The 56,642-nt window shown below is 63.2% G+C and carries 55 protein-coding genes (1 of these 55 running past the window's edge); 27 read left to right on the forward strand and 28 right to left on the reverse strand.

From position 1 onward, the window contains the following. The 13 genes from ybgF to BLT26_RS03425 form a co-directional block, all read right to left on the reverse strand. Window positions 1-198, reverse strand: partial view of a tol-pal system protein YbgF gene (gene ybgF, locus BLT26_RS03365; protein WP_091508234.1) — the 5' portion only. It extends 582 nt beyond the left edge of the window; the window shows 198 of its 780 coding nt (coding positions 1-198); its start codon is at window positions 196-198; its stop codon lies off the left edge, out of view. Window positions 199-276: 78 nt separating this feature from the next. Beyond that, window positions 277-756 (reverse strand): OmpA family protein, encoded by a 480-nt coding sequence (locus tag BLT26_RS03370; RefSeq protein ID WP_091508237.1) that lies wholly within the window; start codon window positions 754-756, stop codon window positions 277-279. A 123-nt stretch (window positions 757-879) separates the two neighbouring features. Next, window positions 880-2,175, reverse strand: coding sequence for a Tol-Pal system beta propeller repeat protein TolB (gene tolB / locus BLT26_RS03375; protein WP_091508242.1), 1,296 nt, complete (start codon window positions 2,173-2,175; stop codon window positions 880-882). Then, a complete protein-coding gene (gene tolA, locus BLT26_RS03380; RefSeq protein ID WP_091508245.1) occupies window positions 2,172-2,954 on the reverse strand; it encodes a cell envelope integrity protein TolA in 783 nt (260 codons plus the stop codon). Before tolA ends, tolB begins: the two co-directional genes overlap by 4 nt. 20 nt (window positions 2,955-2,974) lie before the next feature. After that, a complete protein-coding gene (tolR, locus tag BLT26_RS03385) occupies window positions 2,975-3,406 on the reverse strand; it encodes a protein TolR (RefSeq protein ID WP_091508248.1) in 432 nt (143 codons plus the stop codon). Between the two features lie 18 nt (window positions 3,407-3,424). Next, on the reverse strand, window positions 3,425-4,114 hold the full coding sequence (gene tolQ / locus BLT26_RS03390) for a protein TolQ (protein ID WP_091508251.1): 690 nt from the start codon (window positions 4,112-4,114) through the stop codon (window positions 3,425-3,427). Window positions 4,115-4,117: 3 nt separating this feature from the next. Continuing rightward, window positions 4,118-4,522, reverse strand: a complete 405-nt coding sequence (gene ybgC / locus BLT26_RS03395; protein ID WP_091508256.1) for a tol-pal system-associated acyl-CoA thioesterase — start codon at window positions 4,520-4,522, stop codon at window positions 4,118-4,120. Between the two features lie 58 nt (window positions 4,523-4,580). Further along, window positions 4,581-5,603: a Holliday junction branch migration DNA helicase RuvB gene (gene ruvB / locus BLT26_RS03400; protein WP_091508260.1), complete on the reverse strand. Its 1,023-nt coding sequence runs from the start codon at window positions 5,601-5,603 to the stop codon at window positions 4,581-4,583. A gap of 60 nt (window positions 5,604-5,663) precedes the next feature. Further along, window positions 5,664-6,275, reverse strand: a complete 612-nt coding sequence (gene ruvA, locus BLT26_RS03405; RefSeq protein WP_091508263.1) for a Holliday junction branch migration protein RuvA — start codon at window positions 6,273-6,275, stop codon at window positions 5,664-5,666. A 60-nt stretch (window positions 6,276-6,335) separates the two neighbouring features. Then, window positions 6,336-6,866 (reverse strand): crossover junction endodeoxyribonuclease RuvC, encoded by a 531-nt coding sequence (gene ruvC / locus BLT26_RS03410; protein WP_091508267.1) that lies wholly within the window; start codon window positions 6,864-6,866, stop codon window positions 6,336-6,338. Between the two features lie 199 nt (window positions 6,867-7,065). Continuing rightward, window positions 7,066-7,809 (reverse strand): YebC/PmpR family DNA-binding transcriptional regulator, encoded by a 744-nt coding sequence (locus BLT26_RS03415; protein WP_091508270.1) that lies wholly within the window; start codon window positions 7,807-7,809, stop codon window positions 7,066-7,068. 101 nt (window positions 7,810-7,910) lie between these two features. Then, window positions 7,911-9,689 (reverse strand): aspartate--tRNA ligase, encoded by a 1,779-nt coding sequence (aspS, locus tag BLT26_RS03420; protein WP_091508274.1) that lies wholly within the window; start codon window positions 9,687-9,689, stop codon window positions 7,911-7,913. Window positions 9,690-9,765: 76 nt separating this feature from the next. Further along, complete coding sequence (locus BLT26_RS03425; RefSeq protein ID WP_091508277.1) at window positions 9,766-10,026, reverse strand: FmdB family zinc ribbon protein; 261 nt, start codon at window positions 10,024-10,026, stop codon at window positions 9,766-9,768. Between the two features lie 258 nt (window positions 10,027-10,284). Here BLT26_RS03425 and BLT26_RS03430 point away from each other — a divergent pair, with 258 nt between their 5' ends. The 5 genes from BLT26_RS03430 to BLT26_RS03450 all read left to right on the forward strand — a co-directional run bounded on the left by BLT26_RS03430 (window position 10,285) and on the right by BLT26_RS03450 (window position 15,340). Further along, window positions 10,285-10,719, forward strand: coding sequence for an HU family DNA-binding protein (locus tag BLT26_RS03430; RefSeq protein ID WP_091508281.1), 435 nt, complete (start codon window positions 10,285-10,287; stop codon window positions 10,717-10,719). A gap of 174 nt (window positions 10,720-10,893) precedes the next feature. Next, window positions 10,894-12,621 carry a proline--tRNA ligase gene (locus BLT26_RS03435; protein ID WP_091508284.1) on the forward strand — a complete coding sequence of 576 codons (1,728 nt, stop codon included), beginning with the start codon at window positions 10,894-10,896 and terminating at the stop codon, window positions 12,619-12,621. Window positions 12,622-12,732: 111 nt separating this feature from the next. Then, a complete protein-coding gene (locus BLT26_RS03440; RefSeq protein WP_091508287.1) occupies window positions 12,733-13,299 on the forward strand; it encodes a lytic transglycosylase domain-containing protein in 567 nt (188 codons plus the stop codon). A gap of 18 nt (window positions 13,300-13,317) precedes the next feature. After that, window positions 13,318-14,385 carry a helix-turn-helix transcriptional regulator gene (locus tag BLT26_RS03445; RefSeq protein ID WP_091508291.1) on the forward strand — a complete coding sequence of 356 codons (1,068 nt, stop codon included), beginning with the start codon at window positions 13,318-13,320 and terminating at the stop codon, window positions 14,383-14,385. A 145-nt stretch (window positions 14,386-14,530) separates the two neighbouring features. After that, complete coding sequence (locus tag BLT26_RS03450; protein WP_091508294.1) at window positions 14,531-15,340, forward strand: sterol desaturase family protein; 810 nt, start codon at window positions 14,531-14,533, stop codon at window positions 15,338-15,340. 109 nt (window positions 15,341-15,449) lie between these two features. Here the strand turns inward: BLT26_RS03450 and BLT26_RS03455 are convergent, their stop codons facing one another. Beyond that, window positions 15,450-15,881: a DUF4267 domain-containing protein gene (locus BLT26_RS03455; protein WP_091508297.1), complete on the reverse strand. Its 432-nt coding sequence runs from the start codon at window positions 15,879-15,881 to the stop codon at window positions 15,450-15,452. Window positions 15,882-16,056: 175 nt separating this feature from the next. On the opposite strand from BLT26_RS03455, the gene BLT26_RS03460 reads away from it, so the two are divergent. Together BLT26_RS03460 and BLT26_RS03465 are read left to right on the forward strand one after the other, a co-directional pair. Continuing rightward, the gene (locus tag BLT26_RS03460; RefSeq protein ID WP_175453002.1) at window positions 16,057-16,899 is read left to right on the forward strand and encodes a peptidyl-prolyl cis-trans isomerase; all 843 of its coding nucleotides are present in this window, start codon (window positions 16,057-16,059) and stop codon (window positions 16,897-16,899) included. Then, window positions 16,896-17,921 carry a HupE/UreJ family protein gene (locus BLT26_RS03465; protein ID WP_091508304.1) on the forward strand — a complete coding sequence of 342 codons (1,026 nt, stop codon included), beginning with the start codon at window positions 16,896-16,898 and terminating at the stop codon, window positions 17,919-17,921. Before BLT26_RS03460 ends, BLT26_RS03465 begins: the two co-directional genes overlap by 4 nt. Window positions 17,922-17,933: 12 nt before the next feature. On the opposite strand, the gene BLT26_RS03470 is transcribed toward BLT26_RS03465, so the two are convergent. From BLT26_RS03470 to BLT26_RS03495, 6 genes are all read right to left on the reverse strand, one after another. After that, window positions 17,934-18,410: an Lrp/AsnC family transcriptional regulator gene (locus tag BLT26_RS03470; RefSeq protein WP_091508308.1), complete on the reverse strand. Its 477-nt coding sequence runs from the start codon at window positions 18,408-18,410 to the stop codon at window positions 17,934-17,936. Between the two features lie 123 nt (window positions 18,411-18,533). Next, on the reverse strand, window positions 18,534-19,727 hold the full coding sequence (locus BLT26_RS03475; RefSeq protein WP_091508311.1) for a pyridoxal phosphate-dependent aminotransferase: 1,194 nt from the start codon (window positions 19,725-19,727) through the stop codon (window positions 18,534-18,536). Between the two features lie 175 nt (window positions 19,728-19,902). Further along, window positions 19,903-22,083: an autotransporter outer membrane beta-barrel domain-containing protein gene (locus tag BLT26_RS03480; protein ID WP_175453003.1), complete on the reverse strand. Its 2,181-nt coding sequence runs from the start codon at window positions 22,081-22,083 to the stop codon at window positions 19,903-19,905. 123 nt (window positions 22,084-22,206) lie between these two features. Continuing rightward, on the reverse strand, window positions 22,207-23,673 hold the full coding sequence (locus tag BLT26_RS03485; protein ID WP_091508317.1) for a cryptochrome/photolyase family protein: 1,467 nt from the start codon (window positions 23,671-23,673) through the stop codon (window positions 22,207-22,209). Continuing rightward, window positions 23,670-24,629, reverse strand: coding sequence for a MerR family transcriptional regulator (locus BLT26_RS16665; RefSeq protein ID WP_091508320.1), 960 nt, complete (start codon window positions 24,627-24,629; stop codon window positions 23,670-23,672). Before BLT26_RS16665 ends, BLT26_RS03485 begins: the two co-directional genes overlap by 4 nt. A 54-nt stretch (window positions 24,630-24,683) precedes the next feature. After that, complete coding sequence (locus BLT26_RS03495) at window positions 24,684-25,661, reverse strand: YbgA family protein (RefSeq protein WP_091508323.1); 978 nt, start codon at window positions 25,659-25,661, stop codon at window positions 24,684-24,686. Window positions 25,662-25,817: 156 nt separating this feature from the next. Between BLT26_RS03495 and ydiJ the strand changes: the two genes are divergently transcribed. The 3 genes from ydiJ to BLT26_RS03510 all read left to right on the forward strand — a co-directional run bounded on the left by ydiJ (window position 25,818) and on the right by BLT26_RS03510 (window position 30,519). Then, a complete protein-coding gene (gene ydiJ, locus BLT26_RS03500; protein WP_091508326.1) occupies window positions 25,818-28,877 on the forward strand; it encodes a D-2-hydroxyglutarate dehydrogenase YdiJ in 3,060 nt (1,019 codons plus the stop codon). 66 nt (window positions 28,878-28,943) lie between these two features. Continuing rightward, window positions 28,944-29,624, forward strand: coding sequence for a tetratricopeptide repeat protein (locus BLT26_RS03505; protein WP_091508330.1), 681 nt, complete (start codon window positions 28,944-28,946; stop codon window positions 29,622-29,624). A 484-nt stretch (window positions 29,625-30,108) separates the two neighbouring features. Then, window positions 30,109-30,519 carry a 3D domain-containing protein gene (locus BLT26_RS03510; RefSeq protein ID WP_245720563.1) on the forward strand — a complete coding sequence of 137 codons (411 nt, stop codon included), beginning with the start codon at window positions 30,109-30,111 and terminating at the stop codon, window positions 30,517-30,519. Between the two features lie 138 nt (window positions 30,520-30,657). Here the strand turns inward: BLT26_RS03510 and BLT26_RS03515 are convergent, their stop codons facing one another. Next, window positions 30,658-31,203, reverse strand: a complete 546-nt coding sequence (locus tag BLT26_RS03515) for a hypothetical protein (protein WP_139169379.1) — start codon at window positions 31,201-31,203, stop codon at window positions 30,658-30,660. Between the two features lie 440 nt (window positions 31,204-31,643). After that, a complete protein-coding gene (locus BLT26_RS03520) occupies window positions 31,644-31,898 on the reverse strand; it encodes a baseplate wedge protein 53 (RefSeq protein ID WP_091508337.1) in 255 nt (84 codons plus the stop codon). 231 nt (window positions 31,899-32,129) lie between these two features. Between BLT26_RS03520 and trhO the strand changes: the two genes are divergently transcribed. Together trhO and BLT26_RS03530 are read left to right on the forward strand one after the other, a co-directional pair. Continuing rightward, the gene (trhO, locus tag BLT26_RS03525) at window positions 32,130-33,131 is read left to right on the forward strand and encodes an oxygen-dependent tRNA uridine(34) hydroxylase TrhO (RefSeq protein ID WP_091508340.1); all 1,002 of its coding nucleotides are present in this window, start codon (window positions 32,130-32,132) and stop codon (window positions 33,129-33,131) included. Between the two features lie 389 nt (window positions 33,132-33,520). Then, entirely contained in the window at window positions 33,521-34,426 is a 906-nt protein-coding gene (locus BLT26_RS03530; protein WP_091508403.1) for a hypothetical protein, read from the forward strand. 37 nt (window positions 34,427-34,463) lie between these two features. On the opposite strand, the gene apbC is transcribed toward BLT26_RS03530, so the two are convergent. Beyond that, complete coding sequence (apbC, locus tag BLT26_RS03535) at window positions 34,464-35,642, reverse strand: iron-sulfur cluster carrier protein ApbC (protein ID WP_091508408.1); 1,179 nt, start codon at window positions 35,640-35,642, stop codon at window positions 34,464-34,466. 200 nt (window positions 35,643-35,842) lie between these two features. On the opposite strand from apbC, the gene metG reads away from it, so the two are divergent. The 5 genes from metG to BLT26_RS03560 all read left to right on the forward strand — a co-directional run bounded on the left by metG (window position 35,843) and on the right by BLT26_RS03560 (window position 40,070). Further along, window positions 35,843-37,870, forward strand: coding sequence for a methionine--tRNA ligase (gene metG, locus BLT26_RS03540; protein WP_091508818.1), 2,028 nt, complete (start codon window positions 35,843-35,845; stop codon window positions 37,868-37,870). Window positions 37,871-37,988: 118 nt separating this feature from the next. Next, window positions 37,989-38,921 carry a D-2-hydroxyacid dehydrogenase gene (locus tag BLT26_RS03545; RefSeq protein WP_091508412.1) on the forward strand — a complete coding sequence of 311 codons (933 nt, stop codon included), beginning with the start codon at window positions 37,989-37,991 and terminating at the stop codon, window positions 38,919-38,921. A 124-nt stretch (window positions 38,922-39,045) separates the two neighbouring features. Next, on the forward strand, window positions 39,046-39,294 hold the full coding sequence (locus BLT26_RS03550) for an ElaB/YgaM/YqjD family protein (RefSeq protein WP_091508414.1): 249 nt from the start codon (window positions 39,046-39,048) through the stop codon (window positions 39,292-39,294). A gap of 40 nt (window positions 39,295-39,334) precedes the next feature. Next, a complete protein-coding gene (locus tag BLT26_RS03555; RefSeq protein ID WP_091508418.1) occupies window positions 39,335-39,850 on the forward strand; it encodes a hypothetical protein in 516 nt (171 codons plus the stop codon). A 25-nt stretch (window positions 39,851-39,875) separates the two neighbouring features. Further along, the gene (locus BLT26_RS03560; RefSeq protein ID WP_091508422.1) at window positions 39,876-40,070 is read left to right on the forward strand and encodes a hypothetical protein; all 195 of its coding nucleotides are present in this window, start codon (window positions 39,876-39,878) and stop codon (window positions 40,068-40,070) included. Between the two features lie 131 nt (window positions 40,071-40,201). On the opposite strand, the gene BLT26_RS03565 is transcribed toward BLT26_RS03560, so the two are convergent. Then, window positions 40,202-41,308: a hypothetical protein gene (locus tag BLT26_RS03565; RefSeq protein ID WP_091508425.1), complete on the reverse strand. Its 1,107-nt coding sequence runs from the start codon at window positions 41,306-41,308 to the stop codon at window positions 40,202-40,204. 309 nt (window positions 41,309-41,617) lie between these two features. On the opposite strand from BLT26_RS03565, the gene BLT26_RS03570 reads away from it, so the two are divergent. Next, window positions 41,618-42,502, forward strand: coding sequence for an NAD-dependent protein deacetylase (locus BLT26_RS03570; protein WP_091508428.1), 885 nt, complete (start codon window positions 41,618-41,620; stop codon window positions 42,500-42,502). Between the two features lie 47 nt (window positions 42,503-42,549). Here the strand turns inward: BLT26_RS03570 and yghU are convergent, their stop codons facing one another. Beyond that, entirely contained in the window at window positions 42,550-43,437 is an 888-nt protein-coding gene (yghU, locus tag BLT26_RS03575; RefSeq protein WP_091508432.1) for a glutathione-dependent disulfide-bond oxidoreductase, read from the reverse strand. Between the two features lie 253 nt (window positions 43,438-43,690). Further along, window positions 43,691-44,545, reverse strand: coding sequence for a GNAT family N-acetyltransferase (locus BLT26_RS03580; protein WP_217631363.1), 855 nt, complete (start codon window positions 44,543-44,545; stop codon window positions 43,691-43,693). 278 nt (window positions 44,546-44,823) lie between these two features. Here BLT26_RS03580 and rsxA point away from each other — a divergent pair, with 278 nt between their 5' ends. From rsxA to BLT26_RS03620, 8 genes are all read left to right on the forward strand, one after another. Further along, complete coding sequence (gene rsxA, locus BLT26_RS03585; protein ID WP_091508435.1) at window positions 44,824-45,399, forward strand: electron transport complex subunit RsxA; 576 nt, start codon at window positions 44,824-44,826, stop codon at window positions 45,397-45,399. 12 nt (window positions 45,400-45,411) lie between these two features. Beyond that, entirely contained in the window at window positions 45,412-46,002 is a 591-nt protein-coding gene (rsxB, locus tag BLT26_RS03590) for an electron transport complex subunit RsxB (RefSeq protein ID WP_091508439.1), read from the forward strand. A 65-nt stretch (window positions 46,003-46,067) separates the two neighbouring features. After that, window positions 46,068-48,158 (forward strand): electron transport complex subunit RsxC, encoded by a 2,091-nt coding sequence (gene rsxC, locus BLT26_RS03595; RefSeq protein WP_091508829.1) that lies wholly within the window; start codon window positions 46,068-46,070, stop codon window positions 48,156-48,158. Next, window positions 48,158-49,210 carry an electron transport complex subunit RsxD gene (gene rsxD / locus BLT26_RS03600; RefSeq protein ID WP_091508443.1) on the forward strand — a complete coding sequence of 351 codons (1,053 nt, stop codon included), beginning with the start codon at window positions 48,158-48,160 and terminating at the stop codon, window positions 49,208-49,210. Before rsxC ends, rsxD begins: the two co-directional genes overlap by 1 nt. Beyond that, the gene (gene rsxG, locus BLT26_RS03605) at window positions 49,210-49,893 is read left to right on the forward strand and encodes an electron transport complex subunit RsxG (protein WP_091508447.1); all 684 of its coding nucleotides are present in this window, start codon (window positions 49,210-49,212) and stop codon (window positions 49,891-49,893) included. Before rsxD ends, rsxG begins: the two co-directional genes overlap by 1 nt. Beyond that, the gene (locus BLT26_RS03610) at window positions 49,893-50,606 is read left to right on the forward strand and encodes an electron transport complex subunit E (protein ID WP_091508452.1); all 714 of its coding nucleotides are present in this window, start codon (window positions 49,893-49,895) and stop codon (window positions 50,604-50,606) included. Before rsxG ends, BLT26_RS03610 begins: the two co-directional genes overlap by 1 nt. Before the next feature lie 173 nt (window positions 50,607-50,779). Then, window positions 50,780-51,487, forward strand: coding sequence for a TetR/AcrR family transcriptional regulator (locus tag BLT26_RS03615; protein WP_091508454.1), 708 nt, complete (start codon window positions 50,780-50,782; stop codon window positions 51,485-51,487). Between the two features lie 100 nt (window positions 51,488-51,587). Further along, the gene (locus BLT26_RS03620) at window positions 51,588-53,288 is read left to right on the forward strand and encodes a transporter substrate-binding domain-containing protein (protein WP_091508457.1); all 1,701 of its coding nucleotides are present in this window, start codon (window positions 51,588-51,590) and stop codon (window positions 53,286-53,288) included. Window positions 53,289-53,475: 187 nt separating this feature from the next. On the opposite strand, the gene BLT26_RS03625 is transcribed toward BLT26_RS03620, so the two are convergent. Together BLT26_RS03625 and BLT26_RS03630 are read right to left on the reverse strand one after the other, a co-directional pair. Next, window positions 53,476-54,639: an SO2930 family diheme c-type cytochrome gene (locus tag BLT26_RS03625; protein ID WP_091508459.1), complete on the reverse strand. Its 1,164-nt coding sequence runs from the start codon at window positions 54,637-54,639 to the stop codon at window positions 53,476-53,478. Continuing rightward, on the reverse strand, window positions 54,632-55,939 hold the full coding sequence (locus BLT26_RS03630; protein ID WP_091508462.1) for a parallel beta-helix domain-containing protein: 1,308 nt from the start codon (window positions 55,937-55,939) through the stop codon (window positions 54,632-54,634). The genes BLT26_RS03625 and BLT26_RS03630 overlap by 8 nt, the downstream gene beginning before the upstream one ends. Before the next feature lie 201 nt (window positions 55,940-56,140). On the opposite strand from BLT26_RS03630, the gene BLT26_RS03635 reads away from it, so the two are divergent. Beyond that, window positions 56,141-56,635 carry a hypothetical protein gene (locus tag BLT26_RS03635; protein ID WP_139169383.1) on the forward strand — a complete coding sequence of 165 codons (495 nt, stop codon included), beginning with the start codon at window positions 56,141-56,143 and terminating at the stop codon, window positions 56,633-56,635. Window positions 56,636-56,642: the final 7 nt, after the last annotated feature.

Here is a 56,642-nt window from a genome sequence, read left to right on the forward strand (position 1 = left end):
CTGCTGCAACACCTGCATCTGGTAGTAAGCCTCGGCCTGGGGATTGCCCTGGGCACGGGGGCGAGCGGATACCGGCGCGCGCGCGGTTCGCGCGTCTGCGTAGGTGGTATCCTGCTCGTAATCAGGCGCCGCGTTGCCGTTGTTGTTACCCAACTCGACAATCGGCGCCTGCGCTAAAACGGGCGAAGCCGCAGCCATAACGGCTGCGGCTAGCGCGACTCTCCCAAGCACAGGCTTGAGAGAAAATCGAATCGATAAGTTCATCGCTACAGGCAATTACTTAACGATTACTACGCGACGGTTCATGGCGCGGGCGCTCTCGCTGGAGCCAGCCTGGGCCGGACGCTCTTCACCGTAGCTGATCACTTCCAGGCTGGCAGCGTCTACGCCCTGCAGCACCAGGAAGTCACGAACGGCGTTGGCACGACGCTCACCCAGGGCCAGGTTGTACTCGCGGGTACCCAGCTCGTCAGCGTGGCCTTCCAGGCGTACAGCCTGGGCGCTGCCACGCAGGCGGTCAGCGTGCTGGATCAGCAGCTCACGGGTTTCCGGCTTCAGCAGGGACTGGTCGAAGTCGAAGTAAACAACGTTGTCCAGCGGCACGGCAGTTTCGGGCTCCGGCGCGGTTTCAACTACCGGCTCCGGCTGCTGGGCCATTTCCTGCTGGGCAGTATCGTCGGTATCGGTGCTGGAACAACCAGCCATTACAGCCAGTACACACGCCAGGCCAAGACCAGTTTTTACTGATTTAAACATAAGCAACTCCGCTTTTAAGTGTTATCGAGAAATCCAACAAGGTTCAGATTTTGTCTATTTTTTACAACTGCGACCGATACACCAGTCACAAATAGTGCGTCTAGTGCGTCGGGCAGCCCCCAATTAGTCGAAATAGGGCGACCAGGCCGGTTCGCGTACATCGCCCTGCCTTGAGGGCAGCCTGTACTTCACCCCGGCATCCAGCGACACCGCTGCCAGAATACCTTTATCCCCACGCTTGGTGGCGTACATCAGCATGGCGCCATTGGGCGCAATGCTGGGGGACTCGTCCAGACGCGTTTCCGTGAGGACCCGCATCCTGCCGGAGACGATATCCATCGTGGCAATAGTAAACACCCCCCTGCTCCGATGGACCATCACCAGCGTCTTGCCGTCAGGGGAAACCCGCGGCCTCGCGTTGTAGTCGCCATCGAAGGTTAAGCGGTCTACTTGACCGGTGGCAAGAGTCAATTGGTAAATTTGTGGTTTACCTCCCCTATCGGAGGTGAAAACCAGTGATTTACCGTCCGGCATCCAGTTCGGCTCGGTGTCGATGGAGAAGTGGCGGGTCATGCGCGTGAACTTGCCAGTGCGCAGATCCAGCACATAGATCTCCGGGTTGCCGTCCTTGGACAGCACCATTGCCATCTTTGTCCCGTCCGGCGACCAGGTCGGCGAGCTGTTGATTCCCTTGAAATTGGTCAACTGCTGGCGTGCCCCGGTGCGCAGGTTCTCACGGAAAATCGCCGGCCGCCCCGTCTCGAACGAAACATAAGCCACGTCCTGTCCATCCGGTGACCAGCTCGGCGACATCACCGGTGCGCTGAAGCGACGAATCACTTTAGGGCGCGCCCCGTCGATATCCGACCTGACCAGCGAATAGCTGGGCCGGCCCCCGCGCTGCTCTTCCTGCACGTAGATCATCTCTGTGGAGAAGGCGCCCCGAATCCCGGTAATCGCCTCGTAGATCTCGTCTGCCGCGCGGTGGGCAATATCCCGCAGCTGGCGGCTGCCACCGCTGACCTGCTTGGTGAACATGGTCTGCTGGCCAAAAATGTTCACCAGGTCGAAGGTCAGCAGGTAACCGCTGGCCTGGGGCTCTATACGACCGGTAACGACGTATTCAGTTCCCAGGATTCGCCAATCCCTGAAAATCACCTCATCCGGGGCCTTGGGGAATGACAGCATGTCCTCCTTGGGCACCGGCGCGAACAGGCCGCTGCGGCGCAGGTCGGCGGAGATGATGTCGGAAACGTCTTCCGACAGCACCCCTGTCCCGCTCCAGCTGAACGGCGCCACCGCGATGGGCGTGGGATCGTCAATGCCGCTGGTGATATCCACCACCAGCTGTGCACGCGCCTCCAGGCTGAGCATGGCGACGGCGACCAGGGAAACGAGTTTCAACAGGTTCTTTATCATTGGCGCAGATCTTCGACTCGGAAATTCAACAGGGTTGTTCGCACTTCGCGCTCGAATACCGCCGGCTCCTCCCGTGCCAGTTCGGCAACCTCCGGGAAGGTCTCCACCCGCCGGATGGCGGTGAGCACCGAGCGGTCCAGTGCGGCGTTACCACTTCCTTCTACGATATTTGCCGCGACGACGCGGCCGGTGGGTACGAAATTGATCTTGACCACCGTCAACATGCCGTTGCGCGCGCTGGGCGGCCGGCTCCAGACGGACTCGATCCGCTGCTGGATCGCCTGTGCCACCGACATCACCGCCTGCGCGTCCTCGCGCGCATCCAGCAATTCCTCTTCCTCTTCCAGCGCCTCCTCAAAGGCACTCTGGCGTTCCTGCTCGAGCTGCTCCTTGCGCTCGCGCTCCTTGCGTTCCTTTTCCTTGCGGGCCTTTTCCTCGGCAGCCTTGCGCTTGCGCTCCGCCTCGGCCTTGCGTTTCTTTTCAGCCTCCTGCTTTTTCTTGCGCTCGAGGGCGGCGCGGCGTTCGCGCTCGGCCTTGGCCTCGCGCTGGCGCTGCAGCTCCTGCTGGCGGCGCTTCTCGCGCATATCCACCTTGGGTGGCGCTGATCTTTTCTTCACCGTGGCATCGACGGTGACCAGCTTGGCCTGCACGAACTTGGGCATCTGCCGCTTCTGGGGTTCATTGCTGGCTTCCCACCCCAGGGTGAGCACGGCGATCAGCAGTCCGTGGAACGCCAGGCTGGCGACAACGGGCAGAATATAGGAGCTGGCGTTGTTCATAATGCTCGCTCAGGCACCCTTTATTCTGACGGCGGCTCGGTGACCAGCCCCACGCTGGGCGCCCCGGCGGCCTGCAACTGGGTCATGGCACCGACAATCAGGCCGTATTTGGCGTCGGTATCACCCCACACCAGCACCGGTGTCTTGGGTTTTTGACGCAAAACCTTGGCAACAGTTTCCCTGATCTCGTCCATCGGCTTGGCCACTTTCTCGTCATCGCCGAGGTTCAGGTAGTAGGTGCCGTCCGCGCGGACGGAGACAATCAGGGGCTCGTCGTCGGTATCCTCGATCGGGGCCGAGGGCGCATCCGGCAGGTCCACCTTGACCCCCTGCATCAGCAGCGGGGCGGTGACCATGAACACGATCAGCAGCACCAGCATCACGTCGATGTAGGGCACCACGTTGATCTCGGACACCAGTTTGCGCTTGCCGGCCTTGCGAAAAACACTCATGACAGTCGTCCGGTCGCGTTAGCTGGAGTGCACTTTGCGGTGCAGGATCGAGGAGAATTCCTCGGCGAAGGTCTCATAGCTGGACAGCAGCCACTCGGCCTTGGCGCTATAGCGGTTGTAGGCCATCACCGCCGGGATCGCGGCAAACAGTCCCATGGCGGTAGCAATCAGGGCCTCACTGATGCCCGGCGCCACCGTGGCGATGGTGGCTTGGTGCATGGTGGCCAGGCTGCGGAAGGAGTTCATGATGCCCCATACCGTACCGAACAGGCCGATATAGGGGCTCACCGAGCCCACCGAGGCAAGGAACGGCAGGTTCATCTCCACCTTCTCCTGCTCGCGGGACATGGCCACACGCATGGCGCGCTCGGTGCCCTCCATCACTGCCTCGGGACTGCTGCGACCCTGCTGGCGCAGGCGGGTGAACTCGGTGAAGCCGGCACGGAACAGGGACTCGACGCCGTCAACCTTGCCCTTCTCGGCCCGTGCGTTGCCCTCGCGGAACAGCTGGTTCAGGTCGGCCCCTGACCAGAAGCGGCGCTCAAAGTTGGAAAGCGCCTTCTTCGCGCGGGTCAGGTAGAGGCCGCGCTGAATGATCATCACCCAGGAGATCACCGAGGCCAGCAGCAGTAGCAACATCACCAACTGCACCAGCAGACTGGCGTTCTGTATCAGCCCCCACAGGGAAAGTTGTTCACCGGCGTTCATGTCTTAGTTCACTGCCTTCAATGCTGTATAAATGGATTCGGGAAGCGCGCACGGCCTGCGGCTGTCGTCCGCAACGCAGGCGACTTTGACCACGCCCTCGCAGATAATTTCATCGTCGCGCCAGATTTTTTGCTCAAAGGTCACTGCCGCGCGCCCAAGTTTGCCAATCGCCGCCGTGGCTCGCAACGCGTCGTCCAGCAGGGCCGAGCGCCGGTACTGGATTTCCGCCGAATGCACCACCAGCAGCAGGCCCTGCTGGGGCATGGCCGGCTTATCATAACCGAGCGAGCGCATGAATTCTGTGCGCGCGCGCTCCATATACTTGAGGTAATTCACGTAATACACGATCCCGCCCGCATCGGTGTCCTCGATATAGACGCGCACGGGGATACTGAACACTTCTGCCACTCGGGCTCCTTATTGTCATCCGGGATCCGGCCAGGGGCCGTCCGCACAGGCCTCCAGGTCAGTCGGCGCGATCAGGCCGCGGGATGCTGAAATGCTCGTAAGCCAGGGCGGTGACCACGCGCCCACGCGGTGTGCGGGAAATATAGCCCTGCTGGATCAGGTACGGCTCCAGCACGTCCTCGATGGTATCACGCTCCTCGCTGACTGCGGCGGCAAGGCTGTCCACCCCCACCGGGCCGCCGTCAAACTTCTCCATCATGGTCAGCAACATACGCCGGTCCAGCTGGTCGAAACCCCGCGCATCCACATTGAGCATGTTCAAGGCCCGGTCGGCAATGGAGGCATCCACACTGCCGTCGCCCTTTACCTCGGCGAAATCCCGCACCCGCCGCAGCAGCCGGTTGGCGATCCGCGGGGTGCCGCGGGCGCGGCGGGCCACCTCCAGGGCACCGCCCTCATCCATTTCCACGCCCATCAGGCCAGCCGAGCGCCGCACGATGCTGGTGAGGTCCTCAACGCTGTAGAACTCCAGGCGCTGCACTATGCCAAAGCGGTCGCGCAACGGCGACGTCAGCAGGCCGGCACGGGTGGTAGCACCCACCAGGGTAAACGGCGGCAGGTCGAGCTTGATCGAGCGGGCCGCCGGCCCCTCGCCGATCATGATATCGAGCTGGTAGTCCTCCATGGCCGGGTACAGCACCTCTTCCACATGGGGACTGAGCCGGTGGATCTCGTCGATAAACAGGACATCCCCCGGCTCCAGGTTGGTCATCAGCGCCGCCAGGTCGCCGGCCTTCTCCAGCACCGGTCCCGAGGTGGTCTTGATGGCCACGCCCATCTCGGCGGCGATGATATTGGCCAGCGTGGTCTTGCCGAGTCCCGGCGGGCCAAACACCAGCGTATGGTCGAGCGCCTCGCCCCGCAGCTTCGCCGCCTGGATAAAGATCTCCATCTGCTCGCGCACCACCGGCTGGCCGACATAGTCGGCGAGGCTCTTCGGGCGCACGGCGCGGTCGTACTGCTCTTCCTGGCCGGAGGGCCCAATGGGTTCCGGCGCGATGAGTCGGTCGGCTTCAATCATAATTCACTCACAGGGTTTCGCGGCCAGGGACCGCTCCTAAACAGCGCCCGCAGTGGCCGGTCAGGCCGGTGCCATACTCTTCAGCGCCAGGCGGATAAGTGTGGCGCTGTCCGCTTCGGGCTGCTCCTTCGCCGCCCGCGCCACCATCTTGGTGGCCTCGGTGGGCTTGTAGCCCAGCGCCGCCAGGGCACTCTCGGCCTCCCCCGCGTGGTCGACCTTCGGCTCAGCGGACGCGGCCATCAGCGGAATGTCGTTACTGTCACCGAACTGGGGCGCGAGCTTGTCCCGCAGCTCGATGATCAGCCGCTCGGCGGTCTTCTTGCCCACCCCGGGGACCTTCACCAGGGCCGCCACATTGTCTTCCGAAACACACCTGGCCAGCGCCGCACCGTCGAGCCCGGACAGGATGGCGAGCGCCATCTTCGGCCCCACGCCGTTGACCTTGATCAGGGTCCGGAACAGCGCCCTGTCGGCCTCGCGGATAAACCCGTACAGCTGCTGCGCGGTTTCGGAGACCGCCAGGTGGGTATGCAGCACCACCGGCTGCCCCAGGGCCGGCAGCTCGAAAATTGTGGTCATGGGTGCAAGCACCTCATATCCCACCCCCTGTACATCCACCAGCAGGTTCGGGGGCTGCACTGCGGCGAGGCTGCCGCTCAGTCTTCCGATCATTGTTATGCACTTCTCTCTCTGGGCCCGGCACCCCTGCAGGGCACCTGGTTAGGGGAACAGTCAGGTAATCGTCAGGCGCCCGCGACGAAAACGCCCGCGCGCGCCCCCGGCGGCCTGGGCCAGGGTCTGCATGGTATGCATGTGGCACAGGGCCACGGCCAGGGCATCGGCAGCGTCCTCCTGCGGAGCCGCCGGCAGGGACAGCAGGGTCTTGACCATATGCTGCACCTGTAGCTTGTCCGCCGCACCGCTGCCGACGATCGCCTGCTTGACCTTGCGCGCCTCGTATTCCGCCACCGGCAGGTCGGCGTGGGTCGCGGCCACGATTGCAGCGCCGCGGGCCTGTCCAAGCTTGAGCGCCGAGCCGGCACTCTTGGCCATGAATACATTCTCGATCGCCATCTCTGCCGGACAGTACTGCCCGGCGATCTGGCTCACGGCGTCGAAGATAAGCTTGAGGCGTTCTGGCAATTCCGCATCCGGCAGGCGGATAACACCGCTCGCCACATAGCGGGCCCTGCCGCGCTCGACGTCAATCAGGCCATATCCGGTCTTGCGCGAGCCGGGGTCGATACCCAGGATCCGGGTCAAGGGGCAACTTCCTGTATGTTTATATAGTAATGGTGAAAGATTGGAAGTGTCCCAAGGCGGGAGGAAGGCGTCAAGGGAACGCGACAAGGGAAAGCGTCAAGTGGAAGGGGCAACAGATAGATAGATGGAGCGAAGGGGAGCAGCCTGCTCCCCTGCCCGCCCCGCTGAGGGGCAGGCGGCGTGGACAGCGGCGGCCGAATCAGCCCAGTTCCGCCATCACGTCCTCCGGAATATCGGCATTGGTATAGACATTTTGCACGTCGTCCAGGTCCTCCAGCATATCCACCAGTGCCAGTACCTTCTCCGCCCCCTCGCGATCCAGTGGAATGGTGGTGGAGGGGATCATGGCGATCTCGGCGCCATCGGGTTTGAAACCCGCCTCGGTCAGCGCGTCCTTTACCGGCATGTAATCCTGGAACTCGGTGGTGAGCTCGATGCTGCCGTCATCGTTGGTCTCGATATCCTCGGCACCCGCCTCCAGGGCGGCCTCCATCAGGGCGTCCTCGTCCACGCCGGGCTCGTAGTACATCTGGCCCTTGCGGGCAAAGAGGTAGGCCACCGAGCCGTCGGTGCCCAGGTTGCCGCCGCGCTTGGTGAACGCGTGGCGCACCTCGGCCACGGTGCGGTTGCGGTTGTCGGTCAGGCACTCCACCAGGATTGCGACACCGCCGACGCCGTACCCCTCGTAGGTTACGGCCTCGTAGTTATCACCCTCGGCATTGCCGGCGCCGCGCGCAACGGCCTTGTCGATGGTGTCCTTTTTCATGTTGGCGCCCAGCGCCTTATCGATAGCAGTGCGCAGGGTCGGGTTGTCGTCAGGGTTGGGACCGGCCTTCGCGGCCACCGTCAGTTCGCGGATGATCTTGGTAAAAACCTTGCCGCGCTTGGCATCCTGGGCCGCCTTGCGGTGCTTGATATTGGCCCACTTACTATGTCCTGCCATCTGTAATCTCCGGTATCTGGGTGGGGCCCTGCCTGCAAGCGGATACAGGGGTGCCCGCAGAAACCAGCTGCGGGACGGGCTCCCACTTTTTACTCTCTTACTTAACTGACCTGCTCTTCCTTCTGGCGCAGGCGGATGTTCAGTTCGCGCAGCTGCCGCGTATCCACGGTGCCCGGGGCGTCGGTCATGACACAGGCCGCACTCTGGGTCTTCGGGAAAGCGATAACGTCCCGAATCGACTCACTGCCGGTCATCAGCATTACCAGCCGGTCGAGGCCAAAAGCCAGGCCGCCATGGGGCGGCGCGCCGTATTTCAGCGCATCCAGCAGGAACCCGAACTTCTCGCGCTGCTCGCGCTCGTCGATGCCGAGGGTGCGGAATACCGCCTGCTGCATCGCCTGGTCGTGGATACGCAGGGAGCCGCCGCCCAGCTCGGTGCCGTTCAGGACCATGTCGTAGGCCCGGGAAAGCGCCTCGAGCGGGTTTTTCTCCAGCTCTTCCGGGGCACAGGAAGGCGCGGTAAAGGGGTGGTGCAGCGAGGTCAGGCTGCCGTCGTCCTCTTCCTCGAACATGGGGAAATCCACCACCCACAAAGGCGCCCACTCGGCGGTGTACAGGTTCAGGTCCTCGCCCAGCTTGCAGCGCAGGGCCCCGAGGGCCTCGGATACGATCTTTGCCTTGTCGGCACCGAAGAAAATGAGGTCGCCGTTCTCGGCCTCCATGCGCTCCAGGATGGCCGCGCGGGTCTCGACGGGCAGGAACTTCACAATCGGCGACTGCAGGCCGCTCTCCAGGTCGGACTTGTCGTTGACCTTGATATAGGCCAGCCCCTTGGCACCGTAGATGCCGACGAACTTGCCGTAGTCGTCGATCTGCTTGCGGGTCAGCTTGTCATTGCCGCCCGGCACCTTCAGCGCAGCCACGCGACCCCGGGGATCGTTGGCCGGCCCGGAGAAGACCTTGAACTCAACCTCGGTCATCAGGTCCTTGATCTCCACCAGCTCCAGCGGGATACGCAGGTCCGGCTTGTCCGAGCCGAAGCGCAGCATGGCCTCGTAGTAGCTCATGCGCGGGAAATCGCCGAGCTCCACGCCCATCAGCTCGCTGAAGACGCCCCGCACCAGGCCCTCGGTGATGGACATGATGTCGTCCTCACCGAGAAACGCAGTCTCGATATCGATCTGGGTGAACTCCGGCTGGCGATCCGCCCGCAGGTCCTCATCGCGGAAGCACTTGGCGATCTGGTAGTAACGGTCGAAGCCGGAAACCATCAGCAGCTGCTTGAACAGCTGCGGCGACTGCGGCAGGGCAAAGAACTTACCCTCGTGGGTACGGCTTGGCACCAGGTAGTCGCGCGCACCCTCCGGGGTGGCCCGGGTCAGGATCGGGGTCTCGATATCGAGGAATCCCTCGCCGTCCAGGTAGTTGCGGATGGCCGTGGTCAGCTTCGAGCGGAAACGCAGGTTGTGCTGCATCTCCCGGCGACGCAGGTCCAGGTAGCGGTATTTGAGGCGCACGTCCTCACCCACCGCGGTGTGCTCGTCCAGCTGGAATGGCACTGTCTCGGCGGTATTGAGGATTTCCAGCGCGGTACCGTAGACCTCGACCTCCCCGGTCACCATGTTCGGGTTGACCGCTTCCGGCGCCCGGGCGCGCACGCGGCCGGTCACTTTGAGGACGTATTCACTGCGCACCCGGTCGGCCAGCTCGAAGTGCTCGGCCGCATCCGGGTCGAACACCACCTGGGCGATCCCGTCGCGGTCGCGCAGGTCGATGAAGATCACTCCACCGTGATCCCGGCGCCGGTCAACCCAGCCGCACAGGGTAACTTCGCGGTCGATATCCGCAGAACGAAGGGCGCCACAGTAGTCGCTGCGCATGAATACAATTCCCGTTGTCGATGGTGGTTGGCAGGGCGGCAGCCGCCGCCCCGGTTGGGTCTGGCCGCAACCGCTGTCAGCTGGCCTTGGCCTTGTCCCCGGCGGGCTTGTCCGCCTTGGGTTTGGCCGCGTCCCCGGCCAGGTTTTTCTTGCTTCCCGTCTTGAAGTCGGTCTCGTACCAACCGCCGCCCTTGAGGCGGAAGCCGGCGGCCGAGATCTTCTTGCGCAATCCGGCCTCCTTGCACTCGGGGCAGTCGGTCAGGGGCGCGTCACTGATACGCTGCAGGGCCTCCATCTGGTGACCGCAGGCACTGCACTGATATTCATAGATCGGCATGGATTCAGTACCCGATACATTAAGGGGCGCAGATTATACATGAGGCCCTGCGGAGGAAGAAGCGGGGCCCCGCCCAGGGGTGCAGTTTGCGCCCCGGGAGCATGGAGCGGCAGTCTGTAAGCGCAAAATCGTGAAAAAAGCACTATTTTTCCCGCATAACCCCGTGCGCGTGAAAAAAAACTATATATACTTCGTCCCAGTACCGCGCTGTACGAACACATTTTTATCGGAAAAACACAACACAAAAGGAAGCTAGCCATGGCCGCACGCAAGAAAGCCACAGCCAAGAAAGCACCCGCTAAGAAGACCGCAGCGAAGAAGACCTCGGCTAAGAAGGCTCCGGCCAAGAAGGCCGCACCCAAGGCCAAGAAGGTGACCGCGGTCAAGGAAAAGTACACCAAGACCCAGATCCTGAACCAGATCGCCGAAAACACCGACCTGACCCGCAAGCAGGTCCAGTCTGTCATGGACGAGCTGTCCGACGTGATCGAGAGCCACATCAAGAAGCGTGCAGTGGGCGAGTTCACCCTGCCGGGCCTGATGAAGATCACCACCGTGAAGAAGCCGGCCAAGAAGGCCCGCAAGGGTATCAACCCCTTCACCGGTGAGGAGACCGTATTCAAGGCCAAGCCTGCCAGCATCCAGGTAAAGGTACGCCCGCTGAAGAAGCTGAAGGAAATGGCCGAGAATTAAGCGACAGCCTTCCCGGACGCCCGACCCCGCCCCGGCGGGGTTTTCTGTTTTCAGGCCCGCCGGAACTGCAACCGGTTACCTCCGGGGGTGCAGGGCCCTACCATCCCCGCCCCGCCCGGGCGTAAAATACCCGGCCATCTGTATAAGTAACACCAACCGGACAAGACCCCAGCTATGCGCGCATCCCGCTACCTGATCGCCACCCAGAAAGAAACCCCGAATGACGCCGTGGTCATCAGCCACCAGCTGATGCTCCGCGCGGGCATGATCCGCCGCCTGTCCTCCGGACTCTACACCTGGCTGCCCACCGGCCTGCGCGTGCTGCGCAAAGTCGAGCGCATCGTGCGCGAGGAAATGGACCGGGCCGGCGCCCTGGAGGTACTGATGCCGGTGGTGCAGCCGGCCGAGCTGTGGGAGGAGTCCGGTCGCTGGCAGCAGTACGGCCCGGAACTGCTGCGCATCGAGGACCGTCACCAGAACGCGTTCTGCCTGGGCCCGACTCACGAAGAGGTGATCACGGACCTGATCCGCAACGAGATCAACAGCTACAAGCAGCTGCCGGCGAACTTCTACCAGGTGCAGACCAAGTTCCGCGATGAGATCCGCCCGCGCTTCGGCGTGATGCGCGCGCGCGAGTTCACCATGAAGGACGCCTACTCCTTCCACCTGGGCGCAGACTCCCTGCAGGAAACCTACGACATCATGCACGGCGCCTACTGCCGCATCTTCGACCGTATCGGCCTGGACTACCGGCCGGTGCTGGCGGACACGGGCGCCATCGGCGGCTCCAGCTCCCACGAGTTCCACGTGCTGGCGGACAGCGGTGAGGACGATATCGCATTCTCCTCAGGCAGCCGCTACGCCGCCAACGTGGAACTGGCCGAGGCAGTGGCTCCCGCCGCTAACCGCCCGCAGCCGACCGCGGAGATGCAGGAAGTCCACACGCCGGGGCAAAAGACTATCGAGCAGGTCAGCGACTTCCTCGACAGCGACCCAGCCCACTCGGTGAAGACCCTGATCGTACTGGGTGAGGCCGCGGAGGGAGAACAGGCCCCGCTGGTGGCGCTGGTGCTGCGCGGCGACCATGACCTGAACGAGCTCAAGGCGGAAAAGCTGCCCGGCATCGCCAGCCCGCTGCAGTTTGCCCCCGAGGAGCGCATCGCCTCCGAACTGGGCTGCGGCATCGGTTCCCTGGGACCGGTGGGCCTCGAAATCGAGACGGTGGTGGATCGCGCCGCCGCCCACCTGGCCGATTTCACCTGCGGCGCCAATCGCGATGACTACCACCTGACCGGCGTCAACTGGGAGCGCGACCTGCCCCTGGCACGGGTAGAGGATCTGCGCAACGTGGTCGCCGGTGATGCCAGCCCGGACGGGAAAGGCACCCTGGAAATCAAGCGCGGCATCGAGGTGGGCCACATTTTCCAGCTCGGCGACAAGTACAGCCGCGCCATGAACGCCACGGTGCTCGACGAGAACGGCAAGGAACAGGTCATGTCCATGGGCTGCTACGGTATCGGCGTATCGCGCATCGTCGCCGCTGCCATCGAGCAGAACCACGACGATGCCGGCATCATCTGGCCGGAATCCATCGCGCCCTTCCAGCTGGCCATCGTACCCATCAACATGCACAAGAGTGACCTGGTGCGTGAGAAGTGCGAGCACCTCTACGAGGCGCTGCGCGAGCATGGCATCGATGTGCTGTTCATGGATGAGCCCAAGGCTCGCCTCGGCGCCATGCTTGCGGACGTGGAGCTGCTGGGTATCCCGCACCGTATCGTGGTCGGTGACCGCGGCCTGGAGCGGGGTGTGGTGGAATACAAGGGCCGCCGCGATGCGGAGAGCCAGGACTTCGCCGAGTCCCAGCTGCTGGAGGTGCTGCTGGAAAAGCTCGGGCATTGATGGCGACAACCGCGGTCCCTCACGGGGCCGCGGCCCTGTCCCGGGGTCGCGGCCCCGCCCCGGGACATAAGCCCTGCCCTTTCCCCGCGCCTTCTCGTAAAATCCTTTCCCATGATAAGAACAACCCTGCTGACCCTGCTCCTGCTGCTCGTCGCGAGTGCCGCCTCGGCACAGGTGCGCATACCCGAGCTGGCGCCGGAAGAGCGCCGCGCTCTGCGTGAGGCGATCGGGCAGGCAGACAGCTTTGCTGACCGCTTCGATGCGGAAGTGTGGCTGATGGCCAAGTCACAGCCCCTGGCCCGCTACATCAAGGACCCGCAAGAGCGCATGCGGGTGCTGAAGGCGGTCCACCGTGAGGCCACCCTGGCCGGGCTCAGCCCCGAGATCGTGCTGGCGGTGATACAGATCGAAAGCGCCTTCGATCCCTATGCGGTGTCGCGCGTGGGTGCGCAGGGCATGATGCAGGTAATGCCGTTCTGGAAGAACGAGATCGGCAGTCCCGCGGACAACCTGATCGATATGGACACCAACCTGCGCTACGGCTGCACCATCCTCAAGCACTATATCGGCAAGGCGAGGGGCAACCTGGCCAATGCGCTGGCATACTACAACGGCAGTTACGGCCGCCATACCTACAGCAGCAAGGTGCTGGACGCCTGGGCCGACCGCTGGCGCTGAGGCCGGGGACATACCATCGTGAATACCGCATTCGTCTTCTTCACCGGTGCCGCCTGCAGCCTGCTGCTACTCGCGGCCGCCAAGCTGGCCGGCCACTACCGCGGGCTGGCGGCCGGACGCTGGCTGCTGGTAGTCATCACCGGGGTCTTCTTTTACCTGCTGCGCCACGTTTTGCCCCCGGTGACGCCACTGGTGGATTTCCTGGCGGTCTGGCCCTCACTCCTGGTCCCCGGTGCTTTCTGGCTGTTTGCCCACAGTCTCTGCTGCGACACCGAGGAATTTCCCCGCTGGGGCTGGCTGCTGATCGGACTGGATATCGCTATCAACACCCTGTCTATCAGCGACGTGTGGCGGGAGAACTGGCAGCAGCTCGATGCAACCGCCTACCTCCTGGCCCAGCCACTCAAACTCGGCCTGCTGGCGGCCGGCGTGATTACCCTGCTCCGGCAATACCAGTCAGACCTGGTGGAGGCACGCCGCAACCTGCGGCTTGCACTGATGATCGCAATCGGCGGTTATATGCTGGTCGTGGTAATGGCCGAGTTCCTGTTTTCCTACCAGCCTGTGCCCACCGGTATACCGGCGCTGCACGCATTCCTGGCCAGCCTGCTGTCACTGGGCGCCTGCCTGTGGCTGCTGGCCCCCGCCCCCGGCGCCCTGGCAGAGTCACTGCCGCGCGCAAACGAGCCCATGCCCGCCGAGGATCTGGAATCCCCGGCGCCGGCCCCCATGGATGAGGGCCAGCAGCGACTGGCAGAGCGGCTGGAGGCCCATATGCAGGCCGGGGGCTACCGCCATACCGGGCTCACCATCCGCGAGCTGGCAGAGCAGCTCGGGGAGCGCGAACACGTACTGCGCTCGCTGATCAATCGGCATCTCGGCTACCGCAATTTCAACGAGTTCCTGAACCGCTACCGTATTGACGAGGCCAGCGCTCGGCTGGCCGACCCACAACAGGCCCACCTGCCGGTGCTCACCATCGCCCTGGATATCGGCTACCGCTCCCTGAGCCCCTTCAATGCTGCCTTCAAGCGCCGCCACAACCAGACGCCTACCGAGTATCGACGGGAGCGGCTCCCGGCTTAATCGCCCGGTTTTCGGAATTCGTCAGCGGTTTTTCGGATTCCGGAAGCCCCCACCGGAAAATTAGCCCAGACTCCAGTCACGTCACCAGGAGCAGCTGCAGGCCGCTCCCCGAGCCCAGCATTGAAAAAGAACAAAGGGTGTCCTCATGGAATTTTTCTGGGAGCTTGCCGCCGACTGGACAGTGAACTTTCGCCAGGGGCTGTTTCGCTACCTGCTGGCCACGGTATCCACCGGCGTGCTGCTGGGATGGTTGTTCCGGCGCTGGGCAGCGCCGCGCCGCATCCAGGAGCGCCGGGCCGGGTGGAGGGATATCCGCCGGGAGCTCAGTTTCTCGATGCTCACGCTGGCCGTATTCGCCACCACCGGCGTCATCACCCTGATCCTCGCGGACTGGGGCCTGGTAAAGCTCTACCACCGCTGGGACAGCTACCCTCTCTGGTGGCACCTGGCCAGCCTGCCGGTGGTGATCCTGCTCCATGACGCGTATTTCTACTGGACGCACCGCGCCATGCACCACCCGAAGCTGTTCCGGCATTTCCACCGGGTACACCACCTGTCGCGCACCCCCACGCCCTGGACGGCCTACAGCTTCTCCATCGGCGAAGCCGCACTGATGGCCCTTTTCTCACCGCTGATCATGATGCTGCTGCCACTGCACGTGCTCGTCTGGCTGGTATTCCTGTTCGTGATGATCTTTCGCAATGCCATGCTCCACGCCGGCTATGAATTCCACCCGCGCGGATGGGTCGACGGCCCGCTGGATTTCATGACCACCACCACCCACCACGACCTGCACCACCAGCAGTTCCGGGGTAATTACGGCTTCTATTTCACCTGGTGGGATCGCTGGATGGGCACCGAATTCAATAACTACAAGGAAGAGTTCCGTCGTGCGGCAGGCGCTGGCACACCCGTCGCCGGCGCGAAACAGGGCGATGCCAGCGCCATGACCTGACCGGAGAAGATACCGGGCGCGGAGGTTTCTATTTCCCGCCCTCACCTGTTGCGGCTGATCGGCAGAAAACCGCAAGCCTGTGCGCGGGCCCGGCCGGGCCCGCGCTTTTTTAATCTGCGCTGTCACCCTCGCCGGGAACCCCCGGCGCCCCACTCGCATCGCGACGCGTCTGCCAGAAGCAGGCCAGCCCCCAGGCCACCAGCACTACCTCAGTGGCCAGGAAAAGCCCGTTGCGCCAGTCGAAGCCGCTGTACACCAGCATCCCCCACAACCTGCCGCAACCAAAACCCAGGTAGGCCAGGGCCACCAGCAGGCACCCCTGGGCCCGGTAGCGCCGGAACACGAGCGGCAGGGAGATGGCGAGCGCGATCGCCAGCATCAGGCCGCCAAAGGTGGCCAGGAGTTCCGGCGTGGCTGGAGGCGCCAGCAGCCCGAAATCGATAGCCCCGGCAAATCCCGCCGGGTCGAGAAACGCCATAACGCCGATGGCTGCGAAAATCGCCACGTTCAGAGTGAGATAGACGGTTACGCTGTGTTTCATACGGGCATCTCCCTTGCTTGTTTCCCGCCCCCGGCGCGCTGGCCCGGCAAAAACCTGCCGCAGCCGTTTCCAGTCTACCAGCCCGGCGTACGGCTGCCTGCCCGCGACATATTTGTACTATCTTCCTGAGACCTGTTCGCCCCTAAATTCACCATGCGCGAGACGGAGTATGCGGATGAAAAGCCACTGGACAAGAGATCCGGTCCTGCATTTCGCCATTATCGGCAGCCTGCTCTTTGGCGCCAGCAGCCTGTACCGGGACAAGCGCGCGGATGGCGGCGATATCACCGTGACCGGGGACCGTATCGACCACCTGGCGGCCATTTTCGAGCGCAGCTGGCAGAGGCCTCCGGACGCGACGGAACTCCGGCAACTGATTGACGAGCATGTCCGTGAGGAAATCCTTTACCGGGAGGCCGTGCGCCTTGGCCTGGACCAGGACGATACGGTGGTCCGCCGCCGGATGCGCATGAAGATGGAGCTGCTGGCCGGTGACCTGGCCGATGCCATCGAGCCGGGTGACGAAGTACTGCAGGCCTATTACCGCCGGCATATTGACCGCTACATGGTGCCGGCCCGGTATACGTTCGAGCAAATCTACCTGGACAGCAACCAACGGGCCGAGGTCGCCGAGGATGCGCGCCTGATCCTGGGCAGGCTCGCTGCCGGCGACAACCCCCGCGAGCTGGGCGACACGAGCCTGTTACAGCCCAGTCATAAGGAAGCAAGCGAGGAAAACCTTGCGCGGCAGTTCGGCGGTAGTTTTGCCCTGCAGCTACGGGAACTGGAGCCCGGCCAGTGGGCGGGACCGGTGACGTCAGCCTATGGCGAACACCTGGTGCGGGTCAGCGCCCGCCTGCCCGCCCACGAACCGGGTTTTACCAGTGTGCGTGACACGGTTCTGCGGGACTGGCAGGCGGACGAGCGGCAGAAAATCCTGCAAACCCAGTACGAGACCCTGCGCGGGAATTACCGCGTGGAGATTGTCGCCCGGGGGAGGGAGGCCACCAGCCAATGAGATTCCTGCTGATTGCTCTCGTCGCCGCAACGGCCACCCTGTTCTCACTGAAGGTACCGGCGCATGAAGTGCGCCCGGCACTACTCTCCATGGACCAGCTCGCGCCGCAGCTTTTCGATGTCAGCTGGCGCGTGCCCGCCCGCGGCGACCGGCGCCTGTCCCTGGACGTGCAGTTTGCCGAGGACGTCCGCCGCACCCGGCCCTCCCGGGGCGGCTTTGCCCACGGTTTCTATACCGAGAGCTGGACCGTGGAGCATCCGGAGGGACTGGCAGGTACCCGCGTCGCCATCGATGGCCTCGAACGGACCATGACCGACGCGCTGGTGCACATCCGGTGGCAGGATGGCCGCCAGCAAGTGTTGCGCCTGCTGCCGGACCGGACGGAATTTACCGTTGACGCAATGGCAGGCCCGGGCCAGGTGGCCGGAACCTATTTCCTGCTCGGGATGGAGCACATCCTCCTCGGCATCGACCACCTGCTGTTCGTACTCGCCCTGCTGTTGCTGGTCAACGGCTGGAAACCCCTGGTGGCTACCATCACCGCTTTTACGCTCGCCCACAGTATTACGCTGGCGACAGCGGTGCTGGGGCTGGTGTCGGTACCCCAGGGGCCGGTTGAGGCGGTGATTGCGCTGAGTATCGTATTTGTCGCCGCCGAGGTGATATACCGGCTGCGGGGGCGCAGGACGCTGGCGGTTCGCAGGCCGTGGGTGGTGGCATTCGGGTTCGGGTTGCTGCACGGGCTGGGGTTTGCGGGCGCGTTGGCCGAGATCGGCCTGCCCCAGCACGCGGTGCCGCTCGCGCTGGCGCTGTTCAACGTCGGGGTGGAGGCGGGCCAACTGGCCTTTGTCGGCGCCGTGTGCGGCCTGTGGCTGGCGATAAGGCAGCTGCCGGTGGTACGTGCACGGGAGCTGCGCACCGGTACGGCAGCGGCGGTCCCTGTCGCCACCCCGCTGGCCTACCTGGTTGGCGGACTGGCGACCTGGTGGCTGCTCGAGCGCAGCCTGGCGCTTTTTCTGTAGGGGAAACCGGGATCAGTCCTGGAACAGCAGCTCCAGCGGGTAGCCCTTGAAGGGCTTGGTTTTCTCGATAACCAGGTGCGAGGTCATGCGCGAGATGGCCGCATCCTCATTGGCGAGCAGCTGCTCGGAAACCCGGTTGAAGTCCGCCGCATCCGGGCAGATGAAGCGCAGCATGTAATCGAACTCCCCTGACATCTTCACGCAGGAGACTATCTGCGGGATATCGTTGATGGCGCGGCGGAAGCTCTCGCTGGTGCGCGCGTCCTGGCGCTTGAGGGCCACATTGACGTAGAACTCGGCGTGGCGGACCTTGTCCAGGTTCACCTCGGCCAGGAACTCGCGGATATAGCGCTCGCTGGTGAGGCGCTTGACCCGGGCCAGGCACGCGCTCTCGGACAGGCCGATCTGTTCGCTCAGGTTCAGGTTGCTGATGCGCGCATTGGTCTGCAGCGCCTGCAGGATTTTCAGGTTGTGCCGATCGATTTTCACGGTTTTGTTGATCTTCTACCACGGAGGGGCCAAGGATACCGGCATTCGCGCCGGGCCGAAACAGCGGGCCGGGCGGGCCAGCGCCCGGCTCGCGACACGGGTGGGCCCCGGAGGGGGGACCGGTCAGCCCGCCTGGCGATTGCCGCGGGTGACAAAGGCCTCGATGCGGTCCAGCGCCCGGCGCAGGTCGGCCTCGTCGGCCGCCAGGGTCAGGCGCACATGGTTCACCGCGCTGGGGCCGAAGGGCGTGCCGGGCAGCACCGAGACATGCTCGGCATCCAGCAGCGACTCGGCGAATGCCAGCCCGGATTCCGCCACCCCGGACACGTCCACCATCACGAACATGCCCGCCTCCGGCGAGGCACAGCTGAGCCCGGGAATCCGGGCAATGCGCTCGACGATCAGGTCGCGGCGCTGCTGGTAGGCCTCGCGCATCTGGCTGACAAAGTAGGAATCGAACTCCAGCGCGAAGGCGGCCGCCTCCTGGATAAACTGCGGACAGCCGAAGATGGTCGCACCGGCGAACTGGGCCAGCCGCCCGGTCAGCTCACCGCGCGCCACGGCCCAGCCCAGGCGCCAGCCGCTCATGGCGTGGGACTTGCTCAAGCCATCGATCACCACCACGTTATCCAGCTCCTCCGCGGCAGTGCGCAGGGAAGTGTGGCGACGGGCAAAGGTGATCATCGAGTACATTTCGTCGCTCACCAGCCAGATATCGCGCTCGCGACAGTAGGCGGCAAGGTCACGTAGCTGCTCGGGAGTGGCCATCGCCCCGGTGGGGTTCACCGGCGTGTTGATCATCACCACGCGGGTCTCCGGGCCTATAGCCGCCTTGATCGCCTCCACGTCGAAGGCGAAATTGTCCTCCGCCGGGCAGGCAACCTTCTTCATTTCCAGGCCCAGCGCGTTGCAGATGGGCACATAGCCGATATACATCGGCTCGGGAATCAGGATCTCTTCTCCCGGGTTCAGCAGGCACGCCAGCACGGCATAGATCGCATTGGTGCCGCCGGGAAATACCACCACGTCGTCCGGGCTGCACGGGTGCGGGGACACCTTGCTCTCGATGGTGGCGATGGCACGGCGCAATACCGGCTCACCGGCATCCGGCGAATAGTGGGTACGCCCCACCCCCAGGCGCGCGCGGGTATAGTCCAGGATGGGCTCGGGAGTGTCGAAGTTGGGATCGCCCACACACAGGAAAATCACGTCCTCGCCCTTGTCCGCCAGCTGGTGGGCGCGGTCGCTGACGGCCCATACATTGGCGTCGGCCTGGTTCAGGCGGTCACTGGCGGCGCTGAAGTGGGGCTTGTACATCGTTCCTTCCCGGTTGTTATCGATAACACTAAGTTAACAACCGCGCGGGTAATCGATGGCGATTTACAGCGGCAGTTTTCGCATTCCTGCGGCAATTTCAGCGCCTTTACCGCAGAAAATTCGGCTCCCGCGCCCAGCCGGCGCGGCACCCGGAACCGGGTACCGCGGGCAACGCTCAGAAACGGTAATTGATATTCAGCCCGCCGACCTGGTCCTCGGGACGCACCAGGATATTGCCGCTGAACTGCAGCTTCTCGGTCACGTTGAGGCCCACCATGGCACCGGCGCCGTTCTGGAAGAAGCCGCGGCCGTCGCTGTCGTAGGCCCGCAGGTAGGCACGGTTGCCGCGGATGGACTTGAGGCCCACGCGGACATCGGCGTAGTCGTCCCCGTCATTACCTTCTACCCAGACCTCGCCAAACCAACGCCACTCGGCATTTTCCGGGGCATTGTAGAAGAATCCTGCGCGGTAGCGCAGGTATTCCCGATCCTGCCCGGAGACCCTGAGGCCAATGGGATCGAGTGATTCGCCGCTGATACTGCTCACATACCTCAGGTCCGGGTCGGTGTGCTCGCGGAAACTATCCACCTCGACCTCGGTCCACTCCACCGAGACAAATGGCCCGATCTGGCAGGGCAGCGCCGGTGCAGTATCGTAGCCACCGCGGACGAAGACCCCGGCGGCGTCGCCGTCGGCGCCCGCCCGCACCCGTGTGGTGAACTCCTGTCCCAGGTGAATGCGGCGGTCGATCTCGTCATAGTCGATGTCGCTGTAGGTCAGGCCCCCGTCGACAAACCAGCGCTCGTCATTCCAGCGCGCGATCCAGCTGAAATTGAGGTTGTCGGCCTCGAGCCACAGGTTGTCAGGTGTGTACTCGGTGGAGCCATAGGAGAGCGCCAGGGCCCACTCGAAATTCTCCCCGGCGTCGAAACTGAACCCAAACAGGCCGTCCCAGGCACTGTCGTCAAACTGGGGCGCCAGGCCCCCGTCCAGTTCGGTGCGCTGCCAGGCACCGCCGAAGAAAATGGTGGTGGTGGGCTCCCTGAAACGCTGGGCCACCAGGTGGTGGTCAATATTGGTGTGGTGGGTGCGGTAATTCTGGTAGCCCAGGTCGGGCAGCATCGCGAACCCGACCGGCGCGCTCAGCACCGAGTAGTAATAGTCGCCCAGCAGTTCCTGCGCCGCCAGGGTCGGGTGGAAACCGTCATAAAAAAACAACCGGTCCGGGTCCGGGGCACTGCCGAGCTGGCTGTAGACCGGATCCGGGTTGGCGCAGGCCCCGGCGAGGAAGCAGGTGGCATCCTGGTCGATATCGGCAAAGCCGAACAGCGCCGGGCGCTCCAGCGCCAGCGCCGCGATACCGGCACTGTCGAGGATCAGCGCATTCCTCCCCAGCAGCACCAGCTGCCGGCGCAATTCCTCATTGAACAGCGCCGTGCCGATATTGGCGGCACTCACCGCAGCCGGGCCCAGGCCGTTCATGAGTGGCGTATTGCCCACCTGCGGCACATTGGACACAGCGATATAGTCCGCCCCGGCCGCGCTGAGCTCGGCCACGGCAAACGTCAGGAAGGTGGCTGCGCGCTCCATGGTCTCCGGAGTGACGGTGCCGGCAAGGGTGTTGGCGATAATATTGTTGCCGCCCCCGTTGAGGTAGAAGAGCGCATTGGGATCGACGCTGTTTCGCTGCAGGAAGCCCTGGCCGCTGGCATTGGGCACGCCGGTCAGCCCGATCCCGTTGGTCGGGTCATCCACCAGCGCCTGCAGGGCAGCCGGATCATTGAATGCCGAAATCGCCGCCAATACTTCCGCCGGCGGCAGGTAGGGGCTCTCGCCCGCGGCAAAGTCACAGACCCCGTCGGGGCCGCAGCGGGTGGAATCCGGCAGGATGGTGGTCAGGCGGTTGTGGTCGGCCACCGTCGTGTCCGGGAACAGCTCCCGGAAGCGCTGCGGCCCCACCACATCGAGCAGCACGTCCGCCGTGCGGTTGCCCCCCACCGCCCAGTTGGTGCCATTGGCGAGCAGGGACTGCAACACCTGCGCGGCCTGCTCTTCCGGCGTTCCCGGGGCCGGCGCACAGGGTATGGCACCGCCGAAGGCGGGGCCGAGACCGAAGCAGGAGGGCCTCAGCGGAATGCCCAGGCGATCCGCGGTGAAAGCAATAGCCGGCTGGCGTGGCGTATCCCCGTCCGGGTCCATATTGGTGAAGACGCCGGCGTTACCGCTGTCGGACAGACTGTCGCCGAAGACGTAGATAGCGCTGTAGAGGCCCTCGGTAGTGCTTTCATCGGCAAAGCTGGCCGGAGCCACAGCCAGGGCCACGGCCAGGCTGGCCGTTTTCAGCGGGAATCCCATCTCGCACTCCTTTGCTTGCGCATTAACATTTATTGGTTGGCGATGGTCGCAATGGGCAAGTATAGACATGCCATTGCTGTCACTTCCCGCAACAGGGGCAAATCGTTCCCGCGGGCGGGTCGTTCAACCTTTCAGCTGTGCAAACGCCTCGATCGCCCGCTTGCGCGTCTCCTTTACGTCGCAAATCGGTCGCGGGTAGTCCGGGGTGTCGGGTGGGCAGTGAATGTCATCACCGCGCACACCCCGCAGCTCCGGCACGAAACGGCGGATGAAATCACCCCGCGGATCGAATTTTTTTGACTGGCTGTAGGGATTAAATACGCGGAAATAAGGCACGGCGTCAGTGCCGGTAGAGGCCGCCCACTGCCAGCCGCCGTTATTGGAGGCAAAATCGGCATCCACCAGGTTGTTCATGAAATGGCGCTCGCCCCAGCGCCAGTCAATCAACAGGTTCTTGGTCAAAAACGAGGCCACGACCATGCGCAGGCGATTGTGCATCCAGCCCGTCTGCTCCAGCTGTCGCATGGCGGCGTCCACTATGGGGACGCCGGTCTTGCCCAGGGTCCAGCGCCGGAATGCCAGCTCATCGCCGGACCAGGGCACGCGCTCGGTTTCCGGCTTGAATGGCTTGTGCATACACAGGCGGGGATAGGCGTCCATGAGGTGGGTATAAAACTCGCGCCATATCAGCTCTCCCAGCCAGCAGGCGATACCGTCGCTGCCGCCGCTCCAGCGGTCATTATTATGCTCGAGCGCCATATGCGCACACTGGCGCACGGAGATGGCGCCGCTGTTGAGATAGGGAGAAAGGCGCGAGGTGGCATCGATAGCAGGGAAGTCCCGCTCATCCTCATAGCCGTCGATGATCTCGCTGAATTCATCCAGGCGCCGCGCCGCGGCCCGCTCCCCCGGCTGCCAGCCCAGCACGGTGCCGCCCCGCTCTGCAGACAGTTCATAGCCCGCCAGCGAATCGGGAACGGTCTGCACCAGGTTGTTTGGTCCCTGTACTTCAATCCACGCCGGCCAGTCCCCGTTGTCCTTCCGGCTGTGCGGCGCCGGCAGAGGCTGGTAACTGTCGCCCCCATACTGGCTGATAAAGGCGCGCTTGAACGGCGTAAACACCTTGTAAGCCTCACCACTGCCGGTACGGATCGAGCCCGGCGGCACCAGGGTGCGATCGGTGGCATATTCCACCGGCACGTCGATTTCCCGCAACGATTCGCGCACCGCGCGGTCCCGGCGCTGCTCGTCGAGGGGGTACTCTGCGTTGGCATACACTGCATCGATGGACAGCTTCTCTGCGATCTGGCGCAGGGCAGCCGGCACCTGGCTGAATTCACCCAGCTCGAGGAAATACAGGGGGATATTGCGCTTGCCCATCTCTTCCTGCAGTTCCCGCAGGCAGGCCATGCGGAAAGACACCAGCGGCTCGCCCTCCTCATGGTCCCGCCAGGTTTTCGGGCAGGCGATAAAGATTGCCGCCAGCTCGCGGCATCCCTTCGCCGCGCGATGCAGGGCGGTATTGTCGTGCAGCCGCAGGTCGCTGCGCAGCCAGACCAGGCCGCGAGCAAACGCCGCTTTACCGCTCATGACAGGTACCCCCTCAGTTGCTCGATGGCCTCACCGGTGGCCGGGGGCAACAACACGCCGTTGCCCGACGAGGCGATCCGCGCCAGGTCCCGCTTCTGCAGTTGCACAAACTCGCCCCCAAACCATACCGGCGCGCGCATGTTGCGCAGCGCGCGCCCCATCGCACTGCCGAAAATGACTATTGGCACGGCGTTGTGGCTGAAACAGAGGGCCCCGGTGGCGCGCAGCTTCTCCACTGCATAGGGCAACTCCGCCATTTCCTCCAGGGGACCCAGGCTCACCACCTCGATGCCTGCGGCCAGTAGACCGACCGCGAAGAGTTGCGCAAAAGCCTGCTGGTCGGCACCGGGAAAACTCACCAGCACCAGCCGTTTCCCGGAAGCCTGGCGCTGCTTGCCCAGGTTCTTTTGCGCAGCACGCGTGGCCACAGCGAGTTGCGCCGACAGCTGCTCCCAGAAAAATGCTCGCAGCACGCCCCCGCCAAAGCGGCTACGGCGACTCAGTTCCCGGTGCAGTGGCACCAGCCAGCGATCGAGCAGCAGCGCAGGTGGGTAGGCGGAGAATAGCTGGTCGAGGTGGTGCCGAAGCCCGGGCGGGTCGAACCGGCCCGCCACGTCGAGGGTCTCCTGTACCCTGGCCGCCCAGGAGTCTTCAGGTACCGCAGGGGACTCAGCCAGTCCCCCGCCTTCCGTCCCCTCCAGCAACGGGCGCACCTTGCCGATGGGCACCCCCCGCGCCAGCCAGACCTGGATTTCCCGGATACGCTCCACATCCGCAGCAGTGTAAAGCCGATGACCCTTGCCTGTGCGGGCGGGTACCAGCAGGCCGTAGCGGCGCTCCCAGGCCCGCAGGGTGACCGGGTTTACCCCGGTCCGCCGGGCAACTTCGCGGATCGGCAGCGCCTCACTGCCAGCGGTAGCGTCAGTTTCCGGGGAATCGATTTCAGTGACGCTCATGGGTAGCCACCTGTTCTGTTATGCCGGCGGAGCCGGTGCTCACCCCCATTCGGTTCAGTGGAAGTCGCACAAACCCATCTCCGCCGGTTCCGCCGCCAGCAATAGCTGGCTGTGAATAAAGTGGTGGGGACTGCGCGGCAGGTAGTGACGCAGGAGGGTAAGCACTGCGGAAGCCGGCTTGAGCCCGACCCGGTAATCCTCGATCAGGCGGGTCAGCTCGGCTTTCTCCTCCCGGCTGAGGAACTCCTTCAGGTGTCCCTGCACGTGCATCAGTGCATTGGTGCGGTCCTTGCGGCTGGCCATATGGGCAAGGATCGCCATGATGCGGCCCCGGACTTCGAAGGCGAATTCCCGCGGCTCGTACGCCTTGCTGTCGGCGATGAACTGCCCGAGCTCACGTGTCTGCTGCTGGTGGTGGGCCAGCAACAGGTACTTGTAGGCGGTATAGAACTCGATGATCCTGGCCGTGCGCGGGTCCTCCTCCACGTAACGAAACCAGGCGTCGTAGGCGAATACCCGGGTAAGGAAGTTCTCGCGAATCTCACTGTTGTTCAGCCTGCCCGCCTCCTCCATTGGCAGGTGCGGGAAATGCTCACGCACGCGGGCGGCGAACATACCCACCCCGTCGCTGTCGTGGCTGTGGCCATTGGGCAGGTAACGCCGCACACCCCGCAGGCCACAACTCGGTGAGTTCTGCATGAATATGTATCCTCGTACCTGCTGCAGCTCGGGTGCCACACTGTCGGCATAATCACGCAGGGGAACGGTGACATCCAGGTCCTCGTCCACCACCCCCTTAACCCTTACCTCCGCGTCCGGAGACGGATCACTCTTGACCAGCCGGATGGGGTCGCGGGGCACACCGAGGCCAATGGCCACCTCCGGGCACAGCGGCACATACTCGAAACAGCGCCCCAGCAACTGGGTACAGACGCGACTGTGCTTGTGGCCGGCGTTGTAGCGCACCGCGTCGCCCATGACACACTGGCTAATACCGACGGGAATCTTCTGGGTGAGCAGCTCTATGTTCATCTTGGGTTATACACGTTGTGAATCTGTACAAGATTTATAGCGTTAACCGCGAACTTGTACAACATAATTTTTTGTACATGCAGGTCCCCCAGACGGTTGCGCTGGCAGGTGTCGCGGCTACAATGCTTTTCCCTCCCGAGAGCCACGGATGAAGTCATGATCCCAGCACTGCGCGAAATCGATGAGGTACAGGTCCTCTACCTGCAGTATCTGCAAGCCCTCGCAGATGCAGGCTTTCGCGGCGACACCAGCCCGAGCTATGCCAGCCGCACCGTACTGGCCACAGACAATTCCATCTACCAGGTGCTGCCCCAGGCGGTGGTTTACCCGCGGGACACCCGTGACCTGCAACTGCTGGCAGAGCTTGCCGAACGGGAGGAATTCCACCAGGTGGTACTGTCCGCCCGCGGGGGCGGCACCGGCACCAACGGCCAGTCACTGACCGACGGCATCGTGGTGGACATCTCGCGGCACATGAACCGCATCCTGGAGATCAACGCCGAAGAGCGCTGGGTGCGGGTGCAGGCGGGCGTGGTGAAGGACCAGTTGAACGCCGCCCTGGCGCCCCACGGCCTGTTCTTCGCGCCGGAGCTCTCCACCAGCAACCGCGCCACCATCGGCGGCATGATCAACACCGATGCCTCGGGCCAGGGCTCCTGCGTCTATGGCAAGACCCGTGACCACGTGCTGGACCTGACCACCGTGCTGATGGGCGGGGAGCTGCTGCAGTCCCGCCCGGTAAATAATGAAGAACTGGAGCAGCTGCGTGCACGCGAGGACCGCACCGGTGCCGTGCACCGCCTGTGCGACGATATTGCCCGTGAAAAGGCGGAACTGATCGAGCAGAAGTTCCCCAGGCTGAACCGCTGCCTGACCGGTTACGACCTGGCTCACCTGCGCGAGGAAGCGCAGGAGCCGGGCGGGGACACAAGCTTCAACCTCAACAGTGTCCTGTGTGGCTCCGAGGGCACCCTTGGCTTTATCGCCGAGGCGCGCCTCAATGTGCTGCCCATCCCGGCCTGCGTGGCGCTGGTCAATCTCAAATACGACAATTTCCAGGATGCCCTGCGCGACGCCAGCGACCTGATGGGCGCCGGTCCCACCTCCATCGAGACCGTCGACAGCAAGGTGCTGCAGCTGGCAATGGAGGATATCGTCTGGCACAGCGTCAGCGAGTTCTTCCCCAGCGACGACCGCGCGGTCAGGGGTATCAACCTGGTCGAATACACTGCCGATTCCGAGGAGGAGCTGGAGGAGGCGCTGGCGCGCTTCACTACCCGCATCGACAATGCCATCGGTGAGAGCGGCAAGAGTTTCGGCTACTCCATTGCCCGTGGACACGGCGAGGTGAACCGTATCTGGGCCATGCGCAAGCGGGCCGTCGGCCTGCTCGGCAACGCAGAGGGGGAGCGGCGCCCCATCCCGTTTGTCGAGGACACCTGCGTGCCGCCCGAGCACCTGGCGGAATTTATCGCCGAGTTTCGCGCCGTCCTCGACGAGGCCGGGCTCGATTACGGCATGTTCGGCCATGTGGACGCGGGCGTATTGCACGTGCGCCCCGCGATCGACATGAAGGACCCCGAGCAGGCGGCGCAGATCCGGTCGATCACCGACAGGGTGGTTGCCCTGACGAAGAAATACCACGGCCTGCTGTGGGGCGAGCACGGCAAGGGCGTGCGTTCCGAGTACGCCCCGGAATTCTTCGGTGAACTCTATCCCGAGCTGCAACGGGTCAAGGCCGCCTTTGACCCGCGCAACCAGCTGAACCCGGGCAAGATTGCCACCCCCGGTCCCGCTGCCGGCCTGCTCAGGATCGACGGTGTCCCCACCCGCGGCGAGCACGACCGGCAGATCCCCGTGCAGGCGTGGGAGGGCTACAGCGAAGGCGTCTACTGCAACGGCAACGGCGCCTGCTTCAACTGGGACCCGGACTCCGCCATGTGTCCGTCCTACAAGGCCACGCGTGAACGGATCCACTCCCCCAAGGGCCGCGCGTCGCTCATGCGCGAATGGCTGCGGCTCCTGAGTGCGCGCGACGTGGACGCCGTGGAGGCGGCGCGCAAGTTTCGGGAACAGTCCTTTTTCGTCGGCCTGCCGGGGCGCATCAAGAACACCCTGGCCAGGGCGCGCGGCGAGTACGACTTCAACCACGAAGTCAACGAGGCCATGCAGGGTTGCCTCGGATGCAAGTCCTGTGTCGGCCAGTGCCCCATCAAGGTGGACGTACCGGAGTTCCGCTCCAAGTTCCTCGAGCTCTACTACAGCCGCTACCTGCGCCCGCTCAGGGACTACTTTGTCGGCGGGCTGGAGTTCGTCATGCCGCACCTGGCCCGGGTGCCCGGCCTCTACAACTGGCCGCTGAAACTGCCCCCGGTACGCTGGTTGCTCGAGCGCGGCCTGGGACTGTGCGACAGCCCCTCCCTGGCCCGCAGGAGCCTGGAGAGCTCGATGGCGGATCTGGGGGTCCCCTATGCCAGCAGGGCGACACTGGAAGCACTGGGTCCGGCCCAGCGCGAGCGCGCGGTGATCATCGTGCAGGACGCATTCACCAGCTATTTCGAGGCAGATGTGGTAGCCGACGCCCTGCGCCTGCTGCGCCAACTGGATTTCTTCCCGCTGGTGGCGCCGTTCAAGGCCAACGGCAAACCCCTGCACGTGCACGGCTTCATGCGCCAGTTCCGGCGCGTCGCGGCCGCCAACAGCGAAATGCTTGCAGAGCTGGCGGGCAGCGGCATCGCGCTGGTGGGCGTGGACCCGTCCATGACGCTCACCTATCGCGCCGAGTACCGCAAGTTACTGGGTGACCAGGCGCCACAGGTAAAGCTGTTGCAGGAGTGGCTGGCGGGCCAGCGCGACCACCTCGCCACACAGAGGGCGCGGGTGCGCCCGGCCAGCTTCCGCCTGCTGCCCCACTGCAGCGAGCAGACCAATGCCGCCCCGTCCCTGGGCGACTGGCGCGACATCTTCGACGCCCTGGGCCTGGAACTGGAGACCCAGAGCCTCGGCTGTTGCGGCATGGCCGGTACCTACGGCCACGAGACGAACCACAGGGAGACCTCGCGGGTGATCTTCCAGCAGTCCTGGGCCCCGCGGCTGGCGGGCGAGACCGGGGACCTGCTGGCCAGCGGTTATTCCTGCCGCTGCCAGGCCCGCCGCTTCGCGGGAGTAAACCTCCGCCACCCACTGCAGGGACTGCTGGCACAATTGCAGAAATAGGAGTTTACTAGGGGAAATGGCCCGGGATTCGGGCCAGGCCACCATATCAACCGGGACGCGACCGAGATGTACCGACTGCTGATCACCCTGCTGCTGGGGGCGCTCCTGGCGGGCGCAGCCGCACCGGGGGAGCCGCCCTCGGTAGAGGCACTGATCGACTCCGCTGAAGAGTATGCCCTCGAGGGGGACTTCGACTCCGCCCTGCCGATCTACGAGAAGGCCATTTCCACCCTGGGCCGCGAGCCGCGCCGGCAGCACGCCCTGCGCTACCGCTACGGCATCATCCTGAACGCCCTGGGGGCGCAACAGGACCCCGCAACCTTCTATCCTCTGGCGCGGGCCCAGTTCGCCGCGGTGCTCGATTACCTGGAGAGCGGCGGCGAGCTGGAGCATTCAGAAGCGCGTGTCAGCTCGGCGCTGGCCCACACCTACCACCAGCAGGCCCCCCACGCCGGGAACCCGCGGCACCAGACCGACATGCTGCGCCGTGCCTATCACCTGTACAGTGACGCCGCCCTCGGCCTGGCCAGCGACGGGGAGTGGCACAACCTGGCCATTACCTATTTCAACATTGGCCAGGTGTGCGAGTGGCAGGGCAACCTGGAAGAGGCGATCGAATGGCTGGAAAAGGCGGTCGAGCTGGATCTACGCCACGGTTTCCCCGACCTGCAGGAGGACCGGGCCTACCTCTATGCCCTCCGCGAACAGGTGAATCCCCCCGCCAGGGCCACCACCACCGCCCTCTGACCAACAGGTCTCACCCCCATGCGCCGGGCATACGGACCCAGGGCCTTCGCACAGGGTGGTGGTGGACCGCCAGTCGCAAATAATTTTTCCAGAATATTCTCCTGAACGAGTCATTGTTAGGAGAGACATTCCGCTCACTTTTTAACCGACCACTAGCATGACATCGCTGTCTTGCGCGCCCACATCGATGGCAACTGTGTACTAGAACTGCCTGATTTATCTGGTCATCAATTCACTCAAAAAGAATTTGTAGGAATTTCATTTGCCAAACCGGCAATTAAAAACAACGAAATCTCAATAACAGCGCTGACATAGAGACCGTTCGACACCGATCAAGAAATGAGCAGAAATATTTGATTCAGGGCCAGCAACCCGTAATATAGCCGCCACTGATTAAATATTAATCAGTTATTTCCAAACCAACTTGGAAATGCCACATAGCCCTCAGGGCATGTGACCAATTGATTCCTGGAGGTAACGGGACATGATGAAACAGACTCTGCGCAATTCAGTACTTTTTATGATCGCCATCCTGGTGGCATCTGTGAGCCTGAATGCATCAGCCGCCGTTAAGAAAGAAAAGACCATGGTCGTTGATGCCACCGCTTACAACTCGGTGCCCGGCCAGACAGATGACGACCCGTGGGTAGCGGCCTGGAACAACCGCCTGCGCCCCGGACAGAAAGTGATCGCAGTGTCCCGGGATCTCGAGAAGCACGGCCTGACCAACGGCGCCAAGGTTAAAATCGAGGGCCTGCCCGGCACCTACACCGTGCGCGACCGTATGAACAAGCGTTTCAAGAACCGTATCGACGTGTGGATGGAAAAAGACATCAAGAAAGCCCGCAGCTGGGGCAAGAAAAAGCTGAAGATCGTCTTCAAGCCGGTCAAGTAAGCGACTGATCCACGCTACCAGACAATATTAAATGACCGCGGCACCAACCGCGGCCCTGAACGCCCCGCCTCTGCGGGGCTTTTTTATGCCTTCTCGCCAGCACCTGCGACCGGCTTCCCGGCGATCGGCCTCCCCTGTTTACGGCTCTGTTTCAGCATCGATGCCGGGAAGTTCCCGGCAATCGGCGTGCCCCGTATGCAACCTGCCCGGCTGGCGCCCCTCGTTATAGCGCTCTTCCATGCCGCCATCGCGGAATACGATAAGGAATTCATCCTTTTGCCAGTCACCCTCCACACGGTACTCGCTCAGCCACAGCAACGCGGCCTGCCCCTCATAGCACTGCCCGTAGAAAAGCCGCGTCTTCTCCACCAGCTCCTCGCTGAGGTAATCGCGGTAGTCACCGGGATAGGTGTAGCGCTCCGGCGTGGCCGGGGATTCCCGGCCCGCACTCACCCGCTTGTCTCGCGGCGAGATCCGGTGGAGATAGATCGAGGTATTCTCGTCGCAGGCGATACAGCTCCGCCCGGCGATAACCGCAAATGCACCCAGCTCCGCAACGAGGCGCGCCTCTGCCAGGCCGGTTTCCAGCGTCCGCCCGCTCGAGAGCTGCACCTCTACCGCCCGGGCGGGGCCGGGTGCAGACAGGATCAGGGCAAATAAAACGGGAATTAACGGATACTTCAACAGGAACAACGCTCTCTGCTATCGGGCGGGCGACCGAAACCTGTAATCCATTCCTCTCCTGGTGGCCCGGGAAAAGCAAGCCACCGCTGTGGCGCGAATCCCTTCTATTGATTAACCATAGCAGGCGAGGCGGGAATTTCCCGCCAGGAGCGGCGGGCAAGCGGGCAAGCGACGCAGTTACCGAAAGCGACGGGCGCAAACACGCGTGGGGTTACAGGTGGGGGGGCTGGCGGCAGGCCAGCTCGCCAGGCTGGAAGTTGGGGCACCGGAAGGCTCCAATCCGTGAAGCTTCGCGGTACCCCGCGATTGGGTTGTGCGCTGTCACACTTTTGCGAATCCCTGCCCATAAAACCTTAGCAGGGAAATCGGCGACCCGCACAAGGCTACAGGTCACGGAGGGGAGCCGCGGCCCCGGCCCGCCGGGGGAGCCTTCCGGGCGCTCAGCTCTGCTCTTCCTCAACCGGCCCGACAAAGGTGGCGATCCCCTCCTCGCGCAACGCGTCCAGGGCTTCCTCCAGGGCTTCCTTCTCCGTGTCGAAGGAATCCTCCCACACGGTGGAATTGTCATTGTCATCGACAATTTCCAGTAACCAGCCGCCTTCGCCATCCTCGTAAATATCGATATGGACGCTCAACCCGTCCTCGCTGTAAGTCTGGCTCAGTTCTGACTCACGGGGTTCAAACTCTTCTTCCATGGGATGCCTCACTTCGGGCCGGTAATTCAGGTCGCCGCACTGTGACAACTCGTGGCCAATCGGTCAATCAAAATCGTCCGCCGCGACGCGTTAGCGCCAGGAAAACTGCCCATTAAATGTACGACAAACGCCCCTGCCTGCGTTAAAATGCGCGGCGATTTTTACCCCCGGCACCGGCCGGGATGTCATTTTGCCCCGGATTTACGCTCCGGCCCGCAAAGAGGAAAACCCATGCCCCAGTACGTAGTCTGTGCGCTGTATAAATTCGTCACCCTGGACGACTTCGAATCCCTGCGCGACCCCCTGCTCGATGTCATGCTGAAACACCGCGTGCGCGGCACCCTGCTGTTGGCCCGCGAGGGCATCAACGGCACCGTGGCCGGCTCCCGCGAGGCCATCGACGCCCTGCTCGCCCACCTGCAGAGCGATCCGCGCCTGGCAGAGCTGGATTACAAGGAATCCTATACCGATAACGCGCCCTTCCGCCGCAGCAAGGTCAAGCTGAAGCGCGAGATCGTGACCATGGGAGTAGAGGGTATCGACCCGCGCAAGACAGTCGGCACCTATGTGAAACCGGCCGACTGGAATGCACTGATCAGCGACCCCGAAGTGGTGCTGATCGACACCCGCAACGACTATGAGTACCAGGTGGGCACCTTCGAGAACGCGGTCAACCCCGGGACCGAGAGCTTCCGGGAATTCCCGCAGTACGTTAAGGAAAACCTGGACCCCGGGAAGCACAAGAAAGTGGCCATGTTCTGTACCGGTGGCATCCGCTGCGAAAAGTCCACCGCCTACCTGAAGGAACAGGGGTTTGAAGAGGTCTACCACCTGCAGGGCGGAATCCTCAAGTACCTGGAGGAGGTGCCGAAGGAAGAGACCAGGTGGCAGGGCGAGTGCTTCGTCTTCGACGACCGGGTGACCGTCAACCACGATCTCGAGCGGGGCGAGTACCAGCAGTGCAACGCCTGCCGGATGCCGGTGACAGAGGAAGAGATGCAGTCACCCAAGTTCGAGCAGGGCGTCAGCTGCCCGCACTGCTTCGACAGGGTATCCGACGCCGATCGCGCGCGCTTCCGCGAACGGGAAAAGCAGATCCAGCTGGCCAGGCAGCGCGGCGAGGAGCACATCGGCCACGATGCCCGTGAGACCACTGCCGAGCGCCGCCGCCGCAAGCAGGCGCTGCGTCAGCAGCAGGCCGAGCAGGCGAAGCAGCAGGCCACCAACGGCTGATTGCGTGCCCACCTCCTGTCGCCCCGCGTGGGCGGCAGGCTTTCGACCCCCTCTGACGGTTAGATCAACACCCTTTCCTGCCCCGTTTTACTTGCCTGTCCCCGCCGGCATCCCGCCCATGCGTCAGGGGGGAGAACCGTGCTATTTTCCGCTTGCACAGGTTTAGCAAAGTAAATTCGAAATATAAGACTGGTGGTCGCGCACTCCCGCCGGCCAGCGGTCCTGTGCGCACCTGTTCCCACTATCAAGCTGTGACAACCAGGGTGGCCGGCATCCCGGTGGGCCTGTATCCCGAGACTGAGATGCCGGCATTTCGCCCCAACCCGCGCCTTCTCCGGTCATGCATCGGCATGCCGGGCCGAGGGGGCACTTTTTCAAGGAGAGAAAAAATGCAGCTTCAACACAACCTGATCTGCACCTGGTTCCTCAGCCTGCTGGTCCTGTCCGTTCCGGCCAGTGCCACGGAGAAAGAGCCGGGAGGATTCGTCGATATCGTCACCCGGGAGTACACCATCGAGGGTCCGAAATCGCTGGGCCTCGGGTGGCACAACTTCCGCTTCAGGAACCAGGGCGGGCAGGCCCATTTCGTATCCATTTACAAGATGAGCGAGGGCAAGGACCTGGAGGACCAGCTGGCCGAGGTGGCGCCGGTATTCGACCCGCTGATGAACGGCCTGCGCAGTGGTGAGCTCACCAAGGCCGATATCGGTCCCTTCCTGCAGGAGCACCTGCCGCCCTGGGGACTGCAGATGGGGCATGTGGGTGGCCCCGGCCTGATGGCCCCGGGCAAGACATCCCACACGGCGATCAGGTTCGACGAGCCGGGCATCTACCTGATGGAATGCTACGTCAAGGGACCGGACGGTAACTGGCATACCATGATGGGGATGCTCAAGCAGCTCGAGATTACCGGCAACCGGAGTGCTGGCATCGAACCGCAAGCCACCAGTAAGGTCGCGGTAAGCAACAGTGGCATAGAGGCGCCCGGGACGCTCACGGCCGGCAAACAGACCTTCCGCATCGACTTCCTTGAGGCGCCCCCCGGTCCCTTCCCGTTCGACGTGCATATCGCGCGGCTGGAAGAAGACACTGATATGGACAGGGTGGTGCACTGGATGGACTGGACCAATGTCGGCGGCCTGCGTGCGCCGGCGCCGGTAGAGTTTCTTGGCGGTATGGAGCATATGCAGGCCGGGCGCCACGGCTATGTCACCGTAGACCTGGACCCGGGTCAGTACCTGTGGATCTCCCGCACCAACGCGGCCCGGATGCAGGCCCGCTTCACCGTCAAATAGGCAGACGCCGCTCAGGCCCCGCACTCCGGTGCGGGGCTCAGCCGATCTCGATCTCCGGCGTGCTGCCCTCCTCTGCATGCAACCAGATTTCTGCGCTCGCGCGCCGCGCGATCTCGCGATAGTGCTGGGCCACCTCGCCGTCCGGGTCGGACACTACGCTAGGCAGCCCGCGGTCGGTGCCCTCGCGGATCGACATCGCCAGCGGCAGCTGGCCCAGCAGGCCGGTATCGTAGCTGGCGGCGATGCGCTCCCCGCCGCCACTGCCGAACACCGGCTCGGTGTGGCCACAGTTCGAACAGGTGTGCAGCGACATGTTCTCGACGATCCCCAGCACCGGCACATCCACCTTGCGGAACATCTCCACCCCCTTGATGGCGTCCTTGAGGGCCAGGTCCTGGGGTGTGGTAACGATCACCGCCCCGGCAAGCGTGGCCTTCTGGGCCAGGGTCAGCTGGATATCCCCGGTGCCCGGTGGCATGTCGACCACCAGGTAATCGAGCTCCTCACCCTCACCACACCATAGGGTCTGGGTGAGGATCTGGTTCAACGCGCCGCTGGCCATGGGGCCGCGCCAGACCGCCGGGGTTTCCTCGGTCATCAGGTAGCCAATGGACATGGTCTTCAGGCCGTGGGCCTCTACCGGCAGGAAGAACTTCTGGTCGCGCACCTCCGGCCGCGCATCCTCGGTGCCGAGCATGGTGGGCAGGCTGGGGCCGTAAATATCCGCATCCAGCAGGCCCACCCGCGCACCCTCGGCGGCCAGGGCCAGGGCCAGGTTGACGGCGGTGGTGGACTTGCCGACGCCGCCCTTGCCCGACGCCACCGCGACAATATTCTTCACCCCGCGCATGTGGGCGGGCACCTCGCCAGCCTCAGTGGCGGGGATGTCGCTGAAGAGTTCAAACTGCAGGGCCGCTTTTCCCAGTGGCCCCCCGCGCAGCGTGGGCATGCAGGCCTCGCGCACGCGCTCGTGCCAGTCTTCCTGGAGGGTGGCACAGGGGTACCCCAGGGTCACCCCCACATAGACGGTATCCCCTTCGTAGCCGACCTCGATATCCGCGTCCAGCTCATCCAGTATGCGTCCCGTACCCGGGTCATGGAGGCTTCCCAGGCATTCTGCCAGCCGTTCAAGCTCGCCCTGCACCTCAGGCGGCAGCTCTGCGTGTTCGTGCTCGTGGCCGTGTTCGCTCACCTTCTTCCCTCTTTTCGGTAGCATTGGTCAGTTCGCCTGCATTGTGGCGGATGGGCGGGCCCAGCGCCACAGCTACGGCGAAGCTCCCATGGACGGGGAGCCTGCGGCCTCCCCGCAGGGCGCTATATCTGCTATATTCGCCGGTCTTTTTACGGTGGTCGCACCACGACCGGATACCGCCGCCAGTCCCCAGCGAACCAGCAACCCTGCAGATGGAAAAACCGATGTCAGACAAGCGCAACATCCTTGTTACCAGCGCACTGCCCTACGCCAATGGCTCCCTGCACCTGGGCCATATCCTGGAATACATCCAGACCGACATCTGGGCGCGCTTCCAGCGCGCCCGCGGCCACGACTGCCTCTATATGTGCGCCGACGATGCCCACGGCACCGCCATCATGCTGAAGGCGGAACAGCTAGGCCTGACACCGGAACAGCACATCGCCAACATGCAGGCAGAGCACGAACGGGATTTCGCCGACTTCCTGATCGGCGTGGACAACTACCACTCCACCCACTCGGAAGAGAACCGCGAGCTATCGGCGATGATTTACCAGCGCCTGCGGGACAACGGCCATATCGCCACACGCACCATCACCCAGGCCTTCGACCCGGAGAAGCAGCTGTTCCTGGCGGACCGCTATATCAAGGGCACCTGCCCGCGCTGCAAGGCGCCGGACCAGTATGGCGACAACTGCGAGGCCTGCGGGGCAACCTACAGCCCCACCGAGCTGATCGACCCGGTATCCGCCATCTCCGGCGCCACCCCGGTCGAGAAGGAATCCGAGCACTTCTTCTTCACCCTGCCGGAGTTCACCGGTTTCCTGAAGGAGTGGACCCGCTCCGGAACCCTGCAGGACGAGGTGGCCAACAAGCTGGCCGAGTGGCTGGATGAGGGACTGCAACAGTGGGATATCTCCCGCGACGCACCCTACTTCGGCTTCGAGATCCCGGACGCACCGGGCAAGTATTTCTACGTGTGGCTGGACGCGCCGATAGGCTACATGGCCAGCCTGAAGAATTACTGCGACGCGAGGGGGCTCGACTGGCAGGAGTACTGGAAGAAGGACAGCACCGCCGAGGTGTATCACTTCATCGGCAAGGACATCGTCAACTTCCACGCGCTCTTCTGGCCGTCCATGCTGGATTCCGCCGATTTCCGCACGCCGACAAAAGTGTGCGTGCACGGCTTCCTGACCGTAAACGGCAAGAAGATGTCCAAGTCCCGCGGCACTTTCATCAACGCGCGCAATTACCTCGACCACCTGCACCCGGAATACCTGCGCTACTACTTCGCCGCCAAGCTGACCGGCGGCGTCGACGACCTGGACCTGAACCTGGAGGACTTTATTGCCCGGGTGAACTCCGACCTGGTGGGCAAGGTGGTCAACATCGCCTCGCGCACCGCCAAGTTCGTGAGCAAGGCCGGCGGGGAGCTGGCGGGCGAGCTGGCGGACGAGACCCTGTGGAGCCGGTTCGTCGAGGCCGCACCGCGCATTGCCGACTTTTATGAGGGCCGGGAATACGCCCGCGCCATGCGCGAGATCATGGCCCTGGCTGACGCCGCCAATGCCTGGATCGCCGACAAGGCGCCCTGGTCGCTGGCGAAAGAGGAAGGAAAGGAAGCCGAGGTGCTGGCTATCTGCTCCCAGGGCGTCAACATGTTCCGCGCCCTGATCACCTGGCTGGCGCCGGTGCTGCCGGAAACCGCGATAAAGGCCGAGGCCTTCCTGGGCGTGAAGCTGGAGTGGCATTCCGCTACCAGGCCGCTGGTCGGCCACGCCATCAACAAATTCAAGCCAATGATGCAGCGCGTGGAGCAGAAGCAGGTGGATGCGGTCCTGGAGGCCGCCAGGGAATCCCTGGCCCAGCTGCAGGCGGAAACCAGGCCGCTGAGCGGCCCGCTCGCGGACGACCCCATCGCCGACGAAATCCAGTTCGACGATTTCGCCAGGGTGGACCTGCGCATCGCCCTGATTGCCAACGCCGAGCATGTCGAGGGCGCCGGCAAGCTGCTGAAACTGACCCTGGACCTGGGCGGCGAGACCCGCCAGGTGTTCGCCGGCATCAAGAGTGCCTACAAGCCCGAAGACCTGGTGGGCAAACACACCGTTATGGTGGCCAACCTGGCGCCGCGCAAGATGCGCTTCGGGGTGAGCGAGGGCATGGTGCTGGCCGCCGGCCCAGGCGGCAAGGACCTGTGGATCCTCGAGCCCCACGAGGGTGCCCAGCCCGGCATGCGTGTGATGTAACAACAGGAATCCGTAGGAGCGGCCCATGGCCGCGATCACTATTGGCTAATGTCCCGGGGTGGTCGCGGCCATGGGCCGCTCCTACAAAAAACCCTTCCAACTGACAGGGACGACTAGAATGCGCGGCGTTTTCCTCGATACGCTCACCATAAAACCCGGAGAGCTGGATACCTCCGGGCTGGAGGCGAGCCTGGATCACTGGGATTTTTACGAGACCACCGGGCCGGGACAGGTGGCAGAGCGCATTGCCGAGGCAGACGTTGTCATCACCAACAAAGTGGTGCTGGACCGGGAGCTGATCGAAAACGCCCCCAACCTGCAGCTAATCTGTGTCTGCGCCACCGGCACCAACAATATCGACCAGGCCGCTGCCGAAGAGCGCGGTATCCCGGTACGCAACGTGTCCGGCTATGCCAGTGCCTCGGTACCGCAACACGCCCTGGCCCTCATCCTGGGCCTGGCCACCCGCTGGCACCAGTACCACCACGATGTCATGGCCGGGCGCTGGAGTGATTCACCAGTTTTCTGCATGCTCGATTACCCGGTGATGGAACTGGCGGGCAAGAAACTTGGCATCATAGGCTACGGCGACCTGGGCCGGAAAACCGCCGACCTCTGCCGCGCGCTGGGGATGCAAATCCTGGTGGCGGAGTCCTTTACCGGTGAAGACAAAGAGGGCCGCGTACCGCTGCCCCAGCTGCTGGCGGAATCCGACGTGGTCAGCCTGCACTGCCCCCTGACCGACGCAACAGAGAAGCTCGTCAACGGCAAATTCCTCGCCGCCATGAAGCCCGGTGCGCTGCTGGTCAACACTGCCCGCGGCGGCCTGGTGGACGAACAGGCCCTGGCCGAGGCCCTGAAAACCGGCCACCTGGGGGGCGCCGCCCTGGATGTGCTTAGCGAAGAGCCGCCCCCTGCCGATCATCCGCTGCTGGCGGGCGACATCCCCAACCTGGTCGTCACTCCCCACATGGCCTGGATCAGCCGCGAGAGCCGGCAGCGCCTGCTGGACGGTGTAGTGGCGAATATTCGCGAGTGGCAGTCCCGCTAGGTCCCGCGAATACCCGAACCGCGACTTCGCCAAACGTGGACGCCCGGACACTCTCCGCTGTGGTTTTCGGTCGTTGCGACCCTAGCATTCCCCTACACCCAAAACCGTTGTGGAGGAATTAATCATGGCAAGTGTTCGCCCCCCGAACAGTTCCAGCAGGGAAAAACTGCGGGAAGCCGCTGACCTGGCTGGCCAGGCCGCCTCCGAATCTGCCTCCTATGCCAGGGAGCGTGCCCGCGAGTCTGTGGACCGCGGCAGGCAACGCGCCAGCGATCTCGAACAGCGATTCGAGTCGTCTATCAAGGACCACCCGTTAGTAAGTGTGGGCGCTGCTTTCGCTGTGGGGTGGGTCATCGCCAAGCTGATGAGGTAATTTCACTTAATCGAATCAACTTGTGCGGAGCGCCCGATCGATGGCCAACACCCACCGTTACCGGTCCACTCCCGCGGATCCCGGCCCGGTCGCCCCCGACGGCGAGCGGGCCGCCACTTATGACGCTCCTGGCCCTTCCATCCCTTCTGATTCTGCTGGACCAGAAAAAAATCCGGATTTCGAACTGAAATCCGTGCTGGCGCGGGCCGAGGCCACCCTTGGCCTGGTATCCGGCTGGCTCGGAAACCTGCAGACCCTGATCCACCTGGAACTGCAGCGCACCATTACCGCCAGCAAACGCATCATCGCCCTCAACCTGCTGCTGTTGCCCCTGGCCGTCACATTCGTGGTCAGCCTGTGCGCGGGCGCCGGCCTGGGGGGATATTATTTTTTTCAGTCCGTGTATGCCGGCTTCGGCATTTTCCTGCTCTCGCAGCTCCTGGTGCTGACCGGGATACTCCTGTACCAGAAACGGTTGCGTTCAATGCTCGGGTTCGAGGAAACCCGCCACCAGGTAAGGGAGGCCCTCGACGATGTCGCTGAGACATTTAAATAAACGTATCGACCGCTGTGCAGACCAGATGGAACGACAGCGGCTGGGCGCCCTGGCGCTGCTGGACCGCCAGCACCGGGACGTGCGCGAGCGCGCGCGGGGTATCCCCATTCCTGTGGCCCTGGGCCTGGCAGTGGTGGCCGGCTTCGTGGCCGAGCGACTGGTCAAATCGCCAAAAGCAGCCCATGCGCTGCGCCTGTACTCGATATGGAGGATGTTCTAGGAGATATGGTGGATCTCCCGCGATAAGTAGCTTGTGAGCCTCGCGCTCCAACCGCGTTTCCACTACCTCGGCACAAAGAAGGGACCGGGTTCTCCGGTCCCTTCCTGCTACATGTTGGCAGTAGCAGCCGATCAGTCATCCATGGCGAGAACCGCCTGCTTCATCTCTTTCAGGTAGCGATCGACCACTGAATAATCGAGGTCTTTCCCCCACTCCCTGGAAGCAGCCTTTGCATAGGCATTCCTGGCCGCCGGGTAATTCCCGTTGACCCGTTCCTGGAAGCCGATATTGCCGTAGGTCCCTTTTATAACTGCCTTGCGCTCGTCTTCGCTGGGAAATTCAAGCTCCTGGATGCTCGCCAGGTATTCCTCCGCGGTCAGCCTGCCGGCGTGGTAAAGCACATCGAGAGTCAGTATGTCTCCGGTAATCGAGTCGTTGGACTGCTGCCAGTCACCGCCCTGCACCAACTCAAGGAGACCGCCAATAACCTTCTCTGCCCTGGCATCCCTGTCGAGCTCCTTCAGGGCCATATACCTGTCGAGTGTCAGCCTCGCGAAACGCGGGGCAATCTTATCGCCGAAGTCTATCTTTCCCTGCTCGACCAGGAATTCCTCGAATTTCCGGCTATCGAACAACCTGCCAATATATTCCTTGTCGGTAACCGGGGTGGAGGCGTCGACCTCGCGAATACTCACATCGCCGATTTCCACCACTCCGCTGCCAACGAGCCCGACACCGTAACTGAGGTAATCGGCTCCAGCGGGAATCTGCAGCACCATTTGCCTTGTTTGCCACTCACCGGTACCACGAATCGGCTCATAGTAGGTGCTGTCGTAAGCCATGTACCTGGCCTGGTCATCCTGCTCGTCTTTTGCGGCAAAATAGATCACTACCGATTCGGACACATCGGTAGGCTTGTACTCGACTTCCAGCATCATGCGCTTGTCGCGATAGGAATCCGCTTCGATTTTCCTTTTGAGCATGCCCGCGTCGCCACGGGTCGCCTTGTCGGAGCGGATTACAAGCCTGTCCCCGTTCACCTTTCCGTATACCTGGAAAAGCTCTTTCGCAGAGGCGTCCTGATACCATTCGCCGGTGACCTCTTCGCCGGCAAACGGTTCGATGAAGGTGAACAGGCTATCGGGAAACGCCTCGTCGCCCGGGGCTACCCGCTCTGCCAGTACCGCGCCGCTCGCCGACACCAACACACAGAATCCCAAGTGTTTGATAAATCGCATACAAAATCCCTTTAGTCGTTAAATTTTTTCGAATTACCTCCGGCGACGAGTCTACAAGATACCCCTCCGGCACAACGAATGATCGGGCGAGTCTGTAAGGGGACGTAATTTCTGACGCGGGAATTTTGTTTTTTATTGCTCTTCGCTATTTCAGCAGGATTGACTATTGCGTCACAATCTTTGCAGCCTTTCCCTACTCGCCGACAAACGGGCTGCTCACTGTTCAAACGTGAGGCCTTCTTCCCCTTTCCGCGCTGGGCACATTCGATTACAGTTCCTTAAAGATGTTTTTTTGCCGCCGGAAAAGCCTTGACCAACCAGACACGCCAACGCACCCATATCCCGCCCATCGAGGCTCACCTCACACAGATAACAGTTGCCGAAGCCGCGGACCGGCTGGCGGGTTTTCTGCGCCAGTTTCCCCGCCTGATGATTCTTACCGGTGCCGGCGTGAGTACCGATTCCGGTATTCCCGACTACCGGGACCAGGACGGTGCCTGGAAGCGCAAGCAACCGGTTCAGCACCGCGATTTTATGGACAACCTGGATACACGACGGCGGTATTGGGGACGAAGCCTGGTTGGCTGGCCGGTCATACGACATTCGCAGCCCAATCCCGCCCATCACCACCTGGCGGACCTGGAGCGGCGCGGGTACTCGGAGCTATTGGTCACGCAGAACGTCGACCGGCTGCACCAGCGTGCCGGCAGCCTGCAGGTGATCGACCTGCACGGCCGCGCCGACCGGATCCGCTGCATGGCCTGTGACTATCGCTGCGATCGCCAGCTGGTCCACGACCAGTGCTTTGACCTGAACCCGGCCTTCCGGCAATACCAGGCCGGTACCGCACCTGACGGCGACGCAGACCTGGAGGTGGATTTCAGTAACTTCCGCGTCTTCGACTGTCCCCGCTGCGGGGGGATTCTCAAACCGGATGTGGTGTTTTTCGGTGACAATGTACCGTCGGGGCGGGTGCAGGCATCACTGGATGCCCTGCGGGCCAGCGACGCCCTGCTGGTGGTGGGGTCATCGCTGATGGTCTACTCCGGCTTCCGCTTCTGCCGCTACGCGCGGGAATGGGGCAAACCCGTGGCGGCGCTGAACCTGGGGCGGACCCGCGCGGATGATATCCTCGACCTGAAACTGAACGCCCGTATCGGCGAGACGCTGGCCGCCACGCTGGCGCAACTCTAGGCAGGCAGCAACCAGCGCCGGGCCGCACCACTCGCACGGCCGCCCTCTCAGGAATCCCCATCCTCGCCGTTGTCGCCCAGCTTGTCCTGGGTCCTGGTGTCGAAATCGCTGGCGTCGTGGCGCTCGTGGAGCTGCGAGGCGGGGTCGCCCCAGGTGCGGTTCACCATGCGGCCGCGCTGCACCGCCGGGCGCCGGGCAATTTCGTCGGTCCAGCGGAGCACATTCTTGTAGGTGTGCGCCTCGAGGAATTCGGCCGCGTCATATACCTTGTCCTTCACCAACGCACCGTACCAGGGCCAGATGGCCATATCGGCAATGGTGTACTCGTTGCCGGCCACATAAGGGTGCTCCGCCAGCTGGCGGTCGAGCACATCCAGCTGGCGCTTCACTTCCATGGTGTAGCGGTCGATCGGGTATTCGTAATATTCCGGTGCATAGGCATAGAAATGCCCGAAGCCACCGCCGAGCAGGGGCGCCGCCCCCATCTGCCAGAACACCCAGTTCAGCGTCTCGGTACGCTGGGCCGGGGTGTGGGGCAGGAAGGCGCCGAACTTTTCCGCCAGGTACAGCAGGATGGACCCGGACTCGAAGACGCGGATCGGGGGATGCATGCTCTGGTCCAGCATTGCCGGGATCTTGGAGTTGGGATTGACCTCCACGAAGCCACTGCCGAACTGGTCGCCCTCGGTGATATCGATGAGGTGCGCATCGTACTCGGCGCCGTCATGCCCCAGCGCCAGTAACTCCTCGAGCATCACGGTGACCTTGACGCCGTTCGGTGTGGCGAGGGAATAAAGCTGCAGCGGGTGCTCGCCCACCGGTAGCGCCTTCTCGTGGGTGGGCCCCGCTACCGGGCGATTGATATTGGCAAACTTGCCGCCGCTGTCCTTATCCCATTTCCAGACGCGTGGTGGCTGGTAGCTGTCGTCGGTCATTGCCTGTACTCCCTGAATCATTGTTAGCGGTAGGCGATGTTACGCGCGCCGGGGGCAAACGGCTCGAGATACCCGGCTGTTACCGCAGCAACTCGCGGCCTGGACAGGAAAGCAAGGTACCGGCCCCACTTCCTGATCAACCAGGACGCTTTATTTCTTTTCATGCAAACACAGTCGGAATACCCGTGGCAAATGGTCGCAAGCGGGCTGGTTGACGGTCACCGGAGCAAACTCGCTGGTGCAGCGCAGGAACCTAACCCAGCTCGAAACTGGTGATGCCAAAAACCCGGTCGATCGGGATATCGGGGGGCGCCCCGCTGTACATGCGCGCGGTCTCGAACACCATTTCCATCCTGTGGCGCTCGGCGAGCTCCAGCGCATGGGTGTTGGTCTCGGGTATGTCGAGATAGACCGGCTGCCCGGTGGGCACACTGGCGGTAAGCGCGAGGTACAGGCGCTCGGCGAGGTCGGGATCATCCGCGAACAGCGGACCGATCCGGAAGCCTTCGTGGCAGGTGCGGATCACCCCGTAGCCGCGCAACCTGCCCTCCTCCACAGCGCCGATTGCCGAGGACTCCGGCTGCGAGACCCACGCTTTCAGGAAGGCTTCGCGGGGCGCGGGGAAAAGCTCCCGGTCATAGGTGCAGACGACACTGAAGGGCACCCACGAGAGGGGCACCAGCGAGTGCGTGTCCTGTGCTGCGCCCGCGGCCTGGCCGGTCAGCCCCAGGTAGCGCATGTTGCGGTGGGCCAGGCCGAAGCCCGATTTGCGATAGTTCTCCTGCTGGGCAACCACGCCATCCAGCCCCATGTTGCGCCCCGCCAGGTATTCCATGCCCTTCCTGGCGAGCTCGGCGCCGTAACCCCGGCCGCGATAGGCGGGCTCAACGATATAGAGTCCCAGGAAGCCGTAGTCCTCGCCATAGCGCACCGCCGATATGGACCCTACCGGCTCACCGTCCAGTAAGCCGATGAAGAACCCGTGCGCGTCTGCGGCATAGAAGCAGGCGGCATCGTGCAGGCCGGGATTCCAGCCCTCCCGTTGCGCCCACGCAAGTACCGTACAGATCTCTGCCGGGTGCATGTCCCTGATGGTGAAATCGGCCACCTTTAACCCCGCTGTTTTCCGTCGACCTCTGGATAACTGTAGTAGCGGTGCAGCGACCGGTGGCCTCCAGCCGCAACCCGGGAGTATTGCCGCCTCGCGGCCGGCACAGCGACCGGCGTCCGTGTTGAACGGCCTCCGCGACTCACCCATAATAGCGGCCCTGCGCGGTATGCCACCGCCCCCGTCCCAGCCCTCCTCGCTGCGCGGCCCCAAAGCCCGGGGGCGGGGAAACCAGTGCTAGGCTTCGACAAGCGCCACCAGGCCAATCCCGGAGAATCATGACCGAATTTGCCGTCATCCTGCTGAGCACCATTCTGGTCAATAACTATGTATTGGTGCAGTTCCTCGGCCTGTGTCCGTTTATGGGCGTCTCCAACAAGCTGGAGACCGCCGTGGGGATGGCCGGGGCCACCACTTTCGTGCTCACCCTGGCGTCGATCTGCTCCTACCTGGTCAATACCTACCTTCTGGAGCCATACGGCCTGGATTACCTGCGCACCATTTCCTTTATCCTAGTGATCGCCGTCGTGGTGCAGTTCGCGCGCATGTTCATCGAAAAGACCAGCCCCCTGCTGCACCGGGTGCTGGGTGTCTTCCTGCCGCTGATCACCACCAACTGCGCGGTACTGGGCGTGGCGCTGCAGAACACCATGAAGGCCCACAACTTTGTGCAGTCCACTCTTTACGGCTTTGGCGCAGCCGTGGGTTTCTCGCTGGTACTGATCCTGTTTTCTGCCATGCGCGAGCGCCTGTTCGCCGCGGATGTGCCAACCCCTTTCCGCGGTGCCGCCATCGGTATGATCACGGCGGGACTGATGTCGCTGGCCTTTATGGGCTTCAGCGGCCTGGTTTAGGGGGGAATCGCAATGCCGGACTGGTTGACTGAGATTTCCACTCCCCTGCTGGTACTGGGCGGCATGGCGCTGGTGTTCGGCGCCCTGCTGGGATTCGCCGCGGTGCGTTTCCGGGTCGAGGGCGATCCCCTGGTGGAGCAGGTGGATGCGCTGCTGCCGCAGACCCAGTGCGGCCAGTGCGGCTATCCCGGTTGCCGGCCCTATGCCGAGGCCATCGTGCACGGCGACCGTATCAACAAGTGCCCGCCCGGCGGCCAGGCAACCATCAACGAGCTGGCCAACCTGCTGGATGTAGAGCCCCTGCCCCTGGATGCCGAGCACGGGGTGGAGGACGTAAAGAAAGTGGCCTTTATCCGCGAGGCGGAGTGCATTGGCTGCACCAAGTGCATCCAGGCCTGCCCGGTAGACGCCATTGTCGGCGCGGCCAAGTATATGCACACCGTGATCGAGGAGGAGTGCACCGGCTGCGACCTGTGTGTCGAGCCCTGCCCGGTGGACTGTATCGACATGGTACCGGTGGAGACGTCGTTGCAGGAGTGGCACCCGCCCAAGCCGGTGGACGGCGTGCAGTTGATTGCCAGCGACAGGAGGGACGTGGCGTGAGCCCCGAGCAGTTGAAGTCGTCGCGTGAATCCGCCGAGGAACGGCGCTCTGCCCGCGAGGCGCGCCTGGGTGCGCGCGAGCAGGAACGCGCACTCGAGCCCAATGATTTTCCCGGCGGCGTGCACCCGCCGGAGAACAAGCACCAGTCCACCGGTGAGCCCATCGGCAGCGTGCCGCTGGCCGAGCAGCTGGTGGTATCCCTGAGCCAGCACGCCGGTACCATGGCCATCCCGGTGGTAAAGCTGGGCGACCAGGTACTGAAAGGCCAGTTGATCGCCGAGGCAGACGGCCTGGTGAGCTGTAACGTCCACGCCCCCAGCTCGGGCACGGTGGTGGCCATCGAGCCGGCACCGCTGCCCCATCCCTCCGGCATGGAGGTGGATGCCATCACCATCCGCACCGATGGCGAAGAGCGCTGGTGCGAGCTGGCGCCCTGTGAGGATTTCCGCAAGCTGGCGCCGGTGGAGCTGCTGGAAAGGATTCGCGGCTGCGGTATCGCCGGCATGGGTGGTGCGGGCTTCCCCACCTCGGTCAAGCTGGATCCCCACAGCGGCACCGAGATCGACACGCTAATCATCAACGGCACGGAGTGCGAGCCCTATATCACCGCCGACGACATGCTGATGCGCGAGCGCGCGCAGGAAATCATCGCCGGCGTCGAGATCATGGCCTATATCCTCGATGAGCCGGAGCGGGTACTGATCGGTATCGAGGACAACAAGCCGGAAGCCATCGAGGCCATGCGCAGCGCAGCCGAGGGCACCCGCTTCGATATCGTGGTCTTCCCCACCAAATATCCCTCCGGCGGCGAGAAGCAGCTGATCCAGATCCTCACCGGCCGCGAAGTCCCCAACCAGGGCCTGCCGGCCAATGTGGGCATCGTGTGCCAGAACACCGGCACGGCAAGGGCCGTGTACCGCGCGGTGCGCTTCGGTGAACCGCTGATCAGCCGCATCACCACTGTGGTAGGCGAGGCGCTGGAGCGCAACCGCAATATCGAGGTCCCCGTCGGCACCCCCATCAGCCACATCCTCAAGCACCACGGTGCGCACCACGGGCTGATGCAGCGCGTGATCGTCGGCGGCCCGATGATGGGCTTCACCCTTCGCGACGAGGACACGCCGGTCACCAAGACCACCAACTGCCTCCTGGTGCCCACGGAGAAAGAGCTGCCGCCGCCCCCGCCGGCGCAGGCCTGCATCCGCTGCGGCTTCTGTGCCGAGGTGTGCCCGGCATCGCTGTTGCCCCAGCAGCTGTACTGGTACGCGCGGGCCGATGACCGGGACAAGCTGCAGGCATACAACCTGTTCGACTGTATCGAGTGCGGCGCCTGCTCCTATGTCTGCCCCAGCAGTATCCCGCTGGTACAGTATTACCGCGCCGCCAAGGGCGACATCCGCATCGCCGAAGAGGAAAAGGAAAAATCAGATCGCGCCCGCGAGCGCTTCGAGTTCCGCAAGCTGCGGCTCGAGAAGGCGGAAAAGGAGAAGGAGGCCAAGCGCCGGGCGCGCCGCGAGGCCGCAGAACTGGCCCGCCAGCAGCGGGAACAGCAGGCCGGCTCGCCCGAGGCCCAGGCCGCGAAAGAAGAATCCGATGTGGTAGCCGCCGCGCTGGCGCGGGTCAAGGCCAAGCAGTCCTCGCCCGAGCAGCAGCTGGCGCGCGCCCAGCGCACGCTCACCAGTGCCGAGCACCGTGTTGAGCGCTTGCAGAAGAAGCTCGACGAAGCGGAGGAGAGCCAGCGCGACCAACTGGCAGCCCAGCTCAAGGAAGCCGAGCGCAGGCTGCAGGAGGCGCGGCGCAAACTGGCCGAGGCACAGGCCCAGGCCACCCCCTCGGCGGCGGGTGACGCCGCCGATGTCCAGAGTGGCACGGCGGCTCCGTCAGGTGAGGAGCCCGCACAGAAATCCCGCGCCCAGGAGGCCATCGAAAAGGCAAAGGCCGCGGCTGCGGCGCGGGCCGAGATGAACCCGGCAGAAAAACTCGCGGCGGAAATCGAGGCCCTCAGGGCCCGTGTGGCCAAGGCCGAAGCGCGCCTGCAGAAGGCGCGGGATGAGGACGACAAGAATGTCGATGCCTTCGCCACGGCGCTGGAGAAAATGCAAATGAAGCTGGAAGAGAAGATGCGCCAACAAAGAGATCAGGGCGGGGAGCGATAATGGCATTGATGCGCATGTCCTCGCCCCACGCCCGCGCCGGCGAGAGTACCACCAGGGTAATGCTGCAGGTGGCCGCCGCGACCATTCCGGGTGTGCTGGCGCTGGTGCTTTACTTCGGCATCGGGGTGCTGATCAACATCTTCCTGTGCACGGTGACCGCGCTGGCCTGCGAGGCAGCGATCATGAAGCTGCGCGACCGCCCGGTGGCCTTTTACCTGAAAGACGGCAGTGCTTTCGTCACTGCGCTGCTGCTGGGCATCGCCCTGCCGCCCTACTGTGCCTGGTGGCTGCCGGTGGTGGGTACCGCCGCGGCGATTATCCTGTCCAAACACCTCTATGGCGGCATGGGTTACAACCCATTCAATCCCGCCATGGTGGGCTATGTGGTGCTGTTGATCAGCTTCCCGGTGGAAATGACCCGCTGGGTCGGGCCGGGCGAGCTGATCCGGGGCGTACCCGGTATTGGCGAGGCATTTGCACTGGTGTTTGGCAACTATAGCGTCGACGGGTTTACCCGCGCCACGCCACTGGAGATCCTGCGCCTGAACGACTCGGTACTGCTCGAGCAGCTGTACCAGATGGAGCCCATCCTCAACCAGGGCACCGTCGCGGGGCTCGGCTGGGAAACGGTGAATTTCGGCTTCCTGGTGGGCGGGCTCTTCCTGCTTTACCGCCGGGTGATCACCTGGCACGCGCCTGTGGCCATGCTCGCCACCCTGGCCCTGCTCTCGGTCGTGTTCTACGACAGCGGCAGCTCCCTCAGCGAGGGATCCCCCGCGCTGCACCTGTTTTCCGGCGCCACCATGCTGGGGGCCTTCTTCATCATCACCGACCCAGTCAGCGGCGCCACCAGCAACAAGGGGCGGCTGGTATTCGGCGCCGGGGTGGGGCTGATCACTTTCATAATCCGTGCCTGGGGCAGCTACCCGGATGCGGTCGCCTTCGCCGTACTGCTGATGAACTTCGCCGCGCCCACCATCGACAACTACACGCTGCCTCGCACCTACGGGCACAAGGCCCCCCGCAAGGCCACCGATTTGGAGGAGCAGTGATGCTGAAACGCTCGATGGCCAGCAACGCGGTAGTGCTGACGCTGTTCGCGCTGATCACCGCCGGGACCCTGGCAGTTACCCAGATCACCACCCGCGAGCCCATCCAGCGCGCCATCCGCGAGGCGTCGGCCCGGGCCCTGCTGGAGATCATCCCGCTGGACCAGCACAGCAACGATATCCTCGTGGATACCTACCCCATTCCGCGGCGGTACTGGGCACAGCTGGGGCTGAAGGACGGCGGCAAGATCAACCTGGCGCGTGAGGAGGGTGGCCGTATCAGTGCGGTGATCGTCCCCACTGTGGCACCGGACGGCTACGGCGGCCCCATCAGGATGCTGGTCGGGGTCAACCGCGACGGCACCATCGCCGGCGTGCGCGTAACCAGCCACAGCGAGACACCGGGCCTCGGCGACAAGATCGAGGTGAAGAAGAGCGACTGGATCCTGGGCTTTAATGGCAAGTCCCTGCAGGATCCCCCGCCCGGCCAGTGGACGGTGCAAAAGGACGGCGGCGCTTTCGACCAGTTCTCCGGGGCCACCATCACCCCCCGGGCGGTAGTGACCCAGGTGCGCGAGGTGCTGCAGTTTATCGCCCGCCACCGCGAGGAGATCTTCTCCGCCCCCGTGTCCGAGCGCGCCGTGGAAGTGGAGCAACCCACCGACTCTGGCCAGGAGGAGCAGTGATGGCAACACCCGGCTACAGCGAAATCAGCCGCAATGGACTGTGGACCAATAACCCCGCCCTGGTGCAGCTGCTCGGGCTTTGCCCCCTGCTCGCGGTGACCGGCACAGTGGTCAACGCCATCGGCCTGGGGCTGGCCACCATCGCCGTGCTCACCTGCTCCAACCTGGCCGTGTCACTGGTGCGACGGCAGATGCCGGACACGGTGCGGTTGCCGGTATCAGTCATGATCATCGCCACCTTTGTCACCTGTACCGAGCTGTTGATGAAAGCGTTCACCTACGAACTCTATCTGGTGCTGGGGATCTTCATCCCGCTGATCGTCACCAATTGCGCCATCCTCGGCCGGGCTGACGCCTTTGCCAGCAAGAACCCGGTACTGCCCTCACTGGCGGACGGGTTCATGATGGGGCTGGGCTTCACCGCGGTGCTGGTCGCCATTGGCGCCATCCGCGAGATCCTCGGCCAGGGCACCCTGTTTGCCGATATGGACCTGCTGCTGGGACCGGTGGCAAAGGACTGGACTATCTCACTACTGGGCAGTGACTACCCGGGCTTCCTGGTGGCGGTACTGCCGCCGGGCGCCTTCCTGGTGGCCGGCCTGCTGATCGCAGCCAAGAATGCGATCGATGCGGGAATCGAGCGCCGCCGTAGCCAGCAGGTGAAAATCGTGCCCGGCGCCAAGCGGGTGCGCGTTACCGGTAAGATTTCCTGAGGCGCACCACCTCCGTGCAAGTGTAAGCCGCTGTAAGGCCGTTGGCGCCACTTTCCTCGGCATGATGCTAGTCATGCCTCCTGTTTTGGCTAGAATGGTACGCCCGATCAGCAGGATGATCGGGACCATTACGATAAAGAGATACACAGAAAAAATAAAAAGGGACTGGAACTATGACAGCGGACAGTGGAAAACCGGAGCTGGTCTATCACGGCCGTCGCGCCCAACGCGCAGACAGCCGCCAGCGCCGCAAGGCTATTCTGGAGGCCACCCTGCGCCTGATCGTCAAAGAGGGTATCCGCGGTATCCGTCACCGGGCTGTGGCCCGCGAGGCCTCGGTTCCGCTCGCTGCCACCACCTACTACTTCAAGGATCTCAGCGACCTGATCAGCGATGCGTTCACCTACTTCGTCGAGCAGGGCCTGGAACACACCCGGCAGTTGCAGGAAGACAGTTTCGCCGCCGCCCGGGCCCTGTCGGAAGAGGAGCGCAGTTCCGCCAGCGGGCGCAAACTCCTGACCCAGCAGCTCACCCGCTTTATCCTCACCCACGTGCGGGCCCAGGCCAGCCAGCGCGACTTCCGCCTGATCGAACTGGCATTCCGCAACGAGGCCCTGCGCAACGAACAGCTGACCCGGGCCATCCGCATGGCCAACCGGGCCACCCAGGCCATGATCGAGGAGTTTTACCAGCTCCTCGGCGTCGCCGATTCCGAGGCCGCCGCCCAGATTACCATGGGCACCATCCTCAACCTCGAATACCAGATCCTGAGCAAGGCCGTGGATATCGACTCACCGCTCCTCGAGCGCACTGTCTCCATGATGATGAAAGGCCTGATTCCCGCTACCACCAACGCAGTCCAACCGGTCGCTCTCGACTGACAGGGCAGTTGCCCTGGCCCCGCCGCTGGCGGGGCCTTCCCCCTTTCCCGCTCCCCGGCCGGCTACGCTCAGAGCAGAACCCTGTAAGCGTGCCTATACCATGATGCCCAGCCGGCGCCTTCCACTGCTATGGTACCCCGCCCTGCTGCTGGCGCTCGTGAGTGGCTGCGAGCGCCAGTCCGGGGACCAGGGGGCCCCACAGGAGAAACCGCGCGCAGCCGCGGAAAGCAAGCAGCCGCCAGACCGCGGCAACCTCGCGGCAATCCCTATCGAGCTCTACGACAATTACACCGAGACCGGCGACCTGGACGCCGTCGAAAAGCGCGGGAAACTGCGCCTGCTGGTGGACCCGAGCCACTCCGCCGCCATCCACCGGGAAACCACGCAACAGGATGTGGAAATCGACCAGGCACGCCTGATGGCCCGCCAGCTCGGGCTTGAGCTGGTGGTGCTGGAAGTCCCGCAATTTGCCGACCTGATTCCCATGCTGAATTCCGGCCAGGGCGACCTGATTGCCAGCAATTTGCTGGTGACGTCGGACGCAGAGCGGGCAGTGGACTTCTCTACTCCCACTGCCGAAACCGTGGTACTGCTGGTATCAGCGCAGGATACGGAGGATGTCGGTGATCAGAGTGATCTCAGTGGCAAGACCCTGGTGGTGACCGCGGGAACCGAGTTCGAGCGTATCGCTCGCGAATTCGCTGCCAAACATCCCGGCCTGGAGCTGAAGGTGCGGGACGACAACCATATCGACCTGCTGGTGGACGTGGCCATCGGCCGCGCTGATTTCACCATCGTCGATTCGCAGGCACTGGAGCTGGTGCTGCAGTTTCGCAAGGGCCTCAAGGCCAACTTCCAATTCCCCGGCGCACACAAAACGGCCTGGGCTGTGCGCAAGCAGTCACCCCGGCTTCTGCAGGCCATCAATGCACAGGTCCGCCAACTACAGCGGCCCGGGCCGGAACAGCTTGCCCGCGGCGACCTGGACGCGATACTTCAGCGCGGCGTGCTTCGCGCTGCCACCCGCAATCATCCCGGCAGCTACTACATGTGGAAAGGCGAAATCCGCGGTTTCGAGTACAACCTTCTGGAGAATTACGCGCGAAAGCTGGGAGTCCAGCTGGAGATTACGATCGCCAGAACCGACGAAGACTTTGTGCGCCTGTTGCGCGAGGGCGAAGTCGATGTCTGCGCGTGCCTGATGGCAGTCACCCCCGCCCACGGGGCGGCCGGTGTTGCATTTTCCGATCCCTACCTGGAGAGCCCGACCGGTATCGTGGCTCGCCGTGGCGACAAAGTAAAAAGCCTGGGGGACCTCTCCGGCCGGACCCTGTGCGTGCGCCGTGCCAGCAGCCAGCTGGGCCTGGCACACGAACTGCAGCGCGAGGTCGACAAGCTGGAGCTCCGGGAGGTCGGCGCTGAGCTGGATATCCGCGAGGTGATCGGCCTCGTCGCGGGCAATGAATGTGACCTGACCATTGCCGACGAACTTTCTGTGCAAGTCGAGCAGGCCTCGCGCGAAGAGGTCACCCTCGCTCTCCATCTCCAACGCGGGAAACGGCGTTACGCGTGGCTGGTGCGTGAAGAAAACCCGAAGCTTCTGCAATCTATCAACGAGTTCTTCGCCAGCCCCTCCACCGACGAGACGCTGCAGGAACTCTACCAGCGCTATTTCGGCTCTCAACGCCAGGCCTGGCAGAAATCGGGCAGATGGGAAAAAACAGTGAAGTCATCCCGATCGTTAGGCCCGCAACATATGCGGCAGGCTACGCCCGACTCCATGCCGCCCCAACTTCCGTAGCACTGCTGGAGAGATTCAAGCGGCAGCAGCAGGTAAAGACTCTTACCTGTGCCAATTTTACTGGCGCATATAGCGGCAGGTGGCGAACCGGAAACCAGGGCTCTCACACGGGTTCCCGCGTCCCATGAAAGCCGGCGGGTTTACCGCCGGCGTCACTTTTACCCGATGCGGGGTCGCCCAAGTGCCGTCAGGAACAACTGCCCGTCATCGAGGCCACCCATTCCCGCAGGAGTGCCGTGCCCTCTTCGTGTTCCAGGCTCCTGCCCAGTTCCGGCATCATCGCACCGGGGTTGGTGGTCTCCACGCGGAAATTGAGGATAGACTCGTCGGGTTCGCCGGGAACGATGGCAAAGCGGCGGTTGCCGCTGCCGGTCCCCGCCGCCACCGGTGGCTTGCACAGGCCCAGCTTGCGTCCATCGGACTCCAGGTGATGCAGCATCAGCCCCGAGGTGTCGGCGGCGCCGGCCGGATTGTGGCAGTGGCCACAGTTGATATCCAGGTAGGACCGGGCACGCGCTTCGAGCGACTGGCTGCCATCCGCGAAATCCACGTTGCGCGGCACTGCCGCGATCTCCGGCACGCCGCTCAGGTAGCCGATCTGTTGCCAATAGAGAAGCTGGTTCTGTACACCTTCGGCATAGGCGTAGTCCTTGTTCAGGTGACGCGCCCGGGGACCCAGGGGCATGATGGCCTTGTCAGTATGGTTGTCCGCATGGCAGCCGGCACACTGGTTCGCATCCGGCACCACATAGGTAAAGGCCGCATCCTCGACGTTTTCGTCGACGTTCTCACTTAGCAGCTGCAGGCGACTGGCGTCACCGGCAATCTCCAGCACCGCGTCGGTCTGTTCCGCATTCCACACATAGGGCAGCGCCTGCCAACCGTCCGCGCGCTTCACCAGCAGGCGGGTCTCCATCAGCCGCACATTTTCCAGGTCCAGGGCCTCGCCGGCGCGGCCTGCGACATAGTCACGGCTGTAGTCATCAGTGCGCAGCACCTTGTTGCCAATCCCACTGGGAGCCCGGGGATAGTAGAAGGTCTTGCTGAGAACCGTACCGACCGGGTACTCGAAACGCTCTTCGGCATACTCCCCCGAGGTTCCCGGCGGCATCCAGACCGTACGCAACTTGTGGGCATAATCAGTGAACAGCGGGGTATTCAGGTCATAGGGAAGCACGCCGTCATTCGGCAGCAACTCGCCGTCGATTGCTTCCACGATATGCCAGTCGCTAAGCTTCTCCGGCACCGCATCACGCGCGAAAATCTCCACCTGCTCTCTCGGTGTATCGCAGCCGCCCAGGGCGGCTGCGAAAATCGGGGCCAGCATCGCACCCCACAACGGCTTACGCATCTCCCGCCTCTAGTTTTGCCATATCAGTTTTTCCCGAATCCCGCTGGTCAAACTCCAAAACCACCCGGGGAAGTTTTTTCAGGGCACACTTGTGTGGTGCAATATCGGTGGAGATATTTTTAAAGTCGTTGGAGGCATCGATATTGATAATGCCGGCATCTGTGTTGTCAATGCACAGCCTCAGGGATTCCGGCAATGCCCCATCCACCAGTTTCTCACTGTTCACCACCCCATCCCAGAGAATATCCGGCAGGCTGCCGCCCAACCCGAACCTGGCCAGCTTCAGGGCCTTCAGTTCAATATGGTCAGGCGAGGTGCCACCACCGGTGAACTGGTTGTCGTAAATAAATATGCCCTCCGGATAGGGATCAAAAGCTTCCTGTGTGGATTTATCTGAATAGTAGCCGGCAGTGTAATAGCTGCTGACGATAATATTGGCCGTATCGTTATCCGCTATCTCGTTATTGAAGATCTCCACATTGTCGTTGGAGTTGATCACGATACCGGATCCCGCCGGCACCGCTGCCACTGGTGTGCCCTCGTGGCCGAAGTTCACGGTGTTGTTAGCAAATACGCGGTTGTCGAAGACACGGGTGCTATGACCCGGCTGCGGCAGGTTGGGCATATTGAATACCAGTATGCCGCCGGTGTTGTTGGTTGCGATATTGTTATAAACATCAGCACCGATGGTATTTTCAATTTCAATCCCGGCAACGTTGTACTCGGCCCGGTTGTTACGCACGATGACGTTGCGCGACTGCCCCACATAGATTCCAGCATCCGACGCGCCGATCGCCACATTGCCCTCTAGCAGCGTATTTTCGGTCTGGACCGGATAGATACCATAAGCACCGTTTTCGGTGGCCGGGCCGTTGGTCCACTCTACGCGAACATTACGGATGACGATGTTCCTGCCCTCATTCACCTTCAGGGCGTCACCGATGGTGTCCTCGATTGCCAGGTTTTCGATCGTGAAGTCACTGGCGTTGACCAGCAGCCCCTCCGCCCCCTGGATCTGCTCCCTGAACGAAAGCACCGTTTCGTCCATACCGGCACCGCGTATCGTGACACCATCAACATTCAGGGAGAGGCTACGGTTCAATTGGAAGTTCCCGGCGGGAAGCTCGATCACGTCGCCCGGGCGGGCTGAGATCAGCTGCTTGAGGAGTTGTTTCTGAAACGCGGCGGAAGGGTCCGCCGTTACTGACTGGCCGGCATCCTCAACGGCACTGCGGTCCTTGCTGCAAGCTGCCATAAGCACGGCCGCCAGCGCGAGCCCGGTATAGGTGATGGTCTTCATCTGGATCCCTTTATTCGTATTATCTACCCGACCGCCGTAGTTGGTACTTATGTACCACTTTCAGGGCGAAAAACCCTCAGGGGCCGGAGGGCCAATGCTAGCCCATGCACCGACATGGCGGCAATAAGGCGAGGCGCATACTTGTCGCCCGCCCCGCTGCTATGTATGGTCGGCGTGGTCACGCAATGGAGAGCGGGCACCATGAACGTCCCCACCTACCTTGCCTTCACCTGTGCCCTATTGGGCTCTCAGGTCCAGGCAAAAGAGACCCTGCAATTGACCATACTCACGGCCGCCGGGAGGGAGTACCTGGTTGAACATCCTATCGAAGAGAGCGAAGGGGCGTTCGCATCGGGAGTTCTGGGCAGTGAGCCCCTGGGGCGGGAATACCTGGCAATCCGCTGTGGCGGGTCCTGGGGAGCGCAGAGGTACCGGCTGACCCTGCCGAGTGGCCCGGGTTACCAGCTGGAGCTGACCCCGGAGAGCATCCTGCTGCGTATTGTCGAACACGACGTCATCAACGAAGACAGCACTATCGAGGCTATGCGAATCCATTGCACAGACGTCGAGCCGCGGGCGGTGGTGAGGTCTGTGGCGAAAATACAGCTGGACCGGGGCAAGGAAGATAAACGGGAACTGGAACTACCGAACGGCTACCGGCTGCTGTACAGCTACAGCCCCGCCTCCGCCGATTAACCCGGGC

The sequence above is a fragment of the Microbulbifer yueqingensis genome, assembly GCF_900100355.1.
Taxonomy (GTDB): Bacteria; Pseudomonadota; Gammaproteobacteria; order Pseudomonadales; family Cellvibrionaceae; genus Microbulbifer; species Microbulbifer yueqingensis.

Bases quoted from the DNA above. Each gene is read 5' to 3' on its own strand.
- rsxG (WP_091508447.1), top strand. From the start codon at position 49,210: ATGCTGAAACGCTCGATGGCCAGCAACGCGGTAGTGCTGACGCTGTTC.
- tolB (WP_091508242.1), bottom strand. From the start codon at position 2,175: ATGATAAAGAACCTGTTGAAACTCGTTTCCCTGGTCGCCGTCGCCATG.
- BLT26_RS03555 (WP_091508418.1), top strand. From the start codon at position 39,335: ATGGCCAACACCCACCGTTACCGGTCCACTCCCGCGGATCCCGGCCCG.
- BLT26_RS03495 (WP_091508323.1), bottom strand. From the start codon at position 25,661: ATGAACATAGAGCTGCTCACCCAGAAGATTCCCGTCGGTATTAGCCAG.
- rsxD (WP_091508443.1), top strand. From the start codon at position 48,158: ATGGCATTGATGCGCATGTCCTCGCCCCACGCCCGCGCCGGCGAGAGT.
- BLT26_RS03430 (WP_091508281.1), top strand. From the start codon at position 10,285: ATGGCCGCACGCAAGAAAGCCACAGCCAAGAAAGCACCCGCTAAGAAG.
- BLT26_RS03505 (WP_091508330.1), top strand. From the start codon at position 28,944: ATGTACCGACTGCTGATCACCCTGCTGCTGGGGGCGCTCCTGGCGGGC.
- BLT26_RS03480 (WP_175453003.1), bottom strand. From the start codon at position 22,083: ATGGGATTCCCGCTGAAAACGGCCAGCCTGGCCGTGGCCCTGGCTGTG.
- BLT26_RS03565 (WP_091508425.1), bottom strand. From the start codon at position 41,308: ATGCGATTTATCAAACACTTGGGATTCTGTGTGTTGGTGTCGGCGAGC.
- BLT26_RS03620 (WP_091508457.1), top strand. From the start codon at position 51,588: ATGATGCCCAGCCGGCGCCTTCCACTGCTATGGTACCCCGCCCTGCTG.
- BLT26_RS03615 (WP_091508454.1), top strand. From the start codon at position 50,780: ATGACAGCGGACAGTGGAAAACCGGAGCTGGTCTATCACGGCCGTCGC.
- BLT26_RS03425 (WP_091508277.1), bottom strand. From the start codon at position 10,026: ATGCCGATCTATGAATATCAGTGCAGTGCCTGCGGTCACCAGATGGAG.
- BLT26_RS03455 (WP_091508297.1), bottom strand. From the start codon at position 15,881: ATGAAACACAGCGTAACCGTCTATCTCACTCTGAACGTGGCGATTTTC.
- BLT26_RS03610 (WP_091508452.1), top strand. From the start codon at position 49,893: ATGGCAACACCCGGCTACAGCGAAATCAGCCGCAATGGACTGTGGACC.
- tolQ (WP_091508251.1), bottom strand. From the start codon at position 4,114: ATGAACGCCGGTGAACAACTTTCCCTGTGGGGGCTGATACAGAACGCC.
- trhO (WP_091508340.1), top strand. From the start codon at position 32,130: ATGCCCCAGTACGTAGTCTGTGCGCTGTATAAATTCGTCACCCTGGAC.
- BLT26_RS03530 (WP_091508403.1), top strand. From the start codon at position 33,521: ATGCAGCTTCAACACAACCTGATCTGCACCTGGTTCCTCAGCCTGCTG.
- tolA (WP_091508245.1), bottom strand. From the start codon at position 2,954: ATGAACAACGCCAGCTCCTATATTCTGCCCGTTGTCGCCAGCCTGGCG.
- metG (WP_091508818.1), top strand. From the start codon at position 35,843: ATGTCAGACAAGCGCAACATCCTTGTTACCAGCGCACTGCCCTACGCC.
- BLT26_RS03560 (WP_091508422.1), top strand. From the start codon at position 39,876: ATGGAACGACAGCGGCTGGGCGCCCTGGCGCTGCTGGACCGCCAGCAC.
- BLT26_RS03450 (WP_091508294.1), top strand. From the start codon at position 14,531: ATGGAATTTTTCTGGGAGCTTGCCGCCGACTGGACAGTGAACTTTCGC.
- BLT26_RS03635 (WP_139169383.1), top strand. From the start codon at position 56,141: ATGAACGTCCCCACCTACCTTGCCTTCACCTGTGCCCTATTGGGCTCT.
- BLT26_RS03630 (WP_091508462.1), bottom strand. From the start codon at position 55,939: ATGAAGACCATCACCTATACCGGGCTCGCGCTGGCGGCCGTGCTTATG.
- rsxA (WP_091508435.1), top strand. From the start codon at position 44,824: ATGACCGAATTTGCCGTCATCCTGCTGAGCACCATTCTGGTCAATAAC.
- BLT26_RS03485 (WP_091508317.1), bottom strand. From the start codon at position 23,673: ATGAGCGGTAAAGCGGCGTTTGCTCGCGGCCTGGTCTGGCTGCGCAGC.
- tolR (WP_091508248.1), bottom strand. From the start codon at position 3,406: ATGAGTGTTTTTCGCAAGGCCGGCAAGCGCAAACTGGTGTCCGAGATC.
- aspS (WP_091508274.1), bottom strand. From the start codon at position 9,689: ATGCGCAGCGACTACTGTGGCGCCCTTCGTTCTGCGGATATCGACCGC.
- yghU (WP_091508432.1), bottom strand. From the start codon at position 43,437: ATGACCGACGACAGCTACCAGCCACCACGCGTCTGGAAATGGGATAAG.
- BLT26_RS03370 (WP_091508237.1), bottom strand. From the start codon at position 756: ATGTTTAAATCAGTAAAAACTGGTCTTGGCCTGGCGTGTGTACTGGCT.
- BLT26_RS03545 (WP_091508412.1), top strand. From the start codon at position 37,989: ATGCGCGGCGTTTTCCTCGATACGCTCACCATAAAACCCGGAGAGCTG.
- BLT26_RS16665 (WP_091508320.1), bottom strand. From the start codon at position 24,629: ATGAGCGTCACTGAAATCGATTCCCCGGAAACTGACGCTACCGCTGGC.
- BLT26_RS03520 (WP_091508337.1), bottom strand. From the start codon at position 31,898: ATGGAAGAAGAGTTTGAACCCCGTGAGTCAGAACTGAGCCAGACTTAC.
- ruvB (WP_091508260.1), bottom strand. From the start codon at position 5,603: ATGATTGAAGCCGACCGACTCATCGCGCCGGAACCCATTGGGCCCTCC.
- BLT26_RS03510 (WP_245720563.1), top strand. From the start codon at position 30,109: ATGATGAAACAGACTCTGCGCAATTCAGTACTTTTTATGATCGCCATC.
- BLT26_RS03460 (WP_175453002.1), top strand. From the start codon at position 16,057: ATGAAAAGCCACTGGACAAGAGATCCGGTCCTGCATTTCGCCATTATC.
- ruvA (WP_091508263.1), bottom strand. From the start codon at position 6,275: ATGATCGGAAGACTGAGCGGCAGCCTCGCCGCAGTGCAGCCCCCGAAC.
- BLT26_RS03550 (WP_091508414.1), top strand. From the start codon at position 39,046: ATGGCAAGTGTTCGCCCCCCGAACAGTTCCAGCAGGGAAAAACTGCGG.
- rsxB (WP_091508439.1), top strand. From the start codon at position 45,412: ATGCCGGACTGGTTGACTGAGATTTCCACTCCCCTGCTGGTACTGGGC.
- BLT26_RS03475 (WP_091508311.1), bottom strand. From the start codon at position 19,727: ATGTACAAGCCCCACTTCAGCGCCGCCAGTGACCGCCTGAACCAGGCC.
- BLT26_RS03465 (WP_091508304.1), top strand. From the start codon at position 16,896: ATGAGATTCCTGCTGATTGCTCTCGTCGCCGCAACGGCCACCCTGTTC.
- BLT26_RS03415 (WP_091508270.1), bottom strand. From the start codon at position 7,809: ATGGCAGGACATAGTAAGTGGGCCAATATCAAGCACCGCAAGGCGGCC.
- BLT26_RS03435 (WP_091508284.1), top strand. From the start codon at position 10,894: ATGCGCGCATCCCGCTACCTGATCGCCACCCAGAAAGAAACCCCGAAT.
- BLT26_RS03625 (WP_091508459.1), bottom strand. From the start codon at position 54,639: ATGCGTAAGCCGTTGTGGGGTGCGATGCTGGCCCCGATTTTCGCAGCC.
- apbC (WP_091508408.1), bottom strand. From the start codon at position 35,642: ATGCTACCGAAAAGAGGGAAGAAGGTGAGCGAACACGGCCACGAGCAC.
- BLT26_RS03440 (WP_091508287.1), top strand. From the start codon at position 12,733: ATGATAAGAACAACCCTGCTGACCCTGCTCCTGCTGCTCGTCGCGAGT.
- ydiJ (WP_091508326.1), top strand. From the start codon at position 25,818: ATGATCCCAGCACTGCGCGAAATCGATGAGGTACAGGTCCTCTACCTG.